Source organism: Streptomyces sp. NPDC050732, from assembly GCF_040654255.1.
Taxonomy (GTDB): Bacteria; Actinomycetota; Actinomycetes; order Streptomycetales; family Streptomycetaceae; genus Streptomyces.
The window spans coordinates 1-57,671 of record NZ_JBFAHP010000042.1 but is presented as its reverse complement, the minus strand read 5'-3'; the positions used below and the strand labels follow the sequence as shown (position 1 = coordinate 57,671).

Below are 57,671 nucleotides of genomic sequence, written 5' to 3'. Positions count from 1 at the left end.
TAAGTATGGCAGTGCGGAGCTCCGGGGCAAGAGCCCGCGAGCTCTGTGCCCGAAGTGACACCTATCCTTGGACACGGTCGGACAGCGCGGTCCGCTCTGTATCTCCCCGGGTTCCCCCCGGAACCCCTCCCAGTCTTGACGTGCTTCACACTGCAAGGAGCCGCACCTGTGAGCAGTGCCGACGACCAGGGCCAGCAGGCCACAAGCACCGCCAGCGCCGAGCTGCGCGCCGACATCCGCCGCCTCGGTGACCTGCTCGGCGAGACCCTCGTACGCCAGGAGGGTCCCGAACTCCTCGAACTGGTCGAGAAGGTTCGCCGGCTGACGCGCGAGGACGGCGAGGCCGCCGCCAAGCTCCTCGGCGGCACGGAACTGGAGACCGCGGCCAAGCTGGTCCGCGCCTTCTCCACGTACTTCCATCTGGCGAACGTCACCGAGCAGGTCCACCGCGGCCGCGAGCTGCGCGCCCGGCGCGCCGCCGAGGGCGGCCTCCTCGCCCGCACCGCCGACCGCCTCAAGGACGCCGACCCCGAGCACCTGCGCCAGACCGTGCAGAACCTCAACGTGCGCCCCGTCTTCACCGCGCACCCCACCGAGGCCGCCCGCCGCTCCGTGCTCAACAAGCTCCGCCGTGTCGCCGAGCTCCTGGAGACCCCGGTCATCGAGTCCGACCGGCGCCGCCACGACACCCGACTGGCCGAGAACATCGACCTCGTCTGGCAGACCGACGAACTCCGCGTCGTCCGCCCCGAACCCGCCGACGAGGCCCGCAACGCCATCTACTACCTCGACGAGCTGCACGCCGGCGCCGTCGGGGACGTACTGGAAGACCTCACCGCCGAACTGGAGCGCGTCGGCGTCCAGCTCCCCGAAGGCACCCGCCCCCTCAGCTTCGGCACCTGGATCGGCGGCGACCGCGACGGCAACCCGAACGTGACCCCCCAGGTCACCTGGGACGTCCTGATCCTCCAGCACGAGCACGGCATCAACGACGCGCTCGACATGATCGACGAGCTGCGCGGCTTCCTCTCCAACTCCATCCGCTACACCGGCGCCACCGACGAGCTCAAGGCCTCCCTCCAGGGCGACCTGGAGCGGCTGCCCGAGATCAGCCCCCGCTACAAGCGCCTCAACGCCGAGGAGCCCTACCGCCTCAAGGCCACCTGCATCCGGCAGAAGCTGGAGAACACCAAGCAGCGCCTGGCCAAGGGCACCCCGCACGAGCCGGGCCGCGACTACCTCGGCACGAGCGAGCTCCTTGCGGACCTCACCCTCATCCAGACCTCGCTGCGCGAGCACAAGGGCGCCCTCTTCGCCGACGGCCGGATGAACCGCACCATCCGCACGCTCGCCGCCTTCGGCCTCCAGCTGGCGACGATGGACGTACGCGAGCACGCGGACGCCCACCACCACGCCCTCGGCCAGCTCTTCGACCGCCTCGGCGAGGAGTCCTGGCGGTACGCGGACATGCCCCGCGAGTACCGGCAGAAGCTGCTCGCCAAGGAGCTCAGGTCCCGGCGGCCGCTCGGTCCTTCCCCCGCACCCGTCGACGCCGCCGGCGAGAAGACCCTCGGTGTCTTCCTCACCGTCAAGAAGGCCCTCGAAGTCTTCGGGCCCGAGGTCGTCGAGTCGTACATCATCTCGATGTGCCAGGGCGCCGACGACGTCTTCGCCGCCGCCGTCCTCGCCCGCGAGGCCGGCCTCATCGACCTGCACGCCGGCTGGGCGAAGATCGGCATCGTGCCGCTCCTGGAGACCACCGACGAGCTGCGCGCCGCCGACGTCATCCTCGACGAGATGCTCGCCGACCCGTCGTACCGGCGTCTGGTCGCGCTCCGCGGTGACGTGCAGGAAGTCATGCTCGGGTACTCGGACTCGTCCAAGTTCGGCGGCATCACCACGAGTCAGTGGGAGATCCACCGCGCTCAGCGGCGCCTCCGCGACGTCGCCCACCGCTACGGCGTCCGGCTGCGCCTCTTCCACGGCCGCGGCGGCACCGTCGGCCGCGGCGGCGGCCCCTCCCACGACGCGATCCTCGCCCAGCCCTGGGGCACCCTGGAGGGCGAGATCAAGGTGACCGAGCAGGGCGAGGTCATCTCCGACAAGTACCTGGTGCCTTCGCTGGCCAGGGAGAACCTGGAGCTGACGGTCGCGGCGACGCTGCAGGCCTCCGCCCTGCACACCGCGCCCCGCCAGTCCGACGAGGCCCTCGCCCGCTGGGACGCCGCCATGGACGTCGTCTCCGACGCCGCGCACTCCGCGTACCGGCGCTTCGTCGAGGATCCCGACCTGCCGACGTACTTCCTCGCGTCGACACCCGTCGACCAGCTCGCCGACCTGCACCTCGGCTCCCGGCCGTCCCGCCGCCCCGGCTCGGGCGTCTCGCTCGACGGCCTGCGCGCCATCCCGTGGGTCTTCGGCTGGACCCAGTCCCGGCAGATCGTGCCCGGCTGGTTCGGCGTCGGCTCCGGCCTCAAGGCGCTGCGCGAGGCCGGCCTGGACACCGTCCTCGACGAGATGCACGAGCACTGGCACTTCTTCCGCAACTTCATCTCCAACGTCGAGATGACGCTCGCGAAGACGGACCTGCGGATCGCCAGGCACTACGTCGACACGCTCGTGCCGGACGAGCTCAAGCACGTCTTCGCCACGATCGAGGAGGAGCACGAGCTGACGGTGCGCGAGGTCCTGCGGATCACGGGTGGCAGCGAACTCCTCGACTCCCACCCGGCGTTGCAGCAGACCTTCGCGATCCGCGACGCGTATCTGGACCCGATCTCGTACCTTCAGGTCGCGCTGCTGAAGCGGCAGCGGGATGCGGCGGCTGCGGGGGACGAGCCTGACCCGTTGCTCGGGCGTGCGCTGCTTCTCACCGTCAACGGTGTGGCGGCGGGGCTGCGCAACACGGGCTGACGCCCCGGCTTACGTGACAGGGCCCCGCGCCACTTGGGTGGTGCGGGGCCCGCCCCTGAGCGACACCGGCTCGCCCGGCGGCGCGGCTTGCGCGTCCTCAGGAGTTGTACGTGCTCTGGGCGCGTTCCAGGCCCTCGATGACCAAGGCCTCGACCGCGTCGGCCGCGCGGTCCACGAGGTAGTCCAACTCCTTGCGCTCCGTCGAGGAGAAGTCCTTCAGGACGAAGTCCGCGACCTGCATCCGGCCCGGCGGGCGGCCGATGCCGAACCGCACCCGGTGGTAGTCGGAGCCCATCGCCTTCGTCATCGACTTCAGACCGTTGTGGCCGTTGTCGCCGCCGCCCAGCTTCAGCCGCAGCGTGCCGTAGTCGATGTCCAGCTCGTCATGGACAGCGACGACGTGCTCCGTCGGGACCTTGTAGAAGTCGCGGAGCGCCGTCACCGGACCGCCGGAGACGTTCATGTACGACATCGGCTTCACGAGGATCACCCGGCGGTTCGCGGGGCCGGGCGGACCGACGCGGCCCTCGACCACCTGCGCCTGGGCCTTCCCGGCCCGCTTGAACTTGCCGCCCATGCGGTGCGCGAGCAGGTCGGCCACCATGAAGCCCACGTTGTGCCGGTTCATGGCGTACTCGGGGCCCGGATTGCCGAGGCCCGCGATCAGCCAGGGGGCGCTGGCGTCGGTCGTCACGTGCATGTCTCCTTCATACGCGGTCCTGCGCGCATCTCTGACCTCATACGCGGCAGCCGCCGCCCCCCGAGGGGTGCGGCGGCTGCCGTGCCGGATGTGCGTCGCGAGGCTCAGGCCTCGGCGGCCGCGTCGCCCTCGGCACCCTCGGCCGGGGCCTCCTCGGCCTGCGCGGAGAGGATCTGCAGGACGACGGTGTCGTCCTCGACCGCCAGCGTGGAGCCGGCGGGCAGCGGGATGTCCTTGGCGAGGACCGCGTCGCCGGCGTCCAGACCCGCGATGGAGACGGTGACCGACTCCGGGATGTGGGTGGCCTCGGCCTCGACCGGCAGGGTGTTCAGGACGTGCTCAAGCAGGTTGTTGCCCGGCGCCAGGTCGCCCTCGGTGTGGACGGGGATCTCGACGGTGACCTTCTCGCCGCGCTTCACGATGAGCAGGTCGACGTGCTCAAGGATGCCGATGCGCAGGGCGTCACGCTGGACGGCCTTCGGGATCACGAGCTCGCTGCGACCGTCGATGTCCAGGTTGATCAGGACGTTCGAGGTCTTCAGCGCCATCAGGGTGTCGTGGTGCGGAAGGGCGATGTGGACCGGGTCCATGCCGTGGCCGTAGACGACGGCGGGCAGCTTGTCGGCGCGACGCAGACGACGGGCCGCACCCTTGCCGAACTCGGTACGGGTCTCGGCGGTGATCTTCACCTCGGACATGTGCACTCCTCGTATATGCAGTGACGGAAAAGAGTCGGTCACCCGGCCACGAACGGCCTGCTACGAAGAGCGCGTCGATAACGGACAGCCACACAGAAAAGTGCGGCCTCCCTCGCCGAGCAACTTCAGCAGTCTACTCGGCGACGGAGGCCGCACCAAAAGGATCTTCCGAGCCCCCCGGTGGACGGGGCGACGGGGCGGGTCCTACTGCTCGTCGAAGAGGCTCGTCACCGAACCGTCCTCGAAGACCTCACGCACCGCGTTCGCGATCGTCGGCGCGATGGAGAGCACCGTGATCTTGTCGAGCTCCAGCTCGCTCGGCGTGGGCAGCGTGTCCGTGAAGACGAACTCGCTGACCTTCGAGTTCTTCAGGCGGTCCGCGGCGGGGCCCGAGAGCACACCGTGCGTGGCCGTCACGATGACGTCCTCCGCACCGTGCGCGAACAGCGCGTCCGCGGCGGCGCAGATCGTGCCGCCCGTGTCGATCATGTCGTCGACCAGGACGCAGACGCGGCCCTTCACCTCACCGACGACCTCGTGCACGGTGACCTGGTTGGCGACGTCCTTGTCACGGCGCTTGTGCACGATCGCGAGGGGCGCGCCGAGGCGGTCGCACCAGCGGTCGGCCACGCGCACACGGCCGGCGTCGGGGGAGACCACCGTCAGCTTCGAACGGTCGACCTTCGCGCCCACGTAGTCCGCGAGGATCGGCAGCGCGAACAGGTGGTCGACCGGACCGTCGAAGAAGCCCTGGATCTGGTCCGTGTGCAGGTCGACCGTGAGGATGCGGTCGGCACCCGCGGTCTTCATGAGGTCCGCGATGAGACGCGCCGAGATCGGTTCACGCCCACGGTGCTTCTTGTCCTGCCGCGCGTAACCGTAGAACGGCACGATGACCGTGATGGAGCGGGCCGACGCGCGCTTCAGCGCGTCGATCATGATCAGCTGCTCCATGATCCACTTGTTGATCGGAGCGGTGTGGCTCTGGATCAGGAAGCAGTCGGCGCCGCGCGCCGACTCCTGATAGCGGACGTAGATCTCACCGTTGGCGAAATCGAAGGCCTTCGTCGGCACGATGCCGACACCCAGCTTGTGTGCGACCTCCTCGGCCAACTCGGGGTGGGCGCGGCCGGAGAAGAGCATCAACTTCTTCTCGCCGGTCGTCTTGATCCCGGTCACAGCACTGTCTCCTCAGAGAGTTCTTCCCGCTGCCGTACTCACGCGTCCCGGTGCGTCGAGTCGGCCGAATGTGCACTATCACGGTACGCCGTGTCAGACGCACCTGTTTCCGGTCAGCTTTCGCCGGCCGGCTCCCGGGACGCCGCCTCCGCCGCCTTCGCGGCCGCGCTCCCCGGACGCTTACGGGCCACCCAGCCCTCGATATTCCGCTGCTGGCCCCGGGCGACGGCCAGCGAACCGGCCGGCACATCCTTCGTGATCACGGACCCCGCGGCGGTGTACGCGCCGTCCCCGACCGTGACAGGAGCCACAAACATGTTGTCCGAACCCGTACGGCAGTGGGACCCCACCGTCGTGTGGTGCTTCGCCTCGCCGTCGTAGTTCACGAAGACGCTCGCGGCACCGATGTTGGAGTACTCGCCGATGGTCGCGTCCCCCACGTACGACAGGTGGGGCACCTTCGCGCCCTCACCGATCGTCGCGTTCTTCATCTCCACATACGTACCCGCCTTGGACTTGGTCCCAAGCCGGGTGCCGGGCCGCAGATACGCGAACGGGCCGACGCTCGCCCGCTCACCGATCTCGGCGCGGTCCGCCACGCTGTTGTCGACGCGGGCGCCCGCGCCCACCGTGGTGTCCTTCAGCCGCGTGTTGGGCCCCACCTCGGCGCCCTTGCCCACGTGCGTGACGCCCTGCAGCTGCGTCCCCGGGTGCACGACGGCGTCCCGCTCGAAGGTGACCGTGGCGTCCACCCACGTCGACGCGGGGTCGATGACGGTGACGCCGGCCAGCATCGCCTCCGTCAGCAGCCGGTCGTTGAACGTGCGGCGCGCCTGGGCCAGTTGCACGCGGTTGTTGATGCCCGCGATCTCCTCGTGGTCGTCCGCCACGGCCGCGCCCACGCGGTGCCCGGCCTCGCGCAGGATGCCGAGGACGTCCGTCAGGTACTCCTCGCCCTGACTGTTGTCCGTGCGCACCTTGCCGAGCGCCTCGGCGAGGAGCCGGCCGTCGAAGGCGAAGACGCCGGAGTTGATCTCGCGGATCGCGTGCTGGGACTCGGTGGCGTCCTTGTGCTCCACGATCGCCGTGACGGCGCCGTTCGCGGCGTCGCGCACGATGCGGCCGTAACCGGTCGCGTCCGGCACCTCGGCGGTCAGCACGGTCACGGCGTTGCCGTCGTCGCTGTGGACGGCGGCGAGCTTGCGCAGCGTCGCACCCGTCAGGAGCGGGGTGTCGCCGCAGACCACCACGACGGTGCCGTCGACGGGGCCGCCCAGCTCCTCCAGGGCGATGCGGACGGCGTGCCCCGTGCCGTTCTGCTCGGCCTGATAGGCGGTACGGACCTGCGGCGCGACGGCGCCCAGGTGCTCCCTGACCTGCTCGCTCTGGAAACCGACGACGGTGACGAGCTGCTCGGGCGAGAGCGCGGAGGCGGCGTGGAGCACGTGCCCGATGAGGGAACGTCCACAGATCTCGTGCAGGACCTTGGGGAGGTCCGACTTCATACGGGTGCCCTCACCCGCTGCGAGGACGACGACGGCTGCCGGGCAGGTTGCGCTCACGGGGGATGCCCTTCGGCTTCGGATGGGTTGGGGTTCCTCTGGGGGAGGACATCCGCAGGATACCGGGGCGTTGGGGGGCGGAAATGAGGGCGGGTCCCGACGGTGTGGTCGGGACCCGAACTGAGGCCTCGTGCGCTCTGGCTCCCCCGCAAGGATTCGAACCTTGTCCTACCAGATCCAAAATCTGGTGTGCTGCCAGTTACACCACGGGGGATGGCGCCTCAGACCTTACCTGAGCCGAGTGTCGGCGTCGGCGGTAATGCCCTTCCACCAGCCTTCGATGCGACGGTACAAGTCGGCCCCTTGCCGGATGCGAATGACCAGACAACCCCGGTAGTCCTCGCCGACGTTTTTGCGGACCGTCTTGGGGTTGTGCCGCTTCAGGGTCGCCCTCTGGAAGACGGAAGCATCGACGTGGACGAGGTCGGCCCAGAACTGTTCGGCAGCCGGTACGTCGGCGGTCTCGTGGATCAGGACGCGGTACTGGAGGCGTTCAGGGGCGATGCCGAGGAGGTCGAGCCAGGCCAGGTAGACGCGGATCACGCTGGGGTCGCTGTTCACGAAGATCACGCTCTCGCGCCGGGCGTACGGCTTGCTCTTCTGTCCTTCGGCCCAGTAGAGCGCGACTCCGGCGGTGAACAGTTCCCGATCAGTCATCCTGCCCACTTCTCTGTGCGCCGCGCGTTTGGTCTCCTTGCGTTCCTCATCCTGCGCGCTGCGCAGCCTGGCGAGCCCTTCCCGCATGAGGGCCTGATGCTCTTCCGGTGTGTAACGCGGCACCGGTCGGGGCAGATCCCGTACCCACAACGAGATCGAACTCTTCGAGCACCCGAGCTCCACTTGGATCTGGTCGTACGTCCAGCCCTGCACCCGGAGCTCCCGCGCTCGCTCCCGGAGGCCGTCCTTCGCGTTGGGCCGTTTCGTCCAGGTGGGCGGCGGCTCGCCCTGGACCAGCCGGTTCAGGATGTCGTTGTTGAAGACCTTCAACTCGTCGCGGATCTGCCGCAGACTCAGCCCGGCCCGCCGCAGGGCGACCGCCCTCTCCCGCAGTCCCTCGAAGTCCCCGTACTTGCCCATGCCGCCCTGGGAGGGCGTGATCTCCGTCATGGGGCGACCGTCGTGGCGGAATGGGATCTTCCGGGGCGGAACCGTAAAGGGTTCAACAGTTCGAGGGATACCGGCAGGTTTCGCTTTCGGTCGAACGGGGCGTGTGCTGGATCACCGAGCGGGAAACTCACCGGAAAACCGGGGCGGAACGCCCGTACGCTGGAAGGCATGACCACGACGGGGGACGACCGCACCACGGCCATGACCGGGCCGTGGTGGTGGGAGCGGTGGCGCGGGGCCGCGCTGGACGCGGGGCTCGGGGTGCTGTCCGCGGCGGAGTGCGGGGCGGAGGGAGTCGCCTTCGCGCGGGACGCGGGGCTGCCCGTGCCGGTGGGGATCGCCTTCGGTGTGCTCGCGGGTGCCGCGCTGCTGATCCGGCGGCGCTGGCCCGTCGCCGTCGTGCTGATATCGATCGCGATCACGCCCGCGCAGATGGGCGTCCTGCTGACGGTCGTCGGCCTCTACACCCTGGCCGCCTCCGAGCTGCCGCGCCGCATCACGGGCGCCCTCGCCGGCATGTCGATGGCGGGCACGCTGATCGTCGCGCTGGTGCGGGCCAACCAGGACATGGCGGAGGGCAGCCCGTCGATCGGGAGCGAGTTCATCCCGTTCTTCGCGGTGACCGCCGCGATAGGGGTGACCGCGCCGCCGGTGCTGCTCGGTCTGTACGTCGGCGCGCGGCGCCGTCTGGTGGAGGGCATGCGGGAGCGGGCCGACAGTCTGGAGCGGGAGCTTCAGCTGCTCGCCGAGCGGGCCGAGGAGCGGGCCGAGTGGGCGCGGAACGAGGAGCGGACCCGGATCGCCCGTGAGATGCACGACGTGGTCGCGCACCGGGTGAGCCTGATGGTGGTGCACGCGGCGGCACTCCAGGCGGTGGCCCGCAAGGACCCGGAGAAGGCCGTGCGGAACGCGGCGCTCGTGGGCGACATGGGCCGGCAGGCGCTGACGGAGCTGCGGCAGATGCTGGGTGTGCTGCGGACCGGCGACGGCACGAAGAGCGCCAAGCCCGTCGAGCCGCTGCCGCTGGCCGCGGTGGGGTTCGCGGCGGCCGCGGCGGCGTCGCGCGCGGTCGACGAGGACGGCCCGTGTCTCGCGGAGCTGGACGAGCTGGTGGGGCAGTCGCGGGCCGCGGGCATGGCGGTGGACCTGTCGGTGCACGGCGAGCCGCGTGACTGCTCGGCCGACGTGGAGCAGACCGCCTACCGGGTGGTGCAGGAGGCGTTGACGAACGTCCACAAGCACGCGGCGGGCGCGAAGACGTATGTGCGGCTCGCGTACCGGGGCGCGGAGATCGCGATGCAGGTGGAGAACGAGCCGCCGCCGGAGCCCGACGGGACGGCGGACGCCCGCCTGCCGAGCGGCGGCAACGGACTGGTGGGAATGAAGGAGCGGGTCACGGGCCTGGGCGGGGTCTTCGTGTCGGGCCCGACGGACGGCGGTGGCTTCCGCGTCTCGGCGGTGCTCCCGGCGGCGGCCGCGGTCGCCGGGTAGCGGGGTAGCGGCGGCGCCGCCGGGTGGGTTCTAGAAGGTTGCGTTCGCCGAGAGGCGGGTGGGCTGGGCGCCGGTGATGAGGGTGGCGAGGGCCTGGTCGATGTGGGCGCCGAGGAACCAGTCGCCGCTGTGGTCGAGGCTGTAGACGCGGCCCTCGACGTCGATCGCCAGGAGCGCCTGGTTCTCCGGCTCTTCGCCGATGGGGCATACCTCGGTGCCGAGGGCGCGGCCGAGGTCGCCGAGGGTGCGGGCGAGGTGCAGGCCGTACATGGGGTCGAGGTGCACCGTGGCGGGGGCTATCTGACGGCCGGGCCCCTGCGGCGTGATGTGCAGGCCGCCGAATTCGGCCCACGCCTCGACGGCTGCGGGGAAGACGGTGTGCCGGTGGCCCGCGGGTGAGGTGTGGCGGCGCAGGGCGTCGGCCCAGATCTCTGCCTGCTTTATGTCCCAGTGGCCGGGGCGCCAGCCGGCCGCGCGGAGGGCGGCGTCGACGGGGACGGGGAAGCGGGTGCTGCCGCCGGCGGCGGGTGAGGTGGCCGTGGCGGGGTGTTCGGGGTGCATCGGGTGGCCCTCGTTCGGTCGTGGGGGCGGTGGTGCGGGCGGTCGTGGGGGGTGGTCGGCCGGGCGGCGGTCAGGCCTCGCTCGTCGTGGGGTCGACGACCCGGACGCCGAAGTGCGCGGTGAGGGCGGTGCAGGAGCGGCAGGGCTGGGCGAAGGCGCCGTGCAGCGGGTCGCCGTCCTCACGGATGCGGCGGGTGGTGAGCTTGGCGTGTTTGAGGGCCTTGCGGGCCTCGCCGTTGGTCATGGGTTTGCGCGAGGCGCGTTTGGAGCGGCTCGCGTCGGCCGCCGTGAGGTGGCGGGAGATCAGGATGGCCTCGGCGCAGCGGCCGGTGAAGCGTTCGCGCTGGCCGCTGGTGAGGGCGTCGAGGAAGTCCTGGACGAGCGGGTGGAGCGTGGGCGGCTCGTCGCCGCGGCGCGCGGTGCAGGTGAGGGTGGTCTGGCCGCGTACGGAGAGGGCGGCGGCGACGGTGGGCAGGATGCCGTCGCGGCGCTGGCGCAGGATGGGCGCGTGGGCGGCGGTGGCGCTCCAGCCGACGCGGGGGTCTCCTCCCGCACGCGGGTCTCCTCCCGCACGCAGATCTCCCGCGCGGGGGCCTCCTGCGCGTGCGGCACCCGTGCCGGGGTCTCCTGCGCGTGCGGCACCCGTGCGGGGGTTTCCTGCGCGTGGGGCACCCGTGCCGGGGTCTCCTGCGCGGAGGTCAGCTGCCGGTGCGGCACCTGCGCGTGAGTCAGCTGCGCCGAGGTTTCCTGCGCGTGCGGCACCTGCCTGTGAATCACTTGCGCGGAGGCCACCTGCCCGTGCGGCACCCGCGCGTGAGTCAGCTGCGCCGAGGTTTCCCGCGCGTGCGGCACCTGCGCGGAGGTCACCTGCGCCTGCGGCGGCGCCTGCCCGTGGGTTGCCTGTGGACGGGCCGTTCGCCGGGGCGTGACCCCGTGCGGTGCTGCCGTTCGTCGTGGTGCCTGCCGTCGTGGTGCCCGCCGTCGTGGACAGCGTGTGGCCGGACATGCCGCTCTGTGCCGTCTGCATCGTGCTCTTCCCTCCCCCTGCTCGCGGCGGTCACCGCGTGTGCCACGCCCCCGCGTTGCGGGGGACAGCCTGCCAAATGGGGCGGGTGGTGCGGAAGCTGGGGCACCGCGACACGCCTGGCTTTCCGTCGGGACTCGTCGCACGGTGACCGTCCGGTGGCTGCTGGTCATGGAACCGGAGGCCCGGTGACCGGTGCCGTTCTTGCGCATAGGCTGTGTCGACATCGCAGGACCAGAACCAGAACCTTCCACAGTGCCGCAGGGGGCAACCGCCATGACGACAGGTCGGCTGGGGCAGCAGTCCGCGCCGCCGAACGCGGCCTACGCCGGGCAGGTCGTGCACTTCCCGGACCCGGTCCGCGCCGCCCGCCACCCCAGAGGAGTGCGGGTGGACGAGCACGGGTTCCCGGACTTCTCGTCGTACGCGCGTGCCGCCGCGGAGATCGCCGAACCCCCCGAGGGATTCGGTGTCGACGAACTGCGGCTGACGGACTACGTGTCGGCGAACGCGGCGATGGCGGCGGCGGGCCACGAACTGTGGGACACGATCCCCGCGGTGGCGACCCCGCACGGCTGGACCTGGCACCACGCGCCGCACAGCCGCCGTCTGGAGCTGGTCCCCGTCGAGGTGAAGGCGCTGCTGCGGCATCACGGCGGGATCGCGACGACGGCCGTGGACCAGGAGAAGAGGGGCACGCGCCCGCTGCAGGAGACGCGGCCCGTGCACTTCGGCCTGCCGAAGGCCTCGGTCGCCGTGACCGAGGCGCAGGTGCAGAGCGTCGAGGAGGACCTGGGCTACCGGCTGCCGGGCGCCTACCGCTCCTTCCTGAAGGCGGCGGGCGGCTGCGCGCCGGTCGGCGCGGCGCTCGACGCCGAGCTCGGACTCCTCGTCGACCAGCCGTTCTTCACGGTGCGGGACGAGGCCGCGGTCAACGACCTGGTGTACGTCAACAAGTGTCTGCGCGACCACCTGACCAAGGACTACCTGGGCGTCGGGTTCGTGCAGGGCGGTCTGCTCGCCGTGAAGGTCAAGGGTGACCGGATCGGTTCGGTGTGGTTCTGCGCGTACGACGACGCGCGGGACGTCTCGGAGGCGGCCGGGTGGCCACCGGCCGAGCGCGTGCGGCGGCTGCTGCTGCCGTGCGGCGACGACTTCGACGTATTCCTGTCCCGGCTCGCGGGCAACCCGCCGGAGCTGGAGACCGTGGCGAACCTGATGGTGGACGGCGGCTTCGCGCACGCCGTCTCCGTGCCGGGTGGGGAGTGACGCGACAATGGTGACTTTCGCGCAGGCGCAGGAGCGCGCCGAGGAGTGGATCAACGGGGACGTACCGGGCTATCAGCACCGTGAGGTGCGGGTCCGGGAGTTCGACCTCGGGTTCGTGGTGTGGGCCGAGGACCGGGAGAACGGCCCGGTGTCCGACGGCGGCGGGCAGCGGCTCGTCATCGCACGGGACAGCGGCGACGCGACGCTCTGGCCCGGGCTGCCGGTGGGCGAGGTGATCCGCCGGTACGAGGAGGAGTACGGCCTGCCGGACGCGGCGCCGCAGGACGCGGTGCCCGCGCCCCCGGAGCGGGTCGACCTGAACCAGACGTCGTTCCTGCTGACGCCTCCGGAGTGGCTCCAGGAGGCGGCGGACAAGATGGGCATCCCGGACCGGCGTACGGGGTCGGGGAGTTCGGCTTCCGGGCAGGCCGAGGAGGCGGGGGAGTCCGGGCAGTCCGGGCAGTTCGAAGGGTCCCGAGGGTCCGCCGACTCCGGTGAGCCCGGTGGGTCCGTAGCGGCTGAGGAGCTTCCGGTTTCCGGGTTCCCCGAGACGCGGGGTGCGCCCGCCGCTCCGGGGGGCGGTACGCCGTGGCCCGCGGCCGCCGCCTCCGACGAGGACGACGAGTCCGAGCGCGACGACAGCCTGCCCGCCACGTCGCCGGGCGTGCCCGCGGGGGCGACTCCGTGGGCCGGTACGGACACCAACTCCGACGCAGGCGAGGACCATTCGGTGCCGCTGCCCGCGACGGTGTTCGCGCCGCCGCTGACGGGCCTGGACGAGAACGACACTCCGCCGGGTGTCGCACCGGAGGCCAAGACGGCCCTGATGCACGGGGGCAGCCACCTTCCGCCGACGGCGATCGCACCGGCCCTGGACGCGCCGGTGGCGCAGGGTGGTCCTGCGGGTCCGGGTGCGTCGGCTCCCGGCGCTCCGGGCGCTTCGGTGCCGGGTGGCCCTGCGGGTCCGGTCGCTTCGGCTTCGAGTGGCCCTGCGGGTCCGGGTGCTCCGGCCCCCGGCGCTCAGGCCGCTTCAGCTCCGGGTGATTTCGCAGCTCCGGGAGTTCCGGCACTCGGTGCTCCTGCTTCGGCGCCGGGTGCGCAGGGCGCTCCGGCTGTTGGTGCTGACGCGGCTGCGGCTCCGGGTGCTCCGGCGCCGGGTGCTCCGGACGCTTCGGCGCCGGGGGCTCCCACCGCTCCTGCTCCGGGTGCCCCGGCCCCTGGTACTCCCGCCGCCCCCACTCCGGGTGGTCCGGCGCCTGCCGGGCCGCCGCCCGCCCCGCCCCAGCCGCCCGCCGGTCCGCCGACGCCTCCGCCGCCGAGCGCCCCCGAGGCGTCCGGCGCCTCCGCGTACGGGTACCCGCAGGCGCCCGGCGCCCCGGGTGCAGGGAACATCGCGGACGCCGCCACCGGCAAGGCGGAGGGGCCGCCGCACGGCTCCCGACCCGGCGGGGCGAGTACGCCGCCGCCTCCCGCCCCGCCGGGTGCGCCCGGCGCGCCCGCGGGGAGTACGCCGCCGCCCTCGGGGCCCGGCGCCCCCGGCACGCCCGCCGGTGGTTACGTCCCGACGCAACTCGTGTCCTCGCTCGGCCCGGACGGCTCTCAGCCACCGGCCGCTCCCGCCGCCCCCGGTACGCCTCCCGGCACGCCTCCGGGTGGGGTCCACCACGCGGCGACGATGCTGGCCGACCCGAGCATGGGCGGTCCCGGCGGGGTGAAACCGCCGGCTCCCCCCGGCGCTCCGGGTGCCCCGGGCGCCCCCCAGCCGCCCGGCCCCCCTGGTGCTCCCGGTGCTCCCGGCACGCCCCCGGGCGGAGTGCACCACGCGGCGACGATGCTGGCCGACCCGAGCATGGGCGGTCCCGGCGGGGTGAAACCGCCGGCTCCCCCCGGTGCTCCGGGTGCCCCTGGCGCCCCCCAGCCGCCCGGCCCCCCTGGTGCTCCCGGTGCTCCCGGCACGCCCCCGGGCGGAGTGCATCACGCGGCGACGATGCTGGCCGACCCGAGCATGGGCGGCCCGGGCGGGCTCAAGCCGCCCGCTCCCCCCGGCGCCCCGGGTGCCCCGGGCGCCCCACAGCCTCCGGGTCCCCCCGGCCCGCCCGGCGCCCCCGGCGCTCCCGCAGGACCCGGCACCCCGCCGCCCCCCGGCGGCGGTGTCCACCACGCCGCGACGATGCTGGCCGGTCCCGCGGTCGGCGGCCCGGGTGCGCCCGGCATGCCTCCGCCGCCCGCGCCGGGCCACCCCGGCCCCGGCGCTCCGGGCCTGCACGGCGCCCCCGGCATGCCGGGCGGACCGGGTGCTCCCGGCATGCCGGGTGGCCAGCCGTACGGCTACCCGCAGCAGCCCACCGGTCAGCCGACCGTCGGCCCCGGCTACCAGGCCGTGCTGCGGTACCGCGCGGCCGACGGCTCCGAGCAGCAGCTCATCCGCCGTTCGGCGCCCGGCACCCCGCACCCGGAGTGGCAGATCCTGCACGAGCTGCGCGGCATGAACGTGCCGCCGCAGCAGGTGCTCGAACTCCACACCGAGCTGGAGTCGTGCGAGCTGCCGGGTGCGTACTGCGCCCGCATGATCCGCGAGACGTGGCCGCAGGCGCGGATCACGTCGATCGCCCCGTACGGCAGGGACCACGCGTCCCGTCGCCAGGGCATGCAGCAGCTCCTCGCGCACCAGGGCGAGTTGCACCAGGTCGCGGACGGGCCCGCCAGGCCGGCGCCGGTGCGCGCGCCGCTGCAGCAGGTGCCGCCCGCCCCGCCGATCCCGCCGGAGGGTGTCGCGCAGGAGCTGGCCGCGGCGTTCGGTCCCGGCATCTTCCGGTTCGACCAGCGGGCGGTGTCGCGGCAGGGTGTGCCGGACATCGTGGCGCACACCCTCGTGGTGGCGGGTCTGCCCGTCGACTTCGGGCCGTTCTTCTGGGCGCAGGCCCAGCCGGGGCGCCCGGTGCCGACGCTGGCGGAGCTGGCGCAGGAGCGGGGTGTGCAGCCGGCGTCCGACGCGGGTTCGTACCTGGTGATGGGCAGTGACTTCGGGCGCGCGCTGTGCGTGCAGTACGGCACGGCGAACATCGTGGCGGTGCCGGTGGAGGCCGGTCCCGGCGGTGCGCCCGTGCCGCCGCAGTTCGTGAACACGGGGCTGCCGGAGTTCGCGCGCTGCATGGCGTTGCTCGGCCGGATGTGGCGGCTGCGCTTCGGGCTCAACCAGGAGCAGGCGGGCCGTTGGACCGTCGACTTCCAGAACCAGCTGGCCGCGCTCGACGGGGCGGCGCTCGCGTCGCCGGAGAGCTGGTGGTCGGTGCTGCTTGAGCAGATGTGGGACGGCCTGCTGTAGCCCTCCGCCGTGCGAGGCGCCCGCTCCGGAGTCCGGGGCGGGCGCCTCGTCCATTCGGGGCGTGGGCGGCGGGAATGTCGCCCCGATTCCGACTTCTGGCGCCATTTGCCGCATCCTTGACCGGGTGGGGTGGGCGTACGTCGGAGAGGTGGTCCAAGGATGAGCAGCAGCGGTGCAGCGTCGTCGCCGCACGGCTTCGTCACGGTGCGGGGGCGCGGCTACCGTCCCGAGCAGGTGGAGGCGTACGCCGCCGGTCTGTCGCGGGCGCGGGACGAGGCGTGGGAGCGGGCCGCCCGGCTGACCGTCCTCGCCAAGGACATGGAGGTGGAGGCCGAGCACCTGCGGGACGTGGTGTCGCGGCTCGCCCCTCAGACGTACGAGACGCTGGGCGAGCGCGCCCGGCAGATCCTGGCCCTCGCCGAGACGGAGGCCGCCGCCCTGCGCGAGGCCGCGGAGACCGAGGCGCAGCACCTGCGCGAGACGGCCGAGGCGGAGGCGCGGGAGGCGCGGGAGGCCGCGCGCGAGCACGCCGAGAAGGTGGGCGCCGAGACGGACGAGCGGGTGCGGCAGCGGCTCCTCGCGGACCGGGCGACGGCCGACGAGGCCCGGATCTCCGCACGGCGGGACGTGAAGGCGTGGCGCGGCGAGGCGCTGGCCGCGCTGCGGGAGATGCGGCAGCGGTGCGAGGCGCTCTTCGCCGAGCAGGAGAAGGAGCAGGGCGAGCGGTGGGAGGCCGCCGAGCGGGAGATCGCGGAGCGGGAGGCGGCGGCGGACGCGCGGGACGCGGAGCGGGTGGCCGCCGCGGAGGCCCGGCTCTCGGCGGCCAAGCGGGCGTTCGCCGAGGCGGAGGAGGCCGCGCGGCACCGGCAGGAGGACGCGGAGGCGCACGGCGCAGAACTGGTCGCGGAGGCCGTCCTGGTCGAGGAGCGGCTCGCGCGTGACACGGAGCGGGTGCTGCGCGAGCACGGCGAGCAGTGGGACGAGGTGCGGGCGCACATGGACCACGTGCGCAGCAGCCTGGCGGCGCTGACGGGCCGGGCACCGGCGGAGGAGACACCTTAGGACCGCCGGCGCCGGAGGGCCCCTGGGGCAGGGCCCCGGGGAGGCCGGGCCCGCTCCGCTGTCGCGCTGTGCAGCGGTCAGTCGGGCTGTTGTGTGGGGGACAACTGCTCCTGCTGTGGGGCGAGTTGGGCGTCCTGGAGTACGGGGAAGCGGCGCGGTGCCAGGAAGAGCAGGACGAGCAGGGCGAGTACGGCGGCGCAGCCCGCGCCGAGGTACACCGCGTCGACGGCGGAGTCGACGGCCCTCCGCAGCGGTTCGGGGTCGGCCACCGAGCCGGGGTCGTCCAGGATGCGTGCCACGGAGTCGAGTGAGCCGGCGCCGTCGAGGCGTGCGCTCAGTACTCCGTTGGCGATCGCGCCGAAGAGGGCCGCGCCGAGTGTCTGCCCGATCTGGCGGCAGAACAGGACGGACGCGGTGGCCGTGCCGCGCTCGGCCCAGCCGACGGTGGACTGGACGCCGACGATCAGGGGGAGTTGGAAGAGGCCGAGGGCGGCGCCGAGGAGCAGCATGAGCAGGGCGGGCTGCCAGGCGCCCCCGGGGTAGGGCAGCAGCGGGAAGGTGAAGAGGATCAGGGCGGCCGCGGAGATGCCGGTGATCGCGGTGTTGCGGAAGCCGATCCTGCGGTACACGTGCTGGCTGAGGGCGGCGGAGACCGGCCAGCTCAGCGTCATCACGGAGAGCACGAAGCCGGCGGCGACGGGGGCGAGTCCGAGCACGGACTGGGCGTACGTGGGGAGGAAGACGGTCGGGGCGACCATCAGGAGGCCGAGCGCGCCGAGGGCGAGGTTGACGGCGGCGATGGTGCGCCTGCGCCAGACCCAGCCGGGGATGATCGGCTCCTCGGCCCGGCGTTCGACGAGGACGACGACGCCGATCAGGGCGAGGCCGGCGGCGAAGAGGGCGAGGGAGGGCGCCGACAGCCACTCCCAGGCGACCCCGCCCTGCACGAGCGCGGTCAGGAGCGTGCCCCCGCAGGCGAAGACGGCGAGCGCCCCGGGCCAGTCGACGCGGCCGCGCGGCACGCTCTCCCGCGCGGGTTCGTGGAGGTGGCGCACGATCAGCCAGAGCGCGACCGCGCCGATGGGCAGGTTGATCAGGAAGATCCAGCGCCAGTCCGTGTACGCGGTGATGAGGCCGCCGAGCGCGGGTCCGGCGACGGCGGAGGTGGCCCACACGGTGGACAACTTCGCCTGGATCTTGGGGCGTTCCTTGAGCGGGTAGAGGTCGGCGGCGAGGGTCTGCACGGTGCCCTGGACGGCGCCGCCGCCGAGGCCCTGGACGACGCGGAAGGCGATGAGCGACTCCATGTTCCAGGCGAGCGCGCAGAGCCCGGAGCCGAGGAGGAACAACACGCAGCCCGCGATGAGGACGGGCTTGCGGCCGAACGTGTCGGAGAGCTTGCCGTAGACGGGCAGGGTCACCGTGGCCGCGAGGAGGTAGCCGGAGAAGAGCCAGGAGAAGATCGAGAAGCCGCCGAGCGTGCCCACGATCTGCGGGACGGCGGTCGACACGATGGTGGAGTCGACGGCGGCCAGCGCCATGGCGAGCATGAGCGCGGCGACGACCGCGCTCCTGCCCGGTATCGCTTCCTGGGTGCCCACGGAACTTCCTTCCCCCTGCACGCGGTTGCTGCGGGCCACTTTCTCACCCGGGGGAGGGCGAGGGCAGGGTGGCGGCGACCCTGAGACGATCTCCGCCGGTGGGTGGAGATCCCCTAGGGGAACCTCCGTACAACGGACCGGGGAGTGTTCGTCCCGCTGGAGGATGAGCGGGCCCCGGCCGGTCCTTAGATTGGCTTTACGGCGCACCGCACCGGCGGGGGTGGGGTTTTCCCCCGGAAAAGACTGCGCTGAGCACCAGCGCGCCGGACCCCTCCGCGACACCAGACTTGTTCGCACGGCGAACGCGCCCGACCCACCGCATGACCGACATAGGAGACGTACCGTGACAACGGCTGTGACCACACCCAGGCACGGGGGCACTGGAGGGCGTACGGCCGTGGCGGCACGGGCGCGCCAGGTCGTGAAGGCGTACGGCAGCGGGGAGACCCGCGTCGTCGCGCTCGACCGCATCGACGTGGACATCGCCCGCGGGCAGTTCACCGCGATCATGGGCCCCTCGGGCTCCGGCAAGTCCACCCTCATGCACTGCCTCGCGGGCCTCGACACGGTCAGCGAAGGACAGATCTATCTGGACGAGACCGAGATCACCGGCCTCAAGGACAAGAAGCTCACGCGGCTGCGCCGGGACCGCATCGGCTTCATCTTCCAGGCGTTCAACCTTCTCCCGACGCTGAACGCCATCGAGAACATCACGCTCCCGATGGACATAGCGGGCCGCAAGCCCGACCGGGCCTGGCTCGACCAGGTCGTGGAGACCGTGGGCCTCGCCGGGCGCCTCAAGCACCGCCCGACCGAGCTCTCCGGCGGCCAGCAGCAGCGCGTCGCCGTGGCCCGCGCCCTCGCCTCCCGGCCGGAGATCATCTTCGGCGACGAGCCGACCGGAAACCTCGACTCGCGCGCCGGCGCGGAGGTCCTCGGCTTCCTGCGCCGCTCGGTGACCGACCTCGGCCAGACCATCGTCATGGTCACGCACGACCCGGTCGCCGCCTCGTACGCGGACCGGGTCCTGTACCTCGCCGACGGCCGGATCGTCGACGAGATGCACCACCCCACCGCCGACCAGGTCCTCGACCGCATGAAGTCCTTCGACGCCCGGGGGCGCACCTCATGACCGTCCTCAAGACCTCGATGCGCAACTTCTTCGCGCACAAGGGACGCATGGCGCTCTCCGCGGTGGCCGTCGTCCTGTCGGTGGCGTTCGTCTGCGGCACGCTCGTCTTCTCCGACACCATGAGCACCACCTTCGACAAGCTCTTCGCCGCCACCTCCGCCGACGTCACCGTCACCCCCAAGTCCGCGAAGGACGCGGGCGAGACACCGCGCAGCGGCAGGCCCGAGTCGCTGCCCGCCTCCGTCGTCAGGGAGGCCGGGAAGGTCGCGGGTGTGAAGTCCGCCGAAGGCGCCGTCAGCAGCCAGAGCGTGACCGTCGTCGACGACAAGAACGAGAACATGGGGCCGACCAGCGGCGGCCCGACCATCGCGGGCAACTGGACGCGCAACGACCTGCGTTCGATGGACATCACCTCCGGCCACGCCCCGCGCGGCCCCACCGAGGTGATGGTCGACGCCGACACCGCGGACAAGCACGACCTCAAGATCGGTGACGAGCTGCGCACCATCGCCGCCACCGGCGACCACACCGCGAAGATCTCCGGCATCGCCACCTTCAAGGTGACCAACCCCGGCGCCGCGATCTTCTACTTCGACACCGCCACCTCCCAGCGCGAACTCCTCGGCGCCACCGGCCGGTTCACCCACGTCAACCTCACCGCCGACGCGGGCGTCAGCGACACCGCGCTGAAGGCGAAGGTCGCGACCGCCCTGGACAGGGCCGCGTACGACATCAGGACGCAGAAGGAGACCGCGGACGAGAACCGCAAGGACGTCGGCAGCTTCCTCGACGTCATGAAGTACGCGATGCTCGGCTTCGCCGGAATCGCCTTCCTCGTCGGCATCTTCCTCATCATCAACACCTTCTCGATGCTGGTCGCCCAGCGCACCCGTGAGATCGGCCTGATGCGCGCCATCGGCTCAAGCCGCAAGCAGGTCAACCGCTCGGTGCTCGTCGAGGCGCTGCTGCTCGGCGTGTTCGGCTCGGTCCTCGGCGTCGGCGCGGGCATCGGCCTCGCCGTCGGCCTCATGAAGCTCATGGCCGGCATGGGCATGGAACTCTCCACCAGCGACCTCACCGTCAGCTGGACGACCCCCGTCGTCGGCATGGTCCTCGGCATCGTCGTCACCGTCCTCGCCGCCTACCTCCCCGCACGACGGGCCGGCAAGGTCTCGCCGATGGCCGCGCTGCGCGACGCGGGCACCCCCGCCGACGGTAGGGCGAGCGCGCTGCGCGCCGTCATCGGCCTGGTCCTCACCGGCGCCGGCGGCTTCGCCCTCTACGCCGCGGGACAGGCCGACAAGGCCAAGGAAGGCTCCCTCTTCCTGGGCGGCGGCGTCGTCCTCACCCTCATAGGCTTCGTCGTCATCGGCCCCGTGCTCGCCTCCGGCGTCGTCCGCGTCCTGAGCGCGGTGCTCCTGCGGGCGTTCGGCCCGGTCGGCCGGATGGCCGAGCGCAACGCCCTGCGCAACCCGCGCCGCACCGGCGCCACCGGAGCGGCCCTGATGATCGGCCTCGCCCTGGTCGCCTGCCTCTCCGTCGTCGGCTCCTCGATGGTCGCGTCGGCCACGGAGGAGCTCGACAAGTCGGTCGGCGCGGACTTCATCGTGCAGCCCACCCAGCCCGGCATCTCCATCACGCCGAAGGCCGCGGAGGCCCTGGGAAAGGCCGACCACATCGGCCACATCACGCGCTACAAGCAGATCGAGGCGGACCTGACCACGCCCGACGGCAAGGCCGTGGACGGCGTCGGCCTGAGCGCCGCCGACCCGACGTACGCCAAGGACCTGCGCCGCGAGACGGTCGCCGGTGAACTGTCCGCCGCGTACGGGAGGAACGCCATGTCGGTCGGCGACGAGTTCGCCGAGAAGCACGGCCTGAAGGTCGGCGACGAGCTGAAGGTCGCCTTCGAGCACGGGAAGACCGCCGAGCTGCGGCTCGCGGCCATCACCAAGGACGACGGCACCGTCGACAACGGCGCGATGTACCTGAACATCACGACCCTTGAGCAGTACGTCCCCGCGGACCGGATGCCGCAGAACGACATCATGTTCGCCACGGCCGACAAGGGCCAGGAGGACGCCGCGTACACCTCCCTGAAGAAGTCTCTGGAGGCGTACCCGCAGTACAAGGTGATGGACCAGACCGACTTCAAGCAGACGCTGAAGGACCAGGTCGGCCAGCTCCTGAACATGGTCTACGGCCTGCTCGGCCTGGCGATCATCGTCGCGATCCTCGGCGTGGTGAACACCCTGGCCCTCTCTGTGGTGGAACGCACCCGCGAGATCGGCCTGATGCGCGCCATCGGCCTCTCGCGCCGCCAGCTGCGCCGCATGATCCGCCTGGAGTCCGTGGTCATCGCGCTCTTCGGCGCCCTCCTCGGCCTCGGCCTGGGCATGGGCTGGGGCGCGACGGCCCAGCAGCTCCTCGCCCTGGAGGGCCTGAAGGTCCTGGAGATCCCGTGGCCGACGATCATCGCGGTCTTCATCGGATCGGCTTTCGTGGGCCTCTTCGCGGCCCTGGTCCCGGCCTTCCGGGCCGGCCGGATGAATGTCCTCAACGCCATCGCCACCGAATAGCCACCGCCACGGGGGTGCGGGGGAGACGGCCCCGGCGGGCGCGCATCGCGCGTCCGCCGGGGCCGGTGGCCTTTTTGGCGGCCGTTTCACTCCCTGCGCAGCAGCACGTACCCGTACGCGACGTCCTCCGCGACGTACCGCACGCCCGGGTGCAGCTTCCCGGCGTACGCGACCGGGTCCTTCGTCCAGCCGGAGCGGACGTCGAGAGCCACGTACTGCGGGACGACCGGGTCGGCCGCGCCCACCCAGAAGACCCGGGCCCGCGAGGTCAGCCTGCTGATCGGCCCGATGTTCGCCTCGACCGTGGCACCGTCCGGGACGCGGTCGAGGAGCCGCTCCACGGCGGTGACCTGCTCGCTCTTCCCGTACGTCCACGACTCGGTGAGGCCCGCGAGCGGCAGCGACGTGGTGAGGGCGAGCGCGGCCGCGGCGGCGCAGGCCGGCAGCCGGTCCGCGTACCGGCGCAGCCACGGCCGCCGGTCGCGGCGCGCGGCGGCGACGGCGTCGGCGAAGGCGAGCAGCACGACGGGCATCAGGACGGCGCTGTAGTGCCAGTCGGTGCCCCAGTAGTGGTCGTCGCCGGAGAGGAACCGCCAGCCGAGGGTGGGGAGCGCGACCAGGAGCAGCGGCGAGCGCAGCGCGAGCAGCCCGGAGGTGGGGATCAGCAGCCAGGCGAGGGTGGACAGCTTGGTGCCCGCGCCGTCGAGGACCCCGGCGCCGCCCGCATCCCCGACCTTGTCCCAGTAGTCGTACGCGCCGACCGAGTTGCAGGCGGGAATGACCAGGGTGAGGGTGACGAGGGTGGCGAGCGCGCCGAACGCGGCGACACCGAGGGCGTAGCGCAGGGCCTTCGGGTCCGTGCGGCGGCAGCGGACCGCCACGACCACGGCGATCGCCGCGAGGGTCACGCCCAGGTCCTCCTTGACGAGGACGAGCGGCAGCGCCCAGAGCAGGGCGGCCCGCCACCGCTGCCGCAGCAGCGCTTCGAGGGAGAAGGCGATCAGCGGCAGCGCGAAGCAGATCTCGTGGAAGTCGAAGTCGACGGCGCGCTGGACGCCCCACGACAGTCCGTACGCGACCCCGACGGCGAGGCCCGAGCCGCGCCCCAGGAGCCGGGTCGCCGCCCGGGTCACGGGGACGGCGGAGACGGCGACGAGCAGCGCCTGCGCGACGAGCAGCGTGACCGGCGAGGGGAAGAGCCGGTAGGCGGGCGCGAGGAGGGCGGTGACGGGGCTGAAGTGGTCGCCGAGGATGTTCGCCCCGGGCCCCTTGAGGTCGGCCACCGGCACCTGGAGGTGCGCGTACGCGCGGACGGCCTGCTCGAAGATGCCGAGGTCCCAGGAGCGCGTCTCAAGGCGCCGGTACCGGCTGACGGACACGACGGCGTACGCGAGGAACAGCCCGGCGGCGAGCAGGTGGGGGGCGCGGTCCCAGAGACGCCTCGCCCGGTCGGGGGCGGGGGCGGTCCGGTCCCGCTCCGGTATGAGTTCGTGGGAGGGGGAGGAGTCCAGCCCCTCCGGCGTTCGAGGAGCGGGGTCCGGGGCGGAGCCCCGTGCGGTGATGGTGCGCATCAAAGAAGTCAGTCCCCCGACGGAGCGGTGGTCGGTGTGGTCGGCGTCGCGGAATCAAGCGGCGGCAGGGAGGTCGACGGCGTACCCGTCGGCGGAGGCGAGTCCCGCCCGGGCGAGGGCGACCGGTCGGCGAAGGAGGACGACCGGTCGGGGAAGGAGGACGACTCCGGGAGGGAGGCGGACTTCGTCGGGCTCGGCGGCACCGCGGGCCCCACCGGTTCGCCCCCGCGGCCCAGCTGCAGCGCGGCGACCGCCGCGCCCCCGGACACCAGGCAGACGACGAGCGCCGCGCCCGCCGCGTAGGTCCTGCGCCTGCGGCGGGCACCGCGCGCGGAGACCTGTCCGGCGGGGACCGGCGAGGCGAGCCTGCCGCCCGACGCGGCGGCCCGCTTCAGCGCGACGGCAAGGCCGTCGTCGGCCGGGGAGTGGGGCTCAGGCACGGTGCTCCTCCGAGGTGGGCGCGTCGTCGGCGGGCGCGTCGTCGAGATGCGGCGCGAGCGCCGCCCTGGCACGGGACAGGTGGGACTTGACGGTCCCGGCCGCGATCCCGGTCTCCGCGGCGACCTGCTGCACGCTCAGGTCGCACACGTAGTGCAGAACCGCCACCCGCCGCTGCCGCTCGGTCAGCCGCCGCAACGCCGCGATCAGCGCGACCGTGCCCGGCTCCGGTTCGGGCACGGAGCCCGCCCGCTCCCCGTGGTGGCGCCGCCAGGCGTCCGCGGCCCGCCCGTGCCGGCGCCACCGGCTGACGGCGAGCCGCCAGGCGACGGTCCTGATCCACGCCTCGGGCCCGGCGTCGCGATCGAGGCGGGCGCGGCGCGCCCAGGCGCGGACGAAGGCCTCCTGGACGACGTCCTGCGCCTCGTGGAGGTCGCCCGTCATCAGATACACCTGCCCGACCAGCGGTCGCACGGAGTGCGCGTAGAACGCCTCGAACTCCTCGTCGGTCAAGTGGTCTCCTGGTGCGTGTGGCGCATGGTTCTCGAAGGCAGTACGCCTGGGACACACGTCCGGTTTACGCGGTGGGGAAAGAATTTTCGGGCGGTGGTTTCCGGCGCGGTTCCGGTCATTGTGCGGGAGGGGGCGCGCGGCCAGGACCGCCGGGGCACGCCGGGCCCGCCGGTACCATGCCGCGCCGATCACCCCGTAGTCGTACGCTGGAGACCCCCGGCCCGTGCGACGTGCCGGGCGGTTCGCGTTGCCCACCCACTCCGGCTCACCCCCGGTACCTGGACGGAAAGCCTTCCATGAGCCTGCACGGTCTGCTCGACGCTGTCGTCAAGGACTCGGCACTCGCCGAAGCGGTCAAGGCCGCGACCGACGGCCACCGCACGCACATCGACCTGGTCGGCCCGCCCGCGGCCCGGCCCTTCGCGGTGGCGGCGCTGGCCCGCGAGTCCGGCCGCACCGTCCTCGCCGTGACGGCCACCGGCCGCGAGGCCGAGGACCTGGCCGCGGCGCTGCGCACGATCCTGCCGCCGGACGGCGTCGCCGAGTACCCGTCGTGGGAGACGCTGCCGCACGAGCGCCTCTCGCCCCGCTCCGACACGGTCGGCCGCCGCCTCGCCGTGCTGCGCCGCCTGGCCCACCCCCGCACGGACGACCCGGAGACCGGCCCGGTCTCGGTGGTCGTCGCGCCGGTCCGCTCCGTCCTCCAGCCGCAGGTCAAGGGGCTCGGCGACCTGGAGCCCGTGGCGCTGCGCAGCGGGGAGAGCACCGATCTGAACCAGGTCGTGGAGGCCCTTGCTGCAGCGGCGTACTCCCGGGTGGAGCTGGTCGAGAAGCGCGGCGAGTTCGCCGTGCGCGGCGGCATCCTCGACGTCTTCCCGCCCACCGAGGAGCACCCGCTGCGCGTGGAGTTCTGGGGCGACGACGTCGAGGAGATCCGGTACTTCAAGGTCGCCGACCAGCGCTCCCTCGAAGTCGCCGAGCACGGCCTGTGGGCGCCGCCCTGCCGCGAGCTGCTCCTCACCGACGAAGTACGGGAGAAGGCGGCCGCCCTCGCGGAGCTGCACCCCGAGCTCGGCGAGCTGCTCGGGAAGATCGCCGAGGGCATCGCGGTCGAGGGCATGGAGTCGTTGGCCCCGGTCCTGGTGGACGACATGGAGCTGCTGCTCGACGTGCTGCCCGAGGGCTCCATGGCCGTGGTCTGCGACCCGGAGCGGGTGCGGACGCGCGCCGCCGACCTGGTGGCGACGTCGCAGGAGTTCCTCCAGGCCAGCTGGGCGGCGACGGCCGGTGGCGGCGAGGCGCCCATCGACGTGGACGCCGCGTCGCTGTGGGGCATCGCGGACGTCCGGGACCGCGCGCGCGACCTCGGCATGATGTGGTGGTCGGTGAGCCCCTTCGCCGCCGACGAAGACCTGGGCGCGGACACCCTCAAGCTGGGCATGCACGCGCCCGAGACGTACCGCGGCGACACCGCGAAGGCCCTCGCGGACACCAAGGGCTGGCTGGCCGACGGCTGGCGCACCGTGTACGTCACCGAGGGCCACGGCCCCGCCGCCCGTACCGTCGAGGTCCTCGGCGGCGAGGGCATCGCGGCCCGCCTCGACGGCGACCTCGGCGAGCTGACGCCCTCGCTGGTGCACGTCTCCTGCGGCTCCATCGACTACGGCTTCGTGGACCCGGCGCTGAAGCTCGCCGTGCTCACCGAGACCGACCTGACCGGCCAGAAGGCGGCAGGCAAGGACGGCCAGCGCATGCCGGCCCGCCGCCGCAAGACCATCGACCCGCTGACCCTGGAGGCCGGCGACTACATCGTCCACGAGCAGCACGGCGTCGGCCGCTACATCGAAATGGTGCAGCGCACCGTCCAGGGCGCGACCCGCGAGTACCTCGTCGTCGAGTACGCCCCCGCCAAGCGCGGCCAGCCCGGTGACCGGCTCTACATCCCCACGGACCAGCTGGAGCAGATCACCAAGTACGTCGGCGGCGAGGCCCCGACGCTGCACCGGCTCGGCGGCGCCGACTGGACGAAGACGAAGGCGCGCGCGAAGAAGGCCGTCAAGGAGATCGCGGCCGACCTCATCAAGCTGTACTCCGCCCGCATGGCGGCCCCCGGCCACGCCTTCGCGCCCGACACCCCCTGGCAGCGCGAGCTGGAGGACGCCTTCCCCTACGTGGAGACGCCCGACCAGCTCACCACGATCGCCGAGGTCAAGGAGGACATGGAGAAGACGGTCCCGATGGACCGCCTGATCTGCGGCGACGTCGGCTACGGAAAGACGGAGATCGCGGTCCGCGCGGCGTTCAAGGCGGTCCAGGACGGCAAGCAGGTCGCGGTCCTCGTCCCCACGACACTCCTCGTCCAGCAGCACTTCGGCACGTTCTCCGAGCGGTACTCGCAGTTCCCGGTCAGCGTGAAGGCGCTGAGCCGCTTCCAGACGGACACCGAGTCCAAGGCGACGCTCGAAGGGCTGCGCGACGGCTCGGTCGACATCGTCATCGGCACGCACCGCCTGTTCTCATCCGAGACCAAGTTCAAGGACCTGGGCCTGGTCATCGTCGACGAGGAGCAGCGGTTCGGCGTCGAGCACAAGGAGCAGCTGAAGAAGCTCCGCGCCAACGTCGACGTGCTCACCATGTCGGCGACCCCCATTCCCCGTACGCTCGAAATGGCCGTGACCGGCATCCGCGAGATGTCCACGATCACCACCCCGCCCGAGGAACGCCACCCGGTCCTGACCTTCGTCGGCCCGTACGAGGAGAAGCAGATCGGCGCGGCCGTCCGCCGCGAGCTGCTGCGCGAGGGCCAGGTCTTCTACATCCACAACCGCGTCGAGTCGATCGACCGCGCCGCGGCCCGCCTGCGGGACATCGTCCCCGAGGCGCGCATCGCCACGGCCCACGGCCAGATGTCGGAACAGGCCCTGGAGCAGGTCGTGGTGGACTTCTGGGAGAAGAAGTTCGACGTGCTCGTCTCGACGACCATCGTCGAATCGGGCATCGACATCTCCAACGCCAACACCCTCATCGTCGAGCGGGGCGACAACTTCGGCCTCTCCCAACTCCACCAGCTGCGCGGCCGAGTAGGCCGAGGCCGCGAGCGCGGCTACGCCTACTTCCTCTACCCGCCGGAGAAGCCGCTCACGGAGACCGCCCACGAGCGGCTCGCGACCATCGCCCAGCACACCGAGATGGGCGCGGGCATGTACGTGGCGATGAAGGACCTGGAGATCCGCGGCGCCGGTAACCTCCTCGGCGGCGAGCAGTCGGGCCACATCGCGGGCGTCGGCTTCGACCTCTACGTCCGCATGGTCGGCGAGGCGGTGGCCGACTACCGCGCGTCCCTGGAGGGCGGCGTCGAGGAGGAGCCGCCCCTGGAGGTCAAGATCGAGCTCCCGGTCGACGCGCACGTCCCGCACGACTACGCCCCCGGCGAGCGCCTGCGCCTCCAGGCCTACCGTGCCATTGCCTCCGCCAACACGGAGGAGGACATCAAGGCGGTACGCGAGGAACTCACCGACCGCTACGGAAAGCTGCCGGAGCCGGTCGAGAACCTCCTCCTGGTAGCAGGCCTCCGCATGCTCTCCCGCGCCTGCGAGGTCGGCGAGATCGTCCTCCAGGGCAACAACATCCGCTTCGCCCCGGTCGACCTACGCGAATCCCAGGAACTCCGCCTCAAGCGCCTCTACCCCGGCACGGTCATCAAGCCGACCGCGAACCAGATCCTGGTCCCCCGCCCCAAGACCGCGAAGGTCGGCGGCAAGCCACTGGTCGGACGCGAACTGCTCGGCTGGGTCGGGGAGTTCTTGACGTCGATCCTGGGGTCGTAGGACACGGAGGGGAGCGAGGACCGCGTTCACGCTGCCGTGCACGCCTCGGCGATCGAGAGGCTGTTCTCGTAGAGGTGGTGCCGGGTGATCCGGCCGTTCTCCACCGTGAGGCGCAGGGCGAAGGGGCCCTCGAAGGATTTGCCGGTGGCGCGCACGGTGCCCGAGAGGTGGCCGAACAGGACGGCGTCGGTGCCGTCGACGAGGAAGGTGTCGAGGGAGGCGCGGGCGTCCTCGGCGACGGTGTGCTCGGCCATCTCCGCGGACTGCGCGGCGCACTCGACGCCGGTGGAGCGGGGGCGGATCCACGGGACGACGGGGTTCTCGGCGAGCAGCCAGTCGACGTCGTCGGCGAACAGCTCCACCATCCGCCCGGTGTCCCCGGCGAGCCGGGCCTGGAGGAACTCCTGGACGACGGAGCGGGTGTGGGCGGCGGTGTCGGTGGTCTCGGTGCTCATGGGATTCTCCTCGGGGTCGGCGCTCGCGGCTGATGAGTCCGATCCTGCCGGGGAGGCGGGGAGCGGTCGATTACCGCGGAGGTAATCGTCCGCCCACGTCAGTCCTGGAACAGCTGGTCCTCCTTGTCCCGGCACAGGGCGTGGGCCGCGCCCATGATGCGGGACGTCTGCTTCTTGGTGGTGCCGAGCCGGCGCGTGGACTCGGTGAACTGCTCACCGAGCGCGGCTCCCCGGACGGTGCACAGGGCGTCGCCCTCGGCGACGAGCGCGTCGTCCTTGATGTGGTCGAGATCCGGGTAATGCTTCCGCAGTGTCTTCAGGAAGAAGGCGGCCGCGGGCCCTTGCAGCCCGCGCCCCTCGGGGCTTGGCGACGCGCTCACCGACGGTGACGCGCTCACGGAGGGAGCGGACGGGGCGGAGGAGGCGTCGGACGAACCGCACGCCGTGGTGCCGAGAGCGATCGCGGCGAGCAGGACGACGAGCCGGGACCGGGGCAGACGCTTGCGCATGAATCTCCTGATACGTGAGTGAACAGGAGATATTCTCACGGCCGTTACCGTGGTGGACGCGAGAGTCCGCCCAGGGGAGGAGAGAGCGCCGTGACGCTCAAGGTCGTGGGTCTGCGCCGATATCCGGTGAAGTCGATGCTCGGCGAGGAACACGACCGGCTGGAGGTCCACGAGCGCGGCGTCGTGGGCGACCGGCTGTGGGCCCTGCGGTACGCCGACGGCAAGCTGGGCAGCGGAAAGAACCACGCCCGTTTCCGCCGCATCCCGGGCCTGCTCGACCATTACGCGACGTACGACGAGGACGGCCGGCCCGTCGTCACCGCGCCGGACGGCGCCACGCTGCGCCCCGGCGACCCCCGCATCCCCGAACGCTTCGGCGACGGCGTCGAGCTGGTCCGTGAGGGGCCGGACAGCCAGCGGGAAGGCCACAAGGACGTCTCCGCCGTCTCCCTCGTCGGCACCGCCTCGCTCCGCGCGCTCGGCGACCTGCTCGGCGACGCCGACCCCGTCGACGTACGGCGGCTGCGCAAGAACATCGTCGTGGAGACCGAGGAGCCCTGGGTCGAGGAGAACTGGGTCGGCCGCGAGATCGTCATCGGCGGCGGCCAGGGGGCGCAGCCGCTGCGCCTGCACGCGGTCAAGCGCGTCAAACGCTGCGTGATGGTCACCCAGGCCCAGCCCGGCCTCCCCGTGGACAACCGCGTCCTCAAGACCCTCACCGCCGTCCGCGGCATGTGCATCGGCATCCACACGGACGTCGTGGCGCCCGCCGACGTCGCCCTCGGCGACACGGTGGTGGTCCTGTGAACCGTCGTACCACCTCGGCCCTCCTCGCCCTGGTCGCCGTCCCCGCGCTCCTGACCGGCTGCGAGACCAGCTCCGAGGACAAGGGGGAAGGCGGTGCGGGGCCCGGCGCCGAGGCGGGGTCCGCGCTCGCCGCCGTCGACACGCTCACCGTCAAGGGCCGCGCGCCCAGGACCGGTTACGACCGCGACAGGTTCGGCAGCGCGTGGGCCGACACCGACTCCAACCGCTGCCCGACCCGGGACGACATCCTCAAGCGGGACCTGAAGGACGTCCGGTACCAGGGCGGCGGGTGCCGGGTGGTCTCCGGGAAGCTCGCGCCCGACCCGTACACCGGAAGGGAAGTGACGTTCCGGCGCGGCCGCAGCCAGGTCGACATCGATCACCTCGTGGCGCTCTCGGACGCCTGGCAGAAGGGCGCGTTCCGCTGGGAGCCGAGCAAGCGCATAGCGTTCGCCAACGACCCGCTCAACCTCCTGGCGGTCGACGCGGGCACCAACCGCGGCAAGAGCGACGGCGACACGGCGACCTGGCTCCCGCCCAACAAGTCGTACCGCTGCGCGTACGTGGCCGGGCAGGTCGCCGTGAAGAAGAAGTACGGGGTGTGGGTGACCGCCGCGGAGCGCGACGCGATGCGGAACGTACTCGCCAAGTGCCCCGCCGAGAAGCTCCCGTCGGGCGGCTCCCCGACCAAGGCGCCGCCCCGCTTCAGGGCCCCGTAAGGGGCTTTAAGGGGCGCGGGGAACTGCGCGACCAGCCCCCACCGGCCCGCGGCGGCCAACGGCCGGAACCCCGCAGACGCGTCTGCCCGCAGCGGGCTCATCGGCGGCTGCGGGCCGCCTCGGGCCGCTCGCGCAGTTCCCCGCGCCCCTGACGGGGCGCGACGTCACCCGTCACCCGTCACGCGCCGCAGGAAATCCGATACCGCCCACCCCGCGGGATGCGTACCGTGCGGCACATGGACCTCAAGATCACGACCCTCGCCGAGCGCCCGGAGCTCGCGGACCCGCTCTGGCACATGGCCGAGGACTGGCCGGAGTTCATCCTCCACGACCCGGTCGGCTGGTCGCTGATCGGCAGGATCGTCAAGGACCTGCCGGAGTACGTCCTGGTCGCCACCGACGGCGAAGCCGACGGCAAGGTCGTGGCCCGCGCGTTCAGCGTGCCGCTCGCCCTGCGCGCCCGCGGCGAGGGCGAACTGCCCGACGGCGGCTGGGACCAGGTGCTGCTGTGGGCCTTCTCCGACCTGCGGCACGGCAAGCGGGCCGACACCGTGAGCGCCATCGAGATAACCGTCGACGAGGCGGCGCGCGGCAAGGGCGTCTCCGGGCTGATGCTCGCGGCGATGCGGGACAACGCCCGGGCCCGCGGCTTCACCGAGGTCGTCGCGCCCGTGCGGCCCAACGCCAAGCACCTCGAACCGGCCGCGCGGATCGACGAGTACGCGTACCGCACCCGTGCGGACGGCCTGCCGCACGACCCGTGGCTGCGGGTGCACGTGCGGGCGGGCGGCGTCGTCGAGAAGGTCGCGCACGCCTCCATGACGGTGTCCGGGTCGACCGCGCAGTGGCGGGAGTGGACCGGGCTGCCGTTCGACGAGGAGGGTCCTGTGGAGGTGCCGGGCGCGCTGGTGCCGGTCCACTGCGAACCGGCACGCGGCTACGGCGTGTACGTCGAGCCGAACGTGTGGGTGCGGCACACGCTCTGAGCGGCGTCGGCTGCAGGGCGGGGTCAGCTGCCCAGGTTGTCGATGTCGATGACCTTGCCGGTGGGCGGCGCGGTCTTGACGGGCTTGTCGTAGTCGCCGAACGTCAGGTACTCCGGCTTCGCGGCGCCCCTGTCGACGATCTTCAGCAGATACGGCTTGCCCTCGGTGGCGACGTAGATCGTGTACTTGTCCTCGGCGTCATGGGCGTCGATCTTGATGGCGGGGGTGCCGTCGAGGGTGGTCGTCGCGCCCCTGCGGGCGTTGGAGTTGATGCCCTCGAAGTCCTTGAGCAGTTCGTCGAGGTCGCACATCCCGGCGATGTCCTTCGCGTCGGCGCCCGTCGCCTTCGTCTTCGCCCAGCGGCCCGCGAGCATGTCGACCACGGCGTCCGTCTCGTCCTTCGGCTCCCCCTTGCTCTGGGCGCGCAGGAACTTCTCGTCGTACTTCACGTAGACCGTCTTGTCGCCGGGGACGATCAGGTCGAACGAGCCCTCGCCGCCGACCGCCATCTTGCCCGCGCACTTGCCCGAGGTGTCGAGGGCCAGGTTCACGTTCATCAGGCCGGTCCCGTCGTCGGAGACCTCGCCCGCCAGCTTCAGCGATTCGGCGCCCTTCGTCGCCTTGACGGCCTTGTCGACGATCTCGGTGCCCGACATGCCCGCGAAGGGGCCCTTCGGCTTGTCGTCCTTCTCGGAGCCGCAGGCCGTGAGACCGACGGCCGCGGCGACGAGGCAGGCGGCGACGGCGGCGGTACGGCGCGGGTGGTGACGGTGACGCATGGAAATCCCCCCAGGGAACTCGTTCGGTGGGGAACATCAGAGCAGAGTGCTGTGAACCGAGTCAACACGAGCATCGGTGGATGTCGGGTTAACGCCGTGAAGCGGTCCGTGCCGCTGATCGCCTGGGTATGCTCGACCCCGCGCGACTGACCCCGCGCACGACGCGCGACTGACCCCGCGCACGAGGGGAGCTGCCAGATGACGCCGCGGGACGACGCGACCGAAGTCACCGCCGCCGGGATCGCCCGCCTTGCCGGGGTGGGACGCGCCGCCGTCAGCAACTGGCGCCGGCGGCACGGCGACTTCCCCAAGCCCGTCGGCGGCACCGACACCAGCCCCTCCTTCGCGCTCGCCGAGGTCGAGCGGTGGCTGCGCGGCCAGGGCAAGCTCGTCGAGGTCCCGCTCCGCGAACGCGTCTGGCAGCAGCTCGCCGGGCACCCCGCGGGCCCCGTCACCGCCCTCCTGCACGCCGGCTGCGTCCTGCTCCTGATCCGCGACAGGCCGTCCGCCTGGCTCGCGGTGAGCGCCGTCTCCGACGAGCGCCTCGCGCAGCTCCTGCCGGACGAGCTCGACGAAGTGGTGGCGATGCGCTTCGGAGTGCGGCGCGGGCGAGCCGTCCGCGTCCCCGAACCCGCCGAACTCCTGCCGTCCGCCCCGCTGTTGCGCGGAGTCGCCGAGCTCGCCTCCGAGCTGGGCGCGAAGCAGACGTACGAGTTCCTGCTCGGCCGGCAGACCGACGCCAACCCCCGCCAGTACACGCTCACCCCGACAGGGCCCGCCGAGCTGATGGCGCGGATCGCCGAGAGCAGGGCCCCCGCCCGCACCGTCCTCGACCCCGCCTGTGGCACCGGCGCCCTCCTGCGCGCCGTCACGCCCTGCCCCGACCAGTACCTGTACGGCCAGGACAGCTCCCCCGAACTCGCCGCCCTCACCGCGCTCCGGCTCGCCCTGCACTCCGACGCGACCGTGCGCACCGCCGCCGCGGACACCCTGCGCGCCGACGCCCACGAGGGCCGCAAGGCCGACGCCGTGCTCTGCCACCCGCCGTTCAACGAACGCAACTGGGGCCACGACGAACTCGCCTACGACCCCCGCTGGGAGTACGGCTTCCCGGCCCGCTCCGAGTCCGAACTCGCCTGGGTCCAGCACGCGTTGGCCCGCCTCACCGACAGCGGCACCGCCGTCCTCCTGATGCCGCCCGCCGCCGCGTCCCGCCGCTCGGGCCGCCGTATCCGCGCCGACCTGCTGCGCCGCGGCGCGCTCCGCGCCGTCATCGCCCTGCCGGCCGGCGCGGCGCCCCCGTACAACCTGCCCCTGCACGTATGGGTGCTGCGCAGGCCCGACCCCGCGGCGCGGCCCGCGCCCGAGCTGCTGCTCGTGGAGACGGCCGGACTGCCGGCCGCCGACGGCCGCGACAAACAGCTGTGGCCCGCCGTCCAGGACGCCGTGCTCGACGTCTGGCAGCACGTCGAGCGGCACGGCACCCTCGACGAACGCCCCGGCTCGGCCCGCTGCGTGCCCGTGCTCGAACTCCTCGACGACGAGGTCGACCTGGCCCCCGCGCGCCGCCTTCCGCCACCCGCAGAGGCCGGCGGCGGCACGGAGCTCGCGACCGTACGCAAGGGCCTGGGCGAGGCGCTGCGCCGGGCCACCGACCTCACGCCGCCGCCGGACGACCTGACCCCGTCGGCCGTCGGCACCGCGCGCCCGCCGCTCACCACCGTCGGCGAACTGGCCCGCGCCGGCGCCCTGTCGCTGCACACCGGCACCGGCGCGGGAGCCGCGGGCACCCCCGTCCTCACCGACCACGACGTGCTCACCGGCACCGCCCCCTCCGGTACGGCCCACGAGGGCCCGGCGGACGACGACCCCGTGCGCACCGAACCCGGCGACGTCGTCGTCCCCCTCTTCGGCGGCGGCGCCGCGGCCCGCGTGGTCGACGAGGCCACCGCGGGCGCCGCCCTCGGCCGCGGCCTGGCCCTGCTCCGCCCCGACCCGGCCGCCCTCGACCCGTGGTTCCTCGCCGGGTTCCTGCGCGGCACCGCCAACCACCGCCAGGCGAGCAGCTACGCCTCGACCGCAGCCCGGCTCGACGTCCGCCGCCTCCAGCTGCCCCGGCTGCCCCTCGCCGGACAGCGCGGCTACAGCGAACGCTTCCGGCGGCTCGCCGACTTCGAGGACGCCCTGCGCCACGCGGCCCGGCTCGGCGACCGGCTGGTGCGCGGCCTGCACGACGGCCTGACGGAGGGAACCCTTCCGCCCGGGGGCGCGTGACCAGTACGACCGACCAGTACGACAACGGTTCGGTACACCCGGGACCGGTCGTGCCGGACGGCCTATACGCTCGAACCCTCAACCATCCGTTCACCGGGCACCAGGAGCAGCCATGCACGGCCAGGGCTACGCGCCGCCGCAACCACAGCCCCCCTCCAGCGGGACGCATGTGACGCTGCGCGTGCTGTTCGTGGTGCTCGCGGTGCTGTCCTGCGGCCTCCTCTCGTGGGCCGCGATGCTCCGGCTCGCCCTTGTCACCCGCACGTCGTACGACTGGGTCGTCCTCGGCCTCGTGACGGCCCTCGACATCCTGGCCCTCGTGCTCATCGGAGTCGACCCGGGCGAGGAGGAGTTCCAGGGCCCCGGCAGCGCCGGCATGATCGTCATGCTCTGCACGATGGTCGCCACCGTCGCCTACTACCTGTTCGCGGACATACGCCACTTCAGCCCCTACCGGCAGCCGTCGCAGTTCACCGGCCACCCCGTCCCGCCGCAGCCCCAGCCGCAGCCTTCGTACGGCTACCCGCAGCCGCCCGCCCCGGCCGCGCCCGCCCCGACCGCGCCAGGACCCGTCCACGCGCAGCCCACCCAGCTCGGCCACCCGCCGTTCCAGCAGACCCCGCCCCCGCCCGCGCGCCCCGCCCCCGCCCGCATCCACCAGGTCAGGGCCGAGCTCGACGAGCTGAGTGACTACCTGCGCAATCAGGAAGGCGGCAGCTGACCGTGCGCGTCGTCGCCGGGCGCTACGAACTCTCCACGCTCATCGGCCAGGGCGGCATGGGCCAGGTCTGGACGGCGTACGACCAGCGCCTCGACCGGCGCGTCGCCGTCAAGCTGCTCAGGCCCGACCGGGTCGCGGGCGCCGAGGCCGAGGAGCTGCGCCGCCGCTTCGTGCGCGAGTGCCGCGTCACCGCGCAGGTCGACCACCCCGGCCTCGTCACCGTGCACGACGCGGGCAGCGAGGGCGAGGACCTCTACCTCGTCATGCAGTACGTCGACGGCGCCGACCTCGGCGACCACCTCGCCGAGCACGACCCCTATCCCTGGCAGTGGGCCGTCGCCGTCGCCGCCCAGCTGTGCGCCGTGCTCTCCGCGGTGCACGCCGTGCCGATCGTGCACCGCGACCTCAAGCCGCGGAACGTCATGGTCAAGCAGGACGGCACCGTCTCCATCCTCGACCTCGGCATCGCCTCGGTCATGGACACCGACACCACCCGCCTCACCCACACCGGATCGCCCATCGGCAGCCCCGCCTACATGGCCCCCGAACAGGCCATGGGCGGCGCGGTCGGCCCGTACACCGACCTCTACGCACTCGGCGTACTGCTGCACGAACTCCTCAGCGGCGACGTGCCGTTCTCCGGCTCCACCGCGCTCGGCGTCCTCCACCGCCACCTCTACGAACCGCCGCTGCCGGTCCGCCGGCTGCGCCCCGAGGTGCCGGAGGCCCTGGAGACCCTCGTCCTGCGGCTGCTCGCCAAGGACCCCCAGCACCGGCACTCCAGCGCCCAGGAGGTCTACGAGGAACTGGTGCCGCTGCTGCCCGCCCGCGGCATCCCCGCCGGCCACCCCCTCGACCCCACCCGCCCCTTCCTGCGCCCGCACGCCCCGTGGCCGGACCGCGCGGCGACGCCCGCGCCCGCCCCCGACATGCCGTCACAGCCGCCGGGGACGCCCGGGGGGCCGCCCCAGCAGGACCTCGCCCGCGCCGTCGAGGACGTCAAGCGGCTCCTCGGCGAGGGCCGCATCACCCAGGCCGTCGACATCCTCGGCGCGCTCCTCCCGGCCGCCGCCGCCAAGCACGGCGAGCACTCGCCCGTCGTCCGCACCCTGCGCAAGCAGTACGCCGCCACGCTCATGGACGACGGCCAGTACCGCCGCGCCCTGCCCGAACTGCGCCGCCTCGCCGACGAGCGCGCCGCCGAGTCCGGCCAGGCCGACCCGCACTCGCTCCAGTTCCGGTACGAGGCCGCGCAGTGCCTGGAGCAGCTCGGCGAACCGGCCGCGGCCCTCGCCGAGTACCGCGCGCTCCTCCCCTACTACGAGAACCAGTACGCGACGCAGGACCGCCACCAGTCCCTGGAGATCCGCCGCCGCATCGGCCAGCTGCTCCTCGCCCTCGGCGACCGGCACGCCGCCCACGACACGCTGGCCCGGCTGCTGCACGACGCGGAGCTGCTGCACGGCCCCGGCCACCCGTTCCCGGCGGAGATCCGGCGCACGCTGCAGTGGCTCGGACAGGTGCGCGGCTAGGGCGGTGGAGTGGCACAGGGTGCCTCAACTCCCGCCGAATCGTTGGTCGAATAGCTGGCCGAGAAGACCGCCACTGCCTACCATCGATCACTGCCGGACTTTGTGCACCGACGCACAAACTCGTAGCAGGGAGGCCCACCTTGCACCGCCGCAACAGCCGCCGCACCGCGCTCATCCTCTCCGCCGCCGCGATCGCCGCGGCCCCCCTCCTCACCGCCTGCGGCAGCGAAGCGCACCCAGGCGCCGCGGCCGTCGTCGGCGGCGACCGCATCACGGTCGCGCAGCTGGAGGGCCGGGTGAACGAGGTGCGCGAGGCGCAGCGGGCCGCCATCCCCGACGACGCGCAGTACTCGCAGGCCATCGCCAAGTCCGGCGGCCTCACCCGCAGCACCCTGCACACGATGGTGCTCGACAAGGTCCTGCACCGCGCCGCCGCCGACGCCGGAGTGAGCGTCACGCGCCGCGACATCCAGACCATGCGGGCCGCCATGGAGCAGCAGGAGGGCGGCAAGAAGGCCCTTGAGCAGTCCTGGCTCCAGCAGTACGGCGTGGCCCCGGCGCGCCTCGACGACAGCCTGCGCACGGAGATCGAGGCGCAGAAGCTCGCGAAGAAGCTGGACGCGGACATGCAGTCGCCCGAGGGCCAGGCGGTGTTCTGGAAGGCCCTGTCGGCCGCCTCCAAGAAGCTCGACATCGACCTGAACCCGCGCTACGGCGCATGGGACGTCGACAAGAACAAGCGCACGGACGCCAAGACCCCGTGGGTGCGCGAGGTCACCGACGCCGGAGCGCCGACGGAGGAACAGCCGGCGTAGCGGCAGCAGCGGTACAGGAGGGGACGGCGGGGTCTGGCCGTGGCCCGGGCTGGGTTACGTTCGACGGGTGAACGAGACCGAGACCACGCCCCCGGCCGACTCCGCCGACGCGCCCGCCGGCCGCGTCATCCTGCTGACCACCAGCCACCGGGTCGCGCCCGGCCTTCTGTCCTGGCCCGCCTGGCAGGCGCTGCACGGCGCCGACGAGGTGCTGTGCGCCGACGCGTCCCACCCGCAGCTGCCCTACCTGCGCGAGGCGGGCGTGCGCGTCGAGCAGGCCGCGCCCGGCGCGGAGGAGCTGGTCGCCGCCTGCGCGGGCGGCCGCACGGTCCTCGTCGTCGTCACCGCCGAGGGCGACCGGGCGCTCACGGACGGCCTGGCCCGGCTCGCGGGCTCCGGCCGCGTCGCCATGCCGGACCTGGAGCTCCTCCCCGGTTCGTACGACCTGCCGGGCGCGCGCCTGCTCGACCTGGTCCAGGTCATGGACCGGATCCGCGGCGAGTGCCCGTGGTCCTCGCAGCAGACGCACAAGGGCCTCGCGAAGTACGCGATCGAAGAGGCGTACGAACTGGTCGAGGCGATCGAGGAGGGCGACAGGGAGGAGCTGCGCGAGGAGCTCGGCGACGTCCTCCTCCAGGTCGTCTTCCACGCGCGGATCGCCGAGGAGGACGCCGAGGCCCCCTTCTCCGTCGACGACGTCGCGGGCGGCATCGTCGAGAAGCTCATCCACCGCCACCCGCACGTCTTCGGCGACGACTCGGCGGACACGCCGGAGGACGTGAAGGCGCACTGGCTCCGCACGAAGGCGGAGGAGAAGCAGCGCACGTCGGTCACCGAGGGCATCCCGCTCGGCCAGCCCGGCCTCGCGCTCGCCGCGAAGCTGGCGTCCCGGGCGCGGACGGCGGGCCTTGAGGTGACCGTGCCCTCCGGGGAGGGCGTCGGTTACGAACTCCTCGCGCTGGCCCTGCGCGCCGAGGCGGCGGGCGTCGACCCGGAGGCCGCACTCCGCGTGGCCGCGCGGGCCTACCGGGACGCGGTGCGGGCGGCCGAGAGGACGGGTGCGGGCCCGGACGCTTAGTACCGTTGCCCCCCAGGGCGGTACGACGGCGTGGGGGCTTGAGTGGCAACGGAGTTGGAGGCGCTGGCCGCCGAGGCGGCGGATGTCCTCGTGGGGGCGATGTGGGGGAGCAGGAACCGCTGGCTGTGGGCCCGGGACGAGTTCGGGGAGTTCTTCCGGCAGTCGGGCGCCAGGGCCGGTGAGAACGAGCTCGACATCGACAGGACGCAGGTGATCGCGCAGGTCGGTGACCGGGGCGTGCTGCGGCGGTTCTGGAACGGGGTGCTGTACGACTGCCTCAGGACCGGCGGCGGACTGCGGGCGGACCGCCTTCGCATCATCGTGGCCGACTCCGCCCTCGTCGCGGGCGGCGAGCGCGGCACGGCCGAGGCCACCGAGTCCGCCGACATCACCGGGGACTTCGCCATCGACTACACACCCCCCGCCTGGTACACCGCCGGCCAGTCCGGGAGTGGGCAGGAGAAGGAGGCCGGGGCGCAGGCCGGCCCTGGCGCGCGGAACTCCGTCACCGGCGGCACCCAGGCCGCCGTCGTACAGGCCGACTCCATCGGCTCGGTCACCGTCAACGCGCCGCCCGCGCAACCCGCACCCCAGCACGCCGCCGCCGACGGCTGGCCCCGCCTCGGCGGGCTGCGCCGCCTCGGCCTCGGCGTGCGCCCCACCCGCCGGTTCCCCGGTGCGACGGCCTTGCCGCCCTACGTCACCAGGGACTGCGACGACGAACTGTCCGTCCTCCTGAAGCAGGCCGCGCACTACGGCGGTCTCGTCATCGTCACGGGCGGCCCCCTGTCCGGGAAGACCTCGACGGCGTGGGCGGCGCTGCGGGCGAGTGTCCCCGACGACACCCGGGTCTTCGTCGCGGGCGGCGGAGCGAACCTGGGCGACCTCCCGGACCAGCTCCGCGGCCGGGAGCCCGGGAACACCCACGTGGTGTGGCTCGACGACCTGGACGGCCACCTCGCGGAGCCCGGCACGCCCGGCGTCCTCGCGCAGCTCACCCATGACCGCGTCCTGGTCCTCGCGACGATGCGCGACGCGGCGTACGAGAAACACCGCTTCGGACACCACCCGGCCGCCCGCGTCCTGAGCATCGCGCAGACCGTCGAGGTCCCCACCGAGTGGAGCGGGGCGGAGCTGGCGCGGCTCGCGGCGGTCGACGACCCGCGGCTCGCGGACGCCGTCCGCTGGCGCGGGACCCTCGGCGTCACGGAGTTCCTCGCGCTAGGCCCTGACCTGTGGGAGGAGTGGCGCAGGGCGCGCCGCGCGGGCACGCGGCTGCTCGGGCACCTGCTGGTGCGTGCGGCGATCGACCTGGCGCGGTGCGGACTGACGCGGGGCGTCACGCCCGAACTGCTGAGGCAGGTTCAGGAGGAGTACGACCTGGAAGGCCCCCACGCACGCGACGCGAAGTTCGAGGATGCGCTCGCCTGGGCCACCGGGCTCCGGCACGGCGTGACGGGACTGCTCGTACCGGGGGAGTGGCCCGGCACCTGGCGGGCGTACGGCTCGCTGATCGCGGACGCGACCCGCTCCGATCTGACGGAGCCGGTGCCGGACCGCGTGTGGCTCCGCGCGTACGAGGACCTGGAGCCGCACGACCCGGCCGAGCTGCGCGCCCTGACGGGTGCCTTCCGGCTGACCCTCATGCCCCGCGCCGCGAACGGGGACGCGGACGCCATGGCATGGCTCGGGCTGCTGGCCGGGGACGAGGGGGACACGGCGGCGGCCGAGGACTGGTTCCGCAAGGCCGCCGACCGCGGGCACGCGCGCGCGGCCGGCCGCCTCGGCCATCTCCTCGCGACCCGGGTCGCGTACCAGGAGGCGGTCCCCTATCTCACGGCCGCCGCCGAGGCGGGCGAGCCCGGCGCGGCCGCGCTGCTCGGCCAGGTCCACCAGCACCTGGCGGTCCACTACTTCCGCATCGCCGAGTCCGAGGGCGACACCTCGGCCACCCACCGCCTGAAGGGCCTCCTCCGCCCAATTGGCCCCCCTCCGGCCCACACCCGGGACCCAGACCTCGACTAGCGCGTCCCCACCCCTCCAAGGAGGAGTCCCGGCTCCCCATAGGGATACCGTCACCGCATGCACGACCAGCCGCCCCCCACCTGCCCCGCAGGAGCCGCCCCGGGACCCGGGACGCCCCCGCAGCCCGAGCTCTTCACCTGGGAGTTCGCCACCGATCCCTATCCCGCGTACGCCTGGCTGCGCGAGCACGAGCCCGTGAGCAGGCAGCGGCTGCCCAGTGGGGTCGAGGCCTGGCTGGTCACCCGGTATGCGGATGCCCGGCAGGCCCTCGCCGACCAGCGGCTCAGCAAGAACCCGGCCCACCACGCCGAGCCCGCCCACGCCAAGGGCAAGACCGGCATCCCGGGCGAGCGCAAGGCCGAGCTGATGACGCATCTGCTCAACATCGACCCGCCGGACCACACCCGCCTGCGCCGCCTCGTCGCGAAGGCGTTCACTCCGCGGCGCGTCGCCGAGTTCGCGCCGCGCGTGCAGGAGCTGACGGACCGGCTCATCGACCGGTTCGCCCAGGAGGGCACCGCCGACCTCATCCACGAGTTCGCCTTCCCCCTCCCCATCTACGCCATCTGCGACCTGCTCGGCGTCCCCCGCGAGGACCAGGACGACTTCCGCGACTGGGCGGGCATGATGATCCGGCACGGGGGCGGGCCGCGGGGCGGCGTCGCACGGTCGGTGAAGAAGATGCGCGGCTACCTCGCCGAGCTGATCCACCGCAAGCGCCTCGAACCGGGCGACGACCTCATCTCCGGCCTCATCAAGGCCTCCGACCACGGCGAGCACCTCACCGAGAACGAGGCCGCCGCGATGGCCTTCATCCTCCTCTTCGCCGGGTTCGAGACCACCGTCAACCTCATCGGCAACGGCGTGTACGCCCTCCTCACCCACCCCGAGCAGCGCGAACGGCTGCAGCAGGCGCTGGAGGAGGGCGACACCGGGCTCCTGGAGACCGGCGTCGAGGAGCTGCTCCGCTACGACGGGCCCGTGGAGCTCGCCACCTGGCGGTTCGCGACGGAAGCGCTCAGCATCGGCGGCCAGGACATCGCGGCCGGCGACCCCGTCCTCGTCGTGCTCGCCGCCGCCGACCGCGACCCCGCCCGGTTCGCCGACCCCGACACCCTCGATCTCTCCCGCCGTGACAACCAACACCTCGGATACGGCCACGGAATCCACTACTGCCTCGGCGCCCCGCTCGCCCGTCTCGAAGGCCGCACCGCCCTCGCGACGCTCCTGCGCCGCCTCCCCGACCTGCAATTGGCCGCGGACCCCGCCGATTTGCGGTGGCGTGGCGGGCTGATCATGCGAGGACTGCGCACCCTGCCCGTGGAGTTCACAACCGCACAGAAAACGGTGTCCGGAGTACACCCTGCTGACGAGCCGTCAGGACTGTGATGTTTGCGTGATCTCCGCTGCATCGACTTGTGACAAGCGTTCGACTGCGACTACGTTCACGACGACTTGAGCGCCCCAGGCGCCCAAGTCGTCGCTGCAGTCTCCTGAAAGGCACTCGCATGCTCTCCGGCAATGGTCGTCACCGACGCCCCCGCCAGGCCCCGGCCCTCATCGTCGCGGCAGGTGTCACCGGATCAGCCATCGCCATCCCACTGCTCGGCGCCACCAGCGCGAGCGCGGCCGAGACCACCACGTGGGAGAAGCTCGCCGAGTGCGAGAGCGGCGGCGCGTGGAGCGCCAACCCCGGCAACGGCTACTACGGAGGCCTCCAGCTCTCGCAGGAGACGTGGGAGGCGTACGGCGGCCTGGACTACGCGACCAGCGCCGACCAGGCCAGCCGCTCGCAGCAGATCGCCGTCGCCGAGAAGATCCTCGACGACAAGGGCACCGCGGCGTGGCCGAGCTGCGCCCCGATCGCCGGGCTCAGCAAGGACGGCGCCGCGGCCGACGTCGACCCGGGCGGCCCCATCACGCCCAAGCCCTCCGACTCGAACAATTCGAGCGGCTCGGAGGGCCGGAAGGACCCGGCCGACTCCAAGGGGTCTGACGGCGCCAAGGGCTCCACGGACGCAGAAAACTCCACGGACGCAAAGGACTCCACGGACTCCAAGGCCCCTGAGGAGGCCGACAAGTCCTCCGAGAAGCCCTCCGGCGGCGACACGCGAGACAAGAATCACGACGAGTCCGGCGAAAAGGGCGACAAGGTCGACGACGCCGACAAGCGCGGCGAGAACGACGCCGAAAAGGCCGACGACAAGGGCGAGTCCGGCAAGTCCGGCGGCGAGGACACCACTTCGCCCGCGCCCGAGAAGTCGACCGATCCGGCCGACGACGCCACGGACCCCAACGGCTCCTCCTCCGGCCGTCACCGCGGCGACCGCGCGGACGAGGGCGACAGCGCCGGCGACCGTCCCGGACGGCACGCCTCGCGCGGCGGCGACCGCTCCGGCAAGGTCGCCGACGGGACGTACACCGTGCGCTCCGGGGACAACCTCTCGGTCATCGCGGACGACTTCGGGGTCGACGGCGGATGGCACGAGCTCTACAGCGAGAACAAGAAGACCGTCGGAGCCGACCCGGACCTCATCCTCCCCGGTCAGAGCCTCGATCTGGGCGAAAAGTAACGGAAATTGACGATGCGTCGGCGGGGGACTTGACCTGTGTTGTCCGGTTTGGCGCGAGTGAGAGATGGGTCTCAGAAGCCCTGATCGTCTTTGAAATTCGGTGGGGAGCGTGTCTACGGTCGTGACCGCTCGCCACTGGTGAGCCCCGCCGGTCGGTACGCCGAATCCTGCCAACGGCCGGACGGGAACAGTCGTCGCTCAAGAGCGCCGTGGGCAGGAGCGGGGGACCCAAGGTAAGTGCCGGAAACGGCTAGGGGTGAAGTCGCACTCGCGAGAGAGCGGCCGGGCAACCACATCGGCCCGAACCCGACAGCTCACCTCGCAGGCGTCGGTGTAGGGGATCAACTCATGCTGCTTTCCGGCAAGGGCAAGCACCGTCGCCCGTCCAAGGCCACTCGCGTCGCCACGCTCGTCGGCGTGACCGGCGCCGCCGTCGCCGCCCCGCTGATGGCGGCCGGCTCGGCCTCCGCCGCCACCGCGTCCGAGTGGGACGCCGTCGCCCAGTGCGAGTCCGGCGGCAACTGGTCCATCAACACCGGCAACGGCTACCAGGGCGGGCTGCAGTTCTCGCCGTCCACCTGGGCCGCGTACGGCGGTACGAAGTACGCGCCGACCGCCGACAAGGCCTCCAAGGCCCAGCAGATCGAGATCGCCGAGAAGGTCCTCGCCGGCCAGGGCAAGGGCGCCTGGCCGAGCTGTGGCGTCGGCCTCTCGGGTGCCTCGTACAACGGCGGCGGCGGTGGCGGCTCGCAGCAGCAGGCCCCGCAGCAGCAGAGCAAGCCGCAGCCGCAGCAGACGCAGCAGCAGGCCGCTCCGCAGCAGCAGGCCGCGCCGAAGCAGGCCGCTCCCAAGCCGCAGCCGACGCCGCAGACCGAGAGCAAGAAGACCGTCGAGACCCCGACCGGCAAGAAGGTCGAGAAGGGCGACGGCGAGTACAAGGTCAAGACGGGCGACACCCTGTCGAAGATCGCCGAGGCGGAGCACGTCAAGGGCGGCTGGCAGAAGGTCTACAAGCTCAACGGCGACATCATCGACAACGCCGACATGATCTACCCGGGCCAGCAGCTCCACCTGAGCTGACCCGGCCGGTCACGGCCGTGCCTCGGCGGACGCACGGCCGTACCCCCCGTCCCCACGGGCTCCCCGCCCCGGTGCGCGTATCCCCCGTACGCACCGGGGCGGGGCCATGTCCGCACCCGTGTCCACCCGCGTCTCCACGCCGTCTCAGGGCCCCCGTGTTCGCTACTAGCGAGTAGAGAACATGGTCTTACGCCCTGTTTCCGGGCCATATGGCCTTTGTGCCGTCCCAGGGGACGGGCGGTCGGCTGGCCGAAGGCCCGGAGCCGGTTAGGCTCAGGAGACGCAGGGCCGAAGCGGCTCGCGTAAACGCGTCACATCCCAGAAGGAGATGCTCGTGCCGTCCATCGACGTCGTCGTAGCCCGGGAAATCCTGGACTCCCGAGGCAACCCCACGGTCGAGGTCGAGGTCGGCCTCGACGACGGCAGCACCGGTCGTGCCGCCGTTCCGTCCGGTGCCTCCACCGGTGCTTTCGAGGCCATCGAACTCCGTGACGGTGACCCCAACCGTTACCAGGGCAAGGGTGTCGAGAAGGCCGTCCTCGCCGTCATCGAGCAGATCGGCCCGGAGCTCGTCGGCTACGACGCCACCGAGCAGCGCCTGATCGACCAGGCCATGTTCGACCTGGACGCCACCGACAACAAGGGCTCGCTCGGCGCCAACGCCATCCTCGGCGTCTCGCTCGCCGTCGCGCACGCCGCCTCCGAGGCCAGCGACCTGCCGCTGTTCCGCTACCTCGGCGGCCCGAACGCGCACCTGCTGCCCGTCCCGATGATGAACATCCTGAACGGCGGGTCGCACGCCGACTCGAACGTCGACATCCAGGAGTTCATGATCGCCCCGATCGGCGCGGAGTCCTTCTCCGAGGCCCTGCGCTGGGGCACCGAGGTCTACCACACGCTGAAGAAGGTCCTGAAGGACAAGGGCCTCTCCACCGGTCTCGGCGACGAGGGCGGCTTCGCCCCGAACCTGGACTCCAACCGCGCCGCGCTCGACCTCATCCTTGAGGCCATCAAGCAGGCCGGTTACGTTCCCGGTGAGCAGATCGCCCTCGCCCTCGACGTCGCCGCGTCCGAGTTCTACAAGGACGGCAAGTACCAGTTCGAGGGCAAGGAGCGCTCGGCCGCCGAGATGACCGAGTACTACGAGGAGCTCGTCGCCTCGTACCCGCTCGTCTCCATCGAGGACCCGCTGTTCGAGGACGACTGGGCCGGCTGGAACGCCATCACCGAGAAGCTCGGCGACAAGGTGCAGCTCGTCGGCGACGACCTGTTCGTCACCAACCCGGAGCGCCTGGCCCGCGGCATCGAGGAGAACTCGGCCAACGCCCTGCTCGTCAAGGTCAACCAGATCGGTTCGCTGACCGAGACCCTGGACGCCGTCGAGATGGCCCAGCGCAGCGGCTTCAAGTGCATGATGTCCCACCGCTCCGGCGAGACCGAGGACGTCACCATCGCCGACCTCGCCGTCGCCACCAACTGCGGCCAGATCAAGACCGGCGCCCCGGCCCGCTCCGAGCGCGTCGCCAAGTACAACCAGCTCCTGCGCATCGAGGAGATCCTCGACGACGCGGCGGTCTACGCGGGCCGCAGCGCGTTCCCCCGCTTCAAGGGCTGAGCACGCTCGCGCAGCCACGTAGTTACCTACGTCCCCGCACCCGGTCCCGTACCGTGTGCGGGGACGTACGTACGTGCAGGCGCTGCGCTGGGGAGGCGGAACCATGGGCAAGGCCGGGACCAAGGACCGGTTCTCCACCGCGACCCGCCTGCGGCTGCTCGGCGAGCAGACCGCGGAGCGCGTCTACCGCTCCCAGACCAAGCGCCAGGCCCGCCGCTCCCGGCTCACCGGCCGGGCCGCCCTCCTCGCGCTCGTGCTCTGTTCCCTGGTCGTCGCGCTCGCGTACCCGATGCGGCAGTACGTCTCGCAGCGCGCCGAGATCGACGACCTGCGCAGACAGCAGGCCGAGCACCGCGCGGACGTCGAGAAGCTCCGCGACGAGAAGGCCCGCTGGCAGGACGACGCGTACGCGGAGCAGCGCATCCGGGACCGCCTGCACTACGTGATGCCGGGCGAGACCGGCTTCACGGTGATCGACCCGGCGGCGGCGCGGAGCCGCCGCACCGACCAGGGGGCGGCCGCGCGCCCCTGGTACTCGAACGTCTGGGACGGCGTGGACAAGGCCGACCGCCCCGCCGACTGACTCCCGACGCCCCCCGACGACTGACAACTGACAACTGACACGAAAGACAGGCATGGAAACGCCCCCGCCGAGCACCCCGCGCACCGAGCCCACCGACGCCGACGTCGAGGCCTTCAAGCAGCAGCTCGGCCGACCGCCGCGCGGCCTGCGGGCCATCGCGCACCGCTGCCCCTGCGGTCAGCCGGACGTCGTCGAGACGGCGCCGCGCCTTCCGGACGGGACGCCCTTCCCGACGACGTACTACCTGACGTGCCCGCGGGCCGCCTCCGCGATCGGCACGCTGGAGGCCAACGGCGTCATGAAGGAGATGTCGGAGCGGCTCACGACCGACGAGGAGCTGGCGAAGCAGTACCGCGCCGCCCACGAGGACTACATCGCGCGCCGGGACGCCATCGAGGTCCTGGAGGGTTTCCCGAGCGCGGGCGGCATGCCGGACCGCGTGAAGTGCCTGCACGTCCTCGTCGGCCACTCCCTGGCCGCGGGGCCCGGAGTGAACCCGCTGGGCGACGAGGCCATCGCGATGCTGCCGGAGTGGTGGGCGAAGGGCCCCTGCGTCACCCCGTGCGCGCCCTCCTCGCAGGAGACGGCGTGACCCGGGTCGCCGCCATCGACTGCGGCACGAACTCGATCCGCCTCCTGGTGGCGGACGCCGACCCGGCCACGGGCGAACTGGTCGACCTGGACCGGCGGATGACGATCGTCCGGCTGGGCCAGGGCGTCGACAGGACGGGGCGCCTCGCCCCCGAGGCGCTGGAGCGCACCTTCGCGGCCTGCCGCGAGTACGCCGCCGTCATCAAGGAGCACGGCGCCGAGCGCGTCCGCTTCGTCGCCACGTCCGCCTCGCGCGACGCGGAGAACCGCGACGAGTTCGTCCAGGGCGTCCTGGACATCCTGGGCGTCGAGCCCGAGGTCATCTCCGGCGACCAGGAGGCCGAGTTCTCCTTCACCGGCGCCACCAAGGAGCTGACGGGCCGCGACGACGTCGCCACGCCCTACCTGGTCGTGGACATCGGCGGCGGCTCCACGGAGTTCGTGGTCGGCACGGACCATGTCCAGGCCGCCCGCTCGGTCGACGTCGGCTGCGTCCGCATGACCGAGCGTCATCTCGTACGCGACGGAGTCGTCACCGACCCGCCGACGCCGCAGCAGCTCGACGCGATCCGCGCCGACATCGAGGCCGCCCTCGACCTGGCCGAGCGCACGGTGTCCCTCAAGGAGGCCCGCACCCTGGTCGGCCTGGCGGGCTCGGTGACCACGGTCGCCGCGATCGCGCTCGGCCTCGACACGTACGACTGGCGCGCGATCCACCACGCCCGCATCCCGTACGCCCAGGTGAACGCCATCGTGGACCGCCTCACACACGCCACGCACGACGAGCGCGCAGCGATCCCGGTGATGCACCCGGGCCGCGTCGACGTCATCGCGGCGGGCGCCCTGGTCCTGCTGGCGATCATGGACAGGGTCGGCGCACAGGAGGTCGTGGTGAGCGAGCACGACATCCTGGACGGCATCGCCTACAAAGTGGCAGAAGAGGTCGAATCCGGTAAGCGGGGGCGCTGAGGCCGGCTCCCGCGTTGCTGCGTTGGGCGCCGAGATTGCCGCATTGAGCACCACGTGACGAGAGGGGTTGCCGTGTCGCAGACCGAGGGTGCCCGCCTGTTCCGCGAATCGTGGATCGCGGGTGTGCGGAAGCACTTCCCAGGTGAGCCGAAGCCGGGCTATGTGACTCCCTGGGACGGAACGCCGGAGTGGGAGCGGCAGGCCGCAGGCGCGGTGTACGAGCAAGTGCGGCAGTTCCTCGAACTCAGCGGAGGCCACGCCTCACGTCTGAGCCGTGAGCAGAAGAGCCGGTTCGTGGCGACCGCATGGACGGCGCAGATGTTCAAGCACTTCGAGGACCCCAAGCCGGGATACGTGGCTGACTGGCCCGACCTTCCGGAATGGCAGCAGCAGACCGACGCGGACATCTTCGAGGCCATCGAGCAGGCTGCCGGCTGATCACGCAGCTGAGGTGTTCTGGCATTGGGCGGCCTCTCACCGCGCTATCGCTTGAGCGCCTCCTGTAGCGTTTGAGCGGTCGCCAGGGGGGCCGGAAGACTCTCCGGCGACAGTCCGTCGGGAAAGTTCGTGAAGTTCTTCACAAGGAAAAAGGCCCTGTTGGGCGAGGTTCGACGGGCTCGGGGGGTCTAAAGGGGGCTTTTCGAAGGGCCGGGGTCGTGGCCGGGATGTTTCGTGCGGGTGACCGGAGTGCGGTGAGGGGTTCCGGATCAGGGCGGGCGGAGGATCGGAGTGCAGCTCACAAGGGGTGCACAACGACTCGTGTGGCATCGTGGTTCCCCACCGGCACCATGACCTCGGTCACGTGGGCGGCGAAGTGTAGCAGAGGCCCTTGGCATGCTTGTGAAGGGGCGCACGAGCGACCCCCGCCGGGCGGGTGGATACTCGATGGCATGAGCACCACGGAGCGTCCCAGGATCCTCGTAGTAGGCGGTGGGTACGTAGGCCTGTACGCAGCTCGGCGCATTCTCAAGAAGATGCGCTTCGGAGAGGCGACCGTCACGGTCGTCGACCCCCGTTCGTACATGACCTACCAGCCCTTCCTCCCCGAAGCCGCCGCCGGCAGCATCTCGCCGCGGCACGTCGTCGTACCGCTGCGGCGCGTACTGCCGAGGGCGGAAGTCCTCACCGGTCGGGTCACCACCATCGACCAGGACCGCAAGGTCGCCACGATCGCGCCGCTCGTCGGCGAGGCGTACGAGCTGCCTTTCGACTACCTGGTCATCGCGATGGGCGCGGTCTCCCGCACCTTCCCGATCCCCGGCCTCGCCGAGCAGGGCATCGGCATGAAGGGCATCGAGGAGGCCATCGGCCTGCGCAACCACGTCCTTGAGCAGCTGGACAAGGCTGACTCCACGACCGACGAGGAGGTCCGCCGCAAGGCGCTGACCTTCGTCTTCGTCGGCGGTGGCTTCGCGGGCGCGGAGACCATCGGCGAGGTCGAGGACATGGCCCGCGACGCGGCCAAGTACTACAAGAACGTGAAGCGCGAAGACATGCGCTTCGTGCTCGTCGACGTCGCGGACAAGATCCTCCCCGAGGTCGGCCCGAAGCTCGGCCAGTACGGCAAGGAGCACCTGGAAGGCCGCGGTGTCGAGGTCTACCTGAAGACCGGCATGGACTCCTGCGTGGACGGCCACGTGGTCCTCAACAACGGCCTCGAAGTCGACTCGAACACGATCGTGTGGACCGCGGGCGTCAAGCCGAACCCGGCGCTGTCCCGCTTCGGCCTGCCGCTCGGCCCGCGCGGCCACGTGGACACCCAGACGACGCTCCAGGTGCAGGGCACGGACTACATCTGGGCCGCGGGCGACAACGCCCAGGTGCCGGACGTCGTCGGCCGCAAGGCCGGCAACGAGAACGCCTGGTGCCCGCCGAACGCCCAGCACGCGCTGCGGCAGGCGAAGGTCCTCGGCGACAACGTGATCTCCGGCATGCGGGGCTTCCCGCAGAAGGAGTACAGCCACGCCAACAAGGGTGCGGTCGCCGGTCTCGGCCTGCACAAGGGCGTCGCGATGATCGTCATGGGCAAGATGAAGATCAAGCTCAAGGGCCGTCTCGCCTGGTACATGCACCGCGCGTACCACGGCATGGCGATGCCGACGTTCAACCGCAAGATCCGCGTCTTCGCGGACTGGACGCTGGGCATGTTCCTCAAGCGCGAGGTCGTCTCGCTGGGCGCCATCGAGACGCCGCGCGAGGAGTTCTACGAGGCGGCCAAGCCCGCCCCGAAGCCCGCGGCCGCCGCCGAGCCGGCTCCCGCGGTGAAGACCGAGGAGCGGGCGAAGGCCTCCTGACCTCGCGTCACCGTTCCACCCCGAAGGGGCCGCCCGCCATCCGTGGTGCGGGCGGCCCCTTCGGCATGCCGGCGAGGCGGCACGTCGGCGAAAAAATAGATGCCGGGGGCATCTATTTTGCCGTACCGTGACGCGGCGACGGGACTGCGTCCGGCCCCTCCGGTGTTGACGTGGTGTTGGACCGTTCCGGGATTTTCCCTCATTGTCACAACAAAGGGATGCCCCATCCACGGAGGTGTGCGCCATGCAGGACGCCGCACAGCGGCTGAAGACCCTCGCCGAGCAGCTCACGGGAGCCCCGCTGCCGGTACGTATCCGCGCCTGGGACGGGTCGGAGTCGGGCCCGCCGAACGCCCCCGCCCTCGTCGTGCGCAACCGCCGCGCCCTGCGCCACCTCCTGTGGAAGCCGGGCGAGCTGGGCCTCGCCCGCGCCTGGGTCGCCGGTGACCTCGACGTCGAGGGCGACCTTTACCAGGCCCTGGACACGATGGCGGAGTTCATCTGGGAGCGCGACGACGATGCCAGGAGCCTGCGGCAGTCCCTGCGCGACCCGGAGTTCCGCGCCGCGGCCCGCTCCCTGCTCGCCCTCTCCGCCCCCTTCCTGCCGCCCGCCCCGCCGCCCGAGGAGATGCGCAGACACGGCCGTCTCCACCTGCACACCAAGGGCAGCGACCGCCGCGCCATCAGCCACCACTACGACGTCGGCAACGACTTCTACGAGCTCGTGCTCGGCCCTTCGATGGTCTACTCCTGCGCCTACTGGGAGACGCCCGACGGCACCCTGGAGGACGCCCAGCGCGACAAGCTCGAACTCGTCTCCCGCAAGCTCGGCCTGAAGCCCGGCATACGGCTGCTCGACGTCGGGTGCGGCTGGGGCTCCATGGCGATCCACGCGGCACGCGAGCACGGCGTGAGCGTCGTGGGCGTCACCCTCTCCCAGGAACAGGCCGCCTACGCCAGGAAGCGGGTGGCCGAGGAGGGGCTGACGGACCGGATCGAGATCCGCGTCCAGGACTACCGCGACGTGCGCGACGGGCCGTACGACGCCATCAGCTCCATCGGCATGGCCGAACACGTCGGAGGCGAACGCTACTTGGAGTACGCCCGCGACCTGTACGCCCTCCTCAGGCCCGGCGGGCGGCTGCTCAACCACCAGATCGCGCGGCGCCCGCAGGCCGACGAATCGGCGTACTCCGTGGACGAGTTCATCGACGCGTACGTCTTCCCCGACGGGGAGCTGGCACCCGTGGGCAGCACGGTGGCGCTCCTGGAGCGGGCCGGGTTCGAGGTCCGCGACCTGGAGTCCATCCGCGAGCACTACGCCCTCACCCTGCGCCGCTGGGTCGCGAACCTGGAGGCGCGCTGGGCGGAGGGCCAGCAGCTCACCTCACCCGGCCGAGCCCGCATCTGGCGCCTCTACATGGCCGCCTCCGCGCTCGCCTTCGAACACAACCGCATCGGCGTCAACCAGGTCCTCGCCGTGAAGACCCCGGAGACCGGGGCGTCGGGTCTGAGCCTGCGGACAAGGGACTGGCGCGGCTAACGCGTCGGGCCCGGACGCATCGACGTCCGGGCCCGACTCGTGTACCGCTCAAGCCCGCGCGGCTACTCGCTCTTGATGGCCATCAGCGGGTTCAGCTTCGCCGCGCTGCGGGCCGGCCACATCGCCGCGAGGACACCGACCAGGGCCGCGATCCCGAGGAAGATCACGATCCGGCCGAGCGGGATCTCCATGGAGTACGTGGAGACGCTGTTCGCGATGGTGCCGCCCGCGACCCAGCCCATGAAGAGGCCGAGACCGATGCCGAGCACCGCGCCGAACAGGGAGATGATGACCGCCTCCAGGCGCACCATCTGCTTGACCTTCGCGCGGTCCAGGCCGATCGCCCGCAACATGCCGATCTCGTGCTTCCGCTCGAACACCGACATCGCGAGGGTGTTGATGACGCCGAGCACCGCGATGAGGACGGCCATGGCGAGCAGGCCGTAGAGCATGTTCAGCATCATGTTGATGGCGCCGGCCACCTGGTTGCTGATCGCGTCCTTGTCCTGGATGGTGATGGCCGGGTTGTCGCCGAGGGCGTCGACGATGGTGTCCTCGGCCTTGCCGGAGGTGCCGCCCTTCATCTTCACGAGGACCTGCTTGTCGACGACCTTGGTCAGGTGCGGGTCGACGGCGGAGGTCGGCGCGAAGAGGCCGTTGAGCATCTCGTTGCCCTCGTAGACGCCCGCGACCTTCAGCTCGACCTTCTTGCCGTCGTCGTCGAACTTCAGCGGGAAGGTGTCGCCCGTCTTGAGGCCCTTCTCCTTGGCGGTGTCCGTGTCGACGAGCGCGCCGCCGGACTTCAGGCCCTCCACCGAGCCGCTGGTGAAGTCCAGGCCGACCAGCTTGCCGAAGGTCTTCGGGTCGACGCCGGAGATGGGGACGTAGCCGCCGTCGACCTCGCCGTTGGTGCTGCGCAGCGGGGTGGTCGCCGCGACGTCCGGGAGCTTGGCCAGCTTCTCGCGGACCTCGGGGGCCAGCGGCTGGAAGTTCGCCATGGAGACGCTGTAGTCGGCCTTCATGGCGCCGGCGGCCATCTTGTTGATGGCGGTGCTCATCGAGGTGGCGACCACGGTCATCGCCGTGATGAGGGTGAGGCCGATCATCAGGGCCGCGGCCGTGGAGGCCGTGCGGCGCGGGTTGCGCACCGAGTTGAGGCGCGACAGCTTGCCGGGGACGCCGAACGGCTTCAGGAGCGGCGCCGACGCGGCGATGAACGGACGCGACAGCAGCGGCGTGAGGACGATGACGCCGACGAGCATGACGCCCGCGCCGCCCGACTTCACGTAGTTGTCCTTCATGAAGAGCATCACCGCGCCGAGCGCGACGATGAGCGAACCGATGGTGTTGCGGACCACCAGGCCGCGCACGGTCGGCGTCGCGTGGACGCTGTTCATCGCGGCGACCGGCGGGATCTTCGCGGCGCGGCGGCCCGGCAGCCAGGCGGCCAGCATGGTCACGACCACGCCGATGAGCAGTGCCACGACGATCGTGGTCGGCGCGATGACGAGCGGTCCGTCGGGCAGCGAGGCGCCGGCGGAGTTCATCAGGGACTCCAGGCCCACGGCCACGCCGATGCCGAGCGCGAAACCGCTCACGGCGGCGATCATGCCGACGAGGAACGCCTCGATCAGCACGGAGCGCGTCACCTGGCGGCGCGAGGCGCCGACGGCCCGCATGAGCGCGAGCTCCTTGGTGCGCTGGGCGACCAGCATGGTGAAGGTGTTGGCGATGATGAAGATGCCGACGAAGAGCGCGATGCCCGCGAAGATGAGCAGGATCTGGCTCATCGAGCTGGTCTGCTCCTCGATCATGTCGTCCTGCTGGGCCTTGAGCTCGCCGCCCGTCATCGTCGAGGAGTCCTTGGGCAGGATCTTCTCGACCGACTTCTCCAGGGCCGCCTCGGAGGTGCCCGCGGCCGCCTTCACGTCGATCTCGTCGTACTGGTTCTTGTTGAGCGCCTTGAGCGCCGTCTCGTTGTCGAAGACGACCAGGCTGCCGCCCGCGACGACACTGCCCTCGTCGGTGTCGAAGATGCCGCTGACCTTCGCGGTGCGCACCGGGCCGTCGGTGGAGTAGCGGACGGAGTCGCCCACCTTGTAGCCGGTACGGCCGGCGGTGCGGGAGTCGAGGGCGATGTCACCGGCGGACTTCGGGGCGGCGCCCTCGGTGAAGTCGTAGCGCGGGTCCTTGCCGTCCTTGCCCGGGAAGTAGTTGGCGCCGGTGGTGCCCCACTCGCCGCCCACCAGCTTGCCGTCCTTGTCGGCGAGCGCGGTGAAGCCGGAGACGGAGCCGAGCACGGAACCGGCGCCGGGCAGCCCGTCGGCCTTCTTCAGGAGGGAGTCGGTGAGCTCGGGCTTCTGCTTGGGGCCGTGGCTGTCGTCACCGGAGTAGGTGCTGTCGGACGTGATGGCGACGGAGACGTGGTCGAAGCTCTTCGCCGACTTGTTCTTGTAGGCGTTGCCGAAGGTGTCGGTGAAGACGAGGGTGCCGGAGACGAAGGCGACGCCGAGCATGACGGCGAGCACGGTCATCAACAGCCTGGCTTTGTGCGTGAGCACGTTGCGCAGGGCGGTACGGAACATGGGTGGGAGTCCAGGTGAAAAGGGAGGGGCGGCGGAGCGCCCCTTCAGGGGCGCGGGGAACTGCGCGACCAGCCACGGCCGACCCGCAGTCGAGGAGGGGGGTGACCGGCGCCTAGCTGGTCCGGCCCTTCGCGTCGAAGTGCTTCATGCGGTCGAGCACCCCGTCCGCGGTCGGCCGGTGCATCTCGTCGACGACGCGCCCGTCCGCGAGGAAGATCACGCGGTCCGCGTACGACGCGGCGACCGGGTCGTGGGTGACCATCACGACGGTCTGCCCGAGGTCGCGCACGGAGTTGCGGAGGAAGCCGAGGACCTCCGCGCCGGAGCGCGAGTCGAGGTTTCCGGTCGGCTCGTCACCGAAGATGATCTCCGGCTGGGAGGCGAGCGCGCGGGCCACGGCCACGCGCTGCTGCTGGCCGCCGGAGAGCTCGGTGGGCCGGTGCTTGAGGCGCCCGGAGAGGCCGACCATCTCGATGACCTGCTCGACCCACTCGCGGTTCGGCTTGCGGCCCGCGATGTCCATCGGCAGCGTGATGTTCTCCAGAGCTGTCAGGGTCGGCAGTAGGTTGAACGCCTGGAAGATGAATCCGATCTTGTCGCGGCGGAGCTTCGTGAGCTGCTTGTCCTTGAGCGTGGACAGCTCGGTGTCGCCTATCCGCACGGAGCCCGAGCTGAAGCTGTCCAGGCCGGCGACGCAGTGCATCAGGGTCGACTTGCCGGAGCCCGAGGGGCCCATGATCGCGGTGAACTCGCCCTGCCCGAAGTCGACGGAGACCCGGTCCAGGGCGACCACCTGGGTCTCACCCTGTCCGTACACCTTGGAGAGTTCCGTGGCGCGCGCGGCCACGGCGGTGGCGCGAGTGGCGAAAGGGGTGGTGGTCACGGGGTGGTGCTCCTGTCGGGACGACGAGTGGGGACGTACTCCATCGTCCCGGCCGATCAGCGCGCTGTAGTCAGCCGCTGTTCCGGTTCCCGGGGCCCTCTTGAGTCGGACTTGAGGGCGTCCTGTCATACCTGGGGATGACGTGCGTCCCTGATGCGGAAAGGAGGAGAAAGCGGGACCGGGAGCGCCGGGAGGGCTAAATTCCGTCATTCCGTGCAGAGGCCCACGAGACCGGCCGGGCCCGGGGAAGGGCCTCCGGCATGTACCAACGGACCGTGACAACGGCTGATGCACCCTCAGACGTCAATAAAATAAGACAACATCGGGCTGTCCTTCCGCTGTTCGGGGGATGCCTCCCGATAGGGTCGAAGCCTCGACGCGGAGCCCATGGCCTGCCCGGATGGTGGAATGCAGACACGGCGAGCTTAAACCTCGCTGCCCCTCGGGGGCGTGCCGGTTCGAGTCCGGCTCCGGGCACATCCGCTGATTGACGAAGGTGCCGCTGGCACCACTCCCTCCTGGCCCGCGGGGTCACCCGGGCGGCGGAACGGTACCGATCCGGGAACAGTACGCCCCGGGTCGAGCGTTCTCCCTCACAGAGAGGGAAAGATCCTCCCCAAGCACTAGGCCCATCCCTTTGCCTACGCATTACTCTTGAGGCAAAGCCACACACGGTGGCCATGGAGGAGTGAAATGAGGAGCAGTAACCCGGTCTTCTCGCGACGGGGGTTCAGCCGCGACAACGGCTTCGCCGGCTTCGGCGCGCAGCCGCAGGCCGGGGGACCCGCAGCCGCGACCCAGACCCAGCAGGGCAACCCGTACGCGCAGGGCAATCCGTACGCAGGCGGCCAGCAGGCCCCGGCGACCAATCCCTACGCCACCAATCCGTACGCCCAGCAGGACCTGCAGCACGGCGCGCCCCAGGCGCCCGTAACCACCGCGGGACGCATGACGATGGACGACGTCGTCATGCGCACCGCGACCACGCTCGGCACGCTCGTGGTCACGGCCGCGCTCGCCTGGGCGCTGCTGCCGGTGGACGACGCGAACATCAGCAAGTCGTACGGCATCGCGATCGGCGCCGGCCTTGTCGCGATGGTGCTCGGCCTCGTCCAGGCCTTCAAGCGCAAGGCCTCGCCCGCGCTGATCCTGACGTATGCCGCACTGGAAGGCGTCTTCCTCGGCGTCGTCTCCAGCGTCGTCGACAACCGCATCGCGAGCGGCGCGGCCATGCAGGCCGTGCTCGGCACGATGGCCGTCTTCATCGGCGTCCTCGTGGCCTACAAGGCGGGCTGGATCCGCGTCAACCGCCGCTTCTACGGCTTCGTGATGGCCGCGGCCCTCGGCTTCCTGCTGCTGACCTCCGTGAACCTGCTGTTCATGGTCTTCGGCGGCGGTGACGGCCTCGGCTTCCGCAGCGGTGGCCTCGGCATCGCGTTCGGCATCGTCGGCATCCTGCTCGGCGCCTGCTTCCTGGCCCTCGACTTCAAGCAGGTCGAGGACGGCATCGCGTACGGCGCCCCGAAGGAAGAGGCCTGGCTCGCCGCGTTCGGTCTGACGATGACGCTCGTCTGGATCTACATGGAGTTCCTGCGCCTGATCGCCATCTTCTCGGGCAACGACTGATCGTTCCCGGCGGCTCGGGCGGCGGGCGTGAAGCAGCGGGTGAGGCCGGTGGTGGGGTCGGTGATACGGATCGGAGC

The 57,671-nt window shown here is 71.8% G+C and carries 44 protein-coding genes, 2 tRNA genes and 1 riboswitch; of the genes, 29 read left to right on the top strand and 17 right to left on the bottom strand.

Going from position 1 to position 57,671, the window contains the following annotated elements; translation table 11 throughout:
- Positions 1-168 precede the first annotated feature (168 nt).
- The gene (gene ppc, locus AB0H82_RS30965) at positions 169-2,913 is read left to right on the top strand and encodes a phosphoenolpyruvate carboxylase (RefSeq protein WP_362998576.1); all 2,745 of its coding nucleotides are present in this window, start codon (positions 169-171) and stop codon (positions 2,911-2,913) included.
- 97 nt (positions 2,914-3,010) lie between these two features.
- Here the strand turns inward: ppc and pth are convergent, their stop codons facing one another.
- From pth to AB0H82_RS30935, 6 genes are all read right to left on the bottom strand, one after another.
- Positions 3,011-3,613 (bottom strand): aminoacyl-tRNA hydrolase, encoded by a 603-nt coding sequence (gene pth, locus AB0H82_RS30960; protein ID WP_362998574.1) that lies wholly within the window; start codon positions 3,611-3,613, stop codon positions 3,011-3,013.
- Between the two features lie 104 nt (positions 3,614-3,717).
- On the bottom strand, positions 3,718-4,311 hold the full coding sequence (locus tag AB0H82_RS30955) for a 50S ribosomal protein L25/general stress protein Ctc (RefSeq protein WP_362998572.1): 594 nt from the start codon (positions 4,309-4,311) through the stop codon (positions 3,718-3,720).
- Positions 4,312-4,515: 204 nt separating this feature from the next.
- Positions 4,516-5,490, bottom strand: a complete 975-nt coding sequence (locus AB0H82_RS30950; RefSeq protein ID WP_150168841.1) for a ribose-phosphate diphosphokinase — start codon at positions 5,488-5,490, stop codon at positions 4,516-4,518.
- Between the two features lie 113 nt (positions 5,491-5,603).
- Complete coding sequence (glmU, locus tag AB0H82_RS30945; protein WP_362998569.1) at positions 5,604-7,052, bottom strand: bifunctional UDP-N-acetylglucosamine diphosphorylase/glucosamine-1-phosphate N-acetyltransferase GlmU; 1,449 nt, start codon at positions 7,050-7,052, stop codon at positions 5,604-5,606.
- 138 nt (positions 7,053-7,190) lie between these two features.
- Positions 7,191-7,266: transfer RNA gene (locus AB0H82_RS30940), tRNA-Gln, on the bottom strand.
- A gap of 14 nt (positions 7,267-7,280) precedes the next feature.
- Entirely contained in the window at positions 7,281-8,159 is an 879-nt protein-coding gene (locus AB0H82_RS30935) for a hypothetical protein (RefSeq protein ID WP_362998567.1), read from the bottom strand.
- Positions 8,160-8,327: 168 nt separating this feature from the next.
- Here AB0H82_RS30935 and AB0H82_RS30930 point away from each other — a divergent pair, with 168 nt between their 5' ends.
- Positions 8,328-9,650, top strand: a complete 1,323-nt coding sequence (locus tag AB0H82_RS30930; RefSeq protein ID WP_362998565.1) for a histidine kinase — start codon at positions 8,328-8,330, stop codon at positions 9,648-9,650.
- A gap of 30 nt (positions 9,651-9,680) precedes the next feature.
- Here AB0H82_RS30930 and AB0H82_RS30925 read toward each other — a convergent pair whose 3' ends face one another.
- Positions 9,681-10,211 carry an SUKH-3 domain-containing protein gene (locus AB0H82_RS30925; RefSeq protein ID WP_362998563.1) on the bottom strand — a complete coding sequence of 177 codons (531 nt, stop codon included), beginning with the start codon at positions 10,209-10,211 and terminating at the stop codon, positions 9,681-9,683.
- 70 nt (positions 10,212-10,281) lie between these two features.
- Positions 10,282-10,788: a YwqJ-related putative deaminase gene (locus AB0H82_RS30920; protein ID WP_362998622.1), complete on the bottom strand. Its 507-nt coding sequence runs from the start codon at positions 10,786-10,788 to the stop codon at positions 10,282-10,284.
- Between the two features lie 723 nt (positions 10,789-11,511).
- On the opposite strand from AB0H82_RS30920, the gene AB0H82_RS30915 reads away from it, so the two are divergent.
- From AB0H82_RS30915 to AB0H82_RS30905, 3 genes are all read left to right on the top strand, one after another.
- On the top strand, positions 11,512-12,504 hold the full coding sequence (locus tag AB0H82_RS30915) for an SMI1/KNR4 family protein (protein ID WP_362998561.1): 993 nt from the start codon (positions 11,512-11,514) through the stop codon (positions 12,502-12,504).
- Positions 12,505-12,511: 7 nt separating this feature from the next.
- The gene (locus tag AB0H82_RS30910) at positions 12,512-15,829 is read left to right on the top strand and encodes an SUKH-4 family immunity protein (protein WP_362998559.1); all 3,318 of its coding nucleotides are present in this window, start codon (positions 12,512-12,514) and stop codon (positions 15,827-15,829) included.
- Between the two features lie 159 nt (positions 15,830-15,988).
- On the top strand, positions 15,989-16,891 hold the full coding sequence (locus AB0H82_RS30905; RefSeq protein ID WP_362998557.1) for a cellulose-binding protein: 903 nt from the start codon (positions 15,989-15,991) through the stop codon (positions 16,889-16,891).
- A 77-nt stretch (positions 16,892-16,968) separates the two neighbouring features.
- Here AB0H82_RS30905 and AB0H82_RS30900 read toward each other — a convergent pair whose 3' ends face one another.
- On the bottom strand, positions 16,969-18,492 hold the full coding sequence (locus tag AB0H82_RS30900; RefSeq protein ID WP_362998555.1) for an MFS transporter: 1,524 nt from the start codon (positions 18,490-18,492) through the stop codon (positions 16,969-16,971).
- Between the two features lie 343 nt (positions 18,493-18,835).
- On the opposite strand from AB0H82_RS30900, the gene AB0H82_RS30895 reads away from it, so the two are divergent.
- Complete coding sequence (locus tag AB0H82_RS30895; protein WP_362998553.1) at positions 18,836-19,624, top strand: ABC transporter ATP-binding protein; 789 nt, start codon at positions 18,836-18,838, stop codon at positions 19,622-19,624.
- Positions 19,621-22,203 carry an FtsX-like permease family protein gene (locus AB0H82_RS30890; protein WP_362998551.1) on the top strand — a complete coding sequence of 861 codons (2,583 nt, stop codon included), beginning with the start codon at positions 19,621-19,623 and terminating at the stop codon, positions 22,201-22,203. The genes AB0H82_RS30895 and AB0H82_RS30890 overlap by 4 nt, the downstream gene beginning before the upstream one ends.
- Positions 22,204-22,289: 86 nt before the next feature.
- Here AB0H82_RS30890 and AB0H82_RS30885 read toward each other — a convergent pair whose 3' ends face one another.
- From AB0H82_RS30885 to AB0H82_RS30875, 3 genes are read right to left on the bottom strand one after another with little or no spacing between them, the layout of a single operon-like run.
- Positions 22,290-23,774, bottom strand: coding sequence for a DUF2079 domain-containing protein (locus tag AB0H82_RS30885; protein ID WP_362998549.1), 1,485 nt, complete (start codon positions 23,772-23,774; stop codon positions 22,290-22,292).
- A gap of 8 nt (positions 23,775-23,782) precedes the next feature.
- Positions 23,783-24,214 carry a hypothetical protein gene (locus AB0H82_RS30880; RefSeq protein WP_362998547.1) on the bottom strand — a complete coding sequence of 144 codons (432 nt, stop codon included), beginning with the start codon at positions 24,212-24,214 and terminating at the stop codon, positions 23,783-23,785.
- The gene (locus AB0H82_RS30875) at positions 24,207-24,725 is read right to left on the bottom strand and encodes a SigE family RNA polymerase sigma factor (RefSeq protein WP_362998545.1); all 519 of its coding nucleotides are present in this window, start codon (positions 24,723-24,725) and stop codon (positions 24,207-24,209) included. The genes AB0H82_RS30880 and AB0H82_RS30875 overlap by 8 nt, the downstream gene beginning before the upstream one ends.
- A gap of 296 nt (positions 24,726-25,021) precedes the next feature.
- On the opposite strand from AB0H82_RS30875, the gene mfd reads away from it, so the two are divergent.
- On the top strand, positions 25,022-28,552 hold the full coding sequence (gene mfd, locus AB0H82_RS30870; protein ID WP_362998543.1) for a transcription-repair coupling factor: 3,531 nt from the start codon (positions 25,022-25,024) through the stop codon (positions 28,550-28,552).
- Between the two features lie 26 nt (positions 28,553-28,578).
- On the opposite strand, the gene AB0H82_RS30865 is transcribed toward mfd, so the two are convergent.
- Both AB0H82_RS30865 and AB0H82_RS30860 read right to left on the bottom strand, forming a co-directional pair.
- Positions 28,579-29,007 (bottom strand): nuclear transport factor 2 family protein, encoded by a 429-nt coding sequence (locus AB0H82_RS30865; RefSeq protein WP_362998541.1) that lies wholly within the window; start codon positions 29,005-29,007, stop codon positions 28,579-28,581.
- Positions 29,008-29,105: 98 nt separating this feature from the next.
- Positions 29,106-29,516 carry a hypothetical protein gene (locus AB0H82_RS30860; RefSeq protein ID WP_362998539.1) on the bottom strand — a complete coding sequence of 137 codons (411 nt, stop codon included), beginning with the start codon at positions 29,514-29,516 and terminating at the stop codon, positions 29,106-29,108.
- 90 nt (positions 29,517-29,606) lie between these two features.
- Between AB0H82_RS30860 and AB0H82_RS30855 the strand changes: the two genes are divergently transcribed.
- The 3 genes from AB0H82_RS30855 to AB0H82_RS30845 all read left to right on the top strand — a co-directional run bounded on the left by AB0H82_RS30855 (position 29,607) and on the right by AB0H82_RS30845 (position 32,028).
- Entirely contained in the window at positions 29,607-30,323 is a 717-nt protein-coding gene (locus AB0H82_RS30855) for an MOSC N-terminal beta barrel domain-containing protein (protein WP_362998537.1), read from the top strand.
- Positions 30,320-31,042 (top strand): HNH endonuclease family protein, encoded by a 723-nt coding sequence (locus tag AB0H82_RS30850; protein ID WP_362998535.1) that lies wholly within the window; start codon positions 30,320-30,322, stop codon positions 31,040-31,042. Before AB0H82_RS30855 ends, AB0H82_RS30850 begins: the two co-directional genes overlap by 4 nt.
- A gap of 236 nt (positions 31,043-31,278) precedes the next feature.
- Positions 31,279-32,028, top strand: a complete 750-nt coding sequence (locus AB0H82_RS30845) for an N-acetyltransferase (RefSeq protein ID WP_362998533.1) — start codon at positions 31,279-31,281, stop codon at positions 32,026-32,028.
- Between the two features lie 23 nt (positions 32,029-32,051).
- On the opposite strand, the gene AB0H82_RS30840 is transcribed toward AB0H82_RS30845, so the two are convergent.
- On the bottom strand, positions 32,052-32,807 hold the full coding sequence (locus tag AB0H82_RS30840; RefSeq protein ID WP_362998531.1) for a hypothetical protein: 756 nt from the start codon (positions 32,805-32,807) through the stop codon (positions 32,052-32,054).
- Positions 32,808-33,005: 198 nt separating this feature from the next.
- On the opposite strand from AB0H82_RS30840, the gene AB0H82_RS30835 reads away from it, so the two are divergent.
- From AB0H82_RS30835 to AB0H82_RS30760, 16 genes are all read left to right on the top strand, one after another.
- Complete coding sequence (locus tag AB0H82_RS30835) at positions 33,006-35,081, top strand: N-6 DNA methylase (RefSeq protein ID WP_362998529.1); 2,076 nt, start codon at positions 33,006-33,008, stop codon at positions 35,079-35,081.
- 112 nt (positions 35,082-35,193) lie between these two features.
- Complete coding sequence (locus AB0H82_RS30830; RefSeq protein WP_362998527.1) at positions 35,194-35,802, top strand: hypothetical protein; 609 nt, start codon at positions 35,194-35,196, stop codon at positions 35,800-35,802.
- Positions 35,799-37,334 (top strand): serine/threonine-protein kinase, encoded by a 1,536-nt coding sequence (locus AB0H82_RS30825; protein ID WP_362998620.1) that lies wholly within the window; start codon positions 35,799-35,801, stop codon positions 37,332-37,334. Before AB0H82_RS30830 ends, AB0H82_RS30825 begins: the two co-directional genes overlap by 4 nt.
- Before the next feature lie 140 nt (positions 37,335-37,474).
- Positions 37,475-38,149, top strand: coding sequence for a SurA N-terminal domain-containing protein (locus tag AB0H82_RS30820; protein ID WP_362998525.1), 675 nt, complete (start codon positions 37,475-37,477; stop codon positions 38,147-38,149).
- Between the two features lie 67 nt (positions 38,150-38,216).
- Complete coding sequence (locus AB0H82_RS30815; RefSeq protein ID WP_362998523.1) at positions 38,217-39,227, top strand: nucleoside triphosphate pyrophosphohydrolase; 1,011 nt, start codon at positions 38,217-38,219, stop codon at positions 39,225-39,227.
- Between the two features lie 42 nt (positions 39,228-39,269).
- Positions 39,270-41,252 (top strand): SCO5717 family growth-regulating ATPase, encoded by a 1,983-nt coding sequence (locus AB0H82_RS30810; RefSeq protein ID WP_362998521.1) that lies wholly within the window; start codon positions 39,270-39,272, stop codon positions 41,250-41,252.
- Between the two features lie 57 nt (positions 41,253-41,309).
- The gene (locus tag AB0H82_RS30805; protein ID WP_362998519.1) at positions 41,310-42,641 is read left to right on the top strand and encodes a cytochrome P450; all 1,332 of its coding nucleotides are present in this window, start codon (positions 41,310-41,312) and stop codon (positions 42,639-42,641) included.
- Positions 42,642-42,760: 119 nt separating this feature from the next.
- Positions 42,761-43,825 (top strand): transglycosylase family protein, encoded by a 1,065-nt coding sequence (locus AB0H82_RS30800; RefSeq protein WP_362998517.1) that lies wholly within the window; start codon positions 42,761-42,763, stop codon positions 43,823-43,825.
- Between the two features lie 195 nt (positions 43,826-44,020).
- A riboswitch (cyclic di-AMP (ydaO/yuaA leader) is annotated at positions 44,021-44,169 on the top strand.
- 4 nt (positions 44,170-44,173) lie between these two features.
- Positions 44,174-44,905 carry a transglycosylase family protein gene (locus AB0H82_RS30795; RefSeq protein WP_362998515.1) on the top strand — a complete coding sequence of 244 codons (732 nt, stop codon included), beginning with the start codon at positions 44,174-44,176 and terminating at the stop codon, positions 44,903-44,905.
- Positions 44,906-45,239: 334 nt separating this feature from the next.
- Positions 45,240-46,520, top strand: coding sequence for a phosphopyruvate hydratase (gene eno, locus AB0H82_RS30790; RefSeq protein ID WP_362998513.1), 1,281 nt, complete (start codon positions 45,240-45,242; stop codon positions 46,518-46,520).
- A gap of 103 nt (positions 46,521-46,623) precedes the next feature.
- Positions 46,624-47,103: a septum formation initiator family protein gene (locus AB0H82_RS30785; RefSeq protein ID WP_362998511.1), complete on the top strand. Its 480-nt coding sequence runs from the start codon at positions 46,624-46,626 to the stop codon at positions 47,101-47,103.
- 52 nt (positions 47,104-47,155) lie between these two features.
- The gene (locus AB0H82_RS30780; RefSeq protein ID WP_362998509.1) at positions 47,156-47,695 is read left to right on the top strand and encodes a DUF501 domain-containing protein; all 540 of its coding nucleotides are present in this window, start codon (positions 47,156-47,158) and stop codon (positions 47,693-47,695) included.
- Complete coding sequence (locus AB0H82_RS30775) at positions 47,692-48,663, top strand: Ppx/GppA phosphatase family protein (protein ID WP_362998507.1); 972 nt, start codon at positions 47,692-47,694, stop codon at positions 48,661-48,663. The genes AB0H82_RS30780 and AB0H82_RS30775 overlap by 4 nt, the downstream gene beginning before the upstream one ends.
- Positions 48,664-48,735: 72 nt before the next feature.
- Positions 48,736-49,101 carry a hypothetical protein gene (locus AB0H82_RS30770; protein WP_362998505.1) on the top strand — a complete coding sequence of 122 codons (366 nt, stop codon included), beginning with the start codon at positions 48,736-48,738 and terminating at the stop codon, positions 49,099-49,101.
- A gap of 452 nt (positions 49,102-49,553) precedes the next feature.
- A complete protein-coding gene (locus AB0H82_RS30765; protein WP_362998503.1) occupies positions 49,554-50,957 on the top strand; it encodes an NAD(P)/FAD-dependent oxidoreductase in 1,404 nt (467 codons plus the stop codon).
- A 244-nt stretch (positions 50,958-51,201) separates the two neighbouring features.
- A complete protein-coding gene (locus AB0H82_RS30760; RefSeq protein WP_362998501.1) occupies positions 51,202-52,500 on the top strand; it encodes a cyclopropane-fatty-acyl-phospholipid synthase family protein in 1,299 nt (432 codons plus the stop codon).
- A 62-nt stretch (positions 52,501-52,562) separates the two neighbouring features.
- Here the strand turns inward: AB0H82_RS30760 and AB0H82_RS30755 are convergent, their stop codons facing one another.
- Both AB0H82_RS30755 and AB0H82_RS30750 read right to left on the bottom strand, forming a co-directional pair.
- The gene (locus tag AB0H82_RS30755; protein ID WP_362998499.1) at positions 52,563-55,085 is read right to left on the bottom strand and encodes an FtsX-like permease family protein; all 2,523 of its coding nucleotides are present in this window, start codon (positions 55,083-55,085) and stop codon (positions 52,563-52,565) included.
- 112 nt (positions 55,086-55,197) lie between these two features.
- Positions 55,198-55,968, bottom strand: coding sequence for an ABC transporter ATP-binding protein (locus tag AB0H82_RS30750; RefSeq protein ID WP_362998497.1), 771 nt, complete (start codon positions 55,966-55,968; stop codon positions 55,198-55,200).
- 394 nt (positions 55,969-56,362) lie between these two features.
- Here AB0H82_RS30750 and AB0H82_RS30745 point away from each other — a divergent pair.
- Together AB0H82_RS30745 and AB0H82_RS30740 are read left to right on the top strand one after the other, a co-directional pair.
- Positions 56,363-56,445 (top strand) — tRNA-Leu (locus AB0H82_RS30745).
- Positions 56,446-56,661: 216 nt separating this feature from the next.
- On the top strand, positions 56,662-57,594 hold the full coding sequence (locus AB0H82_RS30740; protein ID WP_362998495.1) for a Bax inhibitor-1/YccA family protein: 933 nt from the start codon (positions 56,662-56,664) through the stop codon (positions 57,592-57,594).
- Positions 57,595-57,671 lie beyond the last annotated feature (77 nt).

Coding starts and splice junctions, on each gene's coding strand:
- AB0H82_RS30865 (WP_362998541.1), bottom strand. CDS start 29,007: ATGAGCACCGAGACCACCGACACCGCCGCCCACACCCGCTCCGTCGTC.
- AB0H82_RS30935 (WP_362998567.1), bottom strand. CDS start 8,159: ATGACGGAGATCACGCCCTCCCAGGGCGGCATGGGCAAGTACGGGGAC.
- AB0H82_RS30840 (WP_362998531.1), bottom strand. CDS start 32,807: ATGCGTCACCGTCACCACCCGCGCCGTACCGCCGCCGTCGCCGCCTGC.
- AB0H82_RS30910 (WP_362998559.1), top strand. CDS start 12,512: ATGGTGACTTTCGCGCAGGCGCAGGAGCGCGCCGAGGAGTGGATCAAC.
- pth (WP_362998574.1), bottom strand. CDS start 3,613: ATGCACGTGACGACCGACGCCAGCGCCCCCTGGCTGATCGCGGGCCTC.
- AB0H82_RS30830 (WP_362998527.1), top strand. CDS start 35,194: ATGCACGGCCAGGGCTACGCGCCGCCGCAACCACAGCCCCCCTCCAGC.
- AB0H82_RS30930 (WP_362998565.1), top strand. CDS start 8,328: ATGACCACGACGGGGGACGACCGCACCACGGCCATGACCGGGCCGTGG.
- AB0H82_RS30885 (WP_362998549.1), bottom strand. CDS start 23,774: ATGCGCACCATCACCGCACGGGGCTCCGCCCCGGACCCCGCTCCTCGA.
- AB0H82_RS30780 (WP_362998509.1), top strand. CDS start 47,156: ATGGAAACGCCCCCGCCGAGCACCCCGCGCACCGAGCCCACCGACGCC.
- AB0H82_RS30915 (WP_362998561.1), top strand. CDS start 11,512: ATGACGACAGGTCGGCTGGGGCAGCAGTCCGCGCCGCCGAACGCGGCC.
- AB0H82_RS30905 (WP_362998557.1), top strand. CDS start 15,989: ATGAGCAGCAGCGGTGCAGCGTCGTCGCCGCACGGCTTCGTCACGGTG.
- AB0H82_RS30755 (WP_362998499.1), bottom strand. CDS start 55,085: ATGTTCCGTACCGCCCTGCGCAACGTGCTCACGCACAAAGCCAGGCTG.
- AB0H82_RS30785 (WP_362998511.1), top strand. CDS start 46,624: ATGGGCAAGGCCGGGACCAAGGACCGGTTCTCCACCGCGACCCGCCTG.
- AB0H82_RS30835 (WP_362998529.1), top strand. CDS start 33,006: ATGACGCCGCGGGACGACGCGACCGAAGTCACCGCCGCCGGGATCGCC.
- AB0H82_RS30800 (WP_362998517.1), top strand. CDS start 42,761: ATGCTCTCCGGCAATGGTCGTCACCGACGCCCCCGCCAGGCCCCGGCC.
- AB0H82_RS30795 (WP_362998515.1), top strand. CDS start 44,174: ATGCTGCTTTCCGGCAAGGGCAAGCACCGTCGCCCGTCCAAGGCCACT.
- AB0H82_RS30740 (WP_362998495.1), top strand. CDS start 56,662: ATGAGGAGCAGTAACCCGGTCTTCTCGCGACGGGGGTTCAGCCGCGAC.
- AB0H82_RS30845 (WP_362998533.1), top strand. CDS start 31,279: ATGGACCTCAAGATCACGACCCTCGCCGAGCGCCCGGAGCTCGCGGAC.
- mfd (WP_362998543.1), top strand. CDS start 25,022: ATGAGCCTGCACGGTCTGCTCGACGCTGTCGTCAAGGACTCGGCACTC.
- AB0H82_RS30760 (WP_362998501.1), top strand. CDS start 51,202: ATGCAGGACGCCGCACAGCGGCTGAAGACCCTCGCCGAGCAGCTCACG.
- AB0H82_RS30765 (WP_362998503.1), top strand. CDS start 49,554: ATGAGCACCACGGAGCGTCCCAGGATCCTCGTAGTAGGCGGTGGGTAC.
- AB0H82_RS30925 (WP_362998563.1), bottom strand. CDS start 10,211: ATGCACCCCGAACACCCCGCCACGGCCACCTCACCCGCCGCCGGCGGC.
- AB0H82_RS30860 (WP_362998539.1), bottom strand. CDS start 29,516: ATGCGCAAGCGTCTGCCCCGGTCCCGGCTCGTCGTCCTGCTCGCCGCG.
- AB0H82_RS30890 (WP_362998551.1), top strand. CDS start 19,621: ATGACCGTCCTCAAGACCTCGATGCGCAACTTCTTCGCGCACAAGGGA.
- AB0H82_RS30805 (WP_362998519.1), top strand. CDS start 41,310: ATGCACGACCAGCCGCCCCCCACCTGCCCCGCAGGAGCCGCCCCGGGA.
- AB0H82_RS30955 (WP_362998572.1), bottom strand. CDS start 4,311: ATGTCCGAGGTGAAGATCACCGCCGAGACCCGTACCGAGTTCGGCAAG.